Origin of the sequence: Streptomyces carminius (assembly GCF_002794255.1) — a bacterium.
Classification (GTDB): Bacteria; Actinomycetota; Actinomycetes; order Streptomycetales; family Streptomycetaceae; genus Streptomyces; species Streptomyces carminius.
Genome location: NZ_PGGW01000016.1, coordinates 1 through 57,671 on the forward strand (window position 1 = coordinate 1; position 57,671 = coordinate 57,671).

Annotated in this window: 44 protein-coding genes, 1 rRNA gene and 2 pseudogenes (1 of these 47 running past the window's edge); 23 read left to right on the forward strand and 24 right to left on the reverse strand. The window is 74.7% G+C overall.

From position 1 onward, the window contains the following. Positions 1-10: 10 nt before the first annotated feature. Positions 11-1,538: ribosomal RNA gene (locus CUT44_RS05085) — 16S ribosomal RNA — on the reverse strand. 560 nt (positions 1,539-2,098) lie between these two features. On the opposite strand from CUT44_RS05085, the gene CUT44_RS05095 reads away from it, so the two are divergent. Both CUT44_RS05095 and ptsP read left to right on the forward strand, forming a co-directional pair. Beyond that, positions 2,099-2,548: a PTS sugar transporter subunit IIA gene (locus CUT44_RS05095; RefSeq protein WP_100200947.1), complete on the forward strand. Its 450-nt coding sequence runs from the start codon at positions 2,099-2,101 to the stop codon at positions 2,546-2,548. A gap of 275 nt (positions 2,549-2,823) precedes the next feature. Beyond that, a complete protein-coding gene (gene ptsP / locus CUT44_RS05100) occupies positions 2,824-4,506 on the forward strand; it encodes a phosphoenolpyruvate--protein phosphotransferase (protein WP_100200948.1) in 1,683 nt (560 codons plus the stop codon). A 62-nt stretch (positions 4,507-4,568) separates the two neighbouring features. On the opposite strand, the gene CUT44_RS05105 is transcribed toward ptsP, so the two are convergent. After that, a complete protein-coding gene (locus CUT44_RS05105; RefSeq protein ID WP_233221241.1) occupies positions 4,569-5,609 on the reverse strand; it encodes a hypothetical protein in 1,041 nt (346 codons plus the stop codon). Positions 5,610-5,712: 103 nt separating this feature from the next. Next, positions 5,713-7,755 (reverse strand): acetoacetate--CoA ligase, encoded by a 2,043-nt coding sequence (locus CUT44_RS05110; protein ID WP_100200949.1) that lies wholly within the window; start codon positions 7,753-7,755, stop codon positions 5,713-5,715. Positions 7,756-8,006: 251 nt separating this feature from the next. Here CUT44_RS05110 and CUT44_RS05115 point away from each other — a divergent pair, with 251 nt between their 5' ends. From CUT44_RS05115 to CUT44_RS05135, 4 genes are all read left to right on the forward strand, one after another. Further along, positions 8,007-10,406 (forward strand): glycoside hydrolase family 31 protein, encoded by a 2,400-nt coding sequence (locus tag CUT44_RS05115; protein ID WP_100200990.1) that lies wholly within the window; start codon positions 8,007-8,009, stop codon positions 10,404-10,406. A gap of 645 nt (positions 10,407-11,051) precedes the next feature. Continuing rightward, positions 11,052-11,786, forward strand: a complete 735-nt coding sequence (locus CUT44_RS05125; RefSeq protein ID WP_100200951.1) for an MIP/aquaporin family protein — start codon at positions 11,052-11,054, stop codon at positions 11,784-11,786. Between the two features lie 162 nt (positions 11,787-11,948). Then, a complete protein-coding gene (glpK, locus tag CUT44_RS05130) occupies positions 11,949-13,469 on the forward strand; it encodes a glycerol kinase GlpK (protein ID WP_100200991.1) in 1,521 nt (506 codons plus the stop codon). Positions 13,470-13,554: 85 nt separating this feature from the next. Further along, positions 13,555-14,511: a Rieske 2Fe-2S domain-containing protein gene (locus tag CUT44_RS05135; RefSeq protein ID WP_100200952.1), complete on the forward strand. Its 957-nt coding sequence runs from the start codon at positions 13,555-13,557 to the stop codon at positions 14,509-14,511. A gap of 51 nt (positions 14,512-14,562) precedes the next feature. Here the strand turns inward: CUT44_RS05135 and CUT44_RS05140 are convergent, their stop codons facing one another. After that, positions 14,563-14,997 (reverse strand): DUF742 domain-containing protein, encoded by a 435-nt coding sequence (locus CUT44_RS05140; RefSeq protein ID WP_100200953.1) that lies wholly within the window; start codon positions 14,995-14,997, stop codon positions 14,563-14,565. A 36-nt stretch (positions 14,998-15,033) separates the two neighbouring features. Further along, entirely contained in the window at positions 15,034-17,565 is a 2,532-nt protein-coding gene (locus CUT44_RS05145; protein WP_100200954.1) for a sensor histidine kinase, read from the reverse strand. Positions 17,566-17,788: 223 nt separating this feature from the next. Here CUT44_RS05145 and CUT44_RS34810 point away from each other — a divergent pair. Together CUT44_RS34810 and CUT44_RS05155 are read left to right on the forward strand one after the other, a co-directional pair. Then, positions 17,789-18,166: pseudogene (locus CUT44_RS34810) on the forward strand (hypothetical protein); the annotation flags it as partial. A gap of 169 nt (positions 18,167-18,335) precedes the next feature. Then, the gene (locus tag CUT44_RS05155) at positions 18,336-19,511 is read left to right on the forward strand and encodes a serine hydrolase domain-containing protein (protein ID WP_100200955.1); all 1,176 of its coding nucleotides are present in this window, start codon (positions 18,336-18,338) and stop codon (positions 19,509-19,511) included. A 42-nt stretch (positions 19,512-19,553) separates the two neighbouring features. Here the strand turns inward: CUT44_RS05155 and CUT44_RS05160 are convergent, their stop codons facing one another. The 5 genes from CUT44_RS05160 to CUT44_RS05180 form a co-directional block, all read right to left on the reverse strand. Next, complete coding sequence (locus tag CUT44_RS05160; RefSeq protein WP_100200956.1) at positions 19,554-24,293, reverse strand: hypothetical protein; 4,740 nt, start codon at positions 24,291-24,293, stop codon at positions 19,554-19,556. Between the two features lie 108 nt (positions 24,294-24,401). After that, the gene (locus CUT44_RS05165; RefSeq protein WP_100200957.1) at positions 24,402-25,364 is read right to left on the reverse strand and encodes a hypothetical protein; all 963 of its coding nucleotides are present in this window, start codon (positions 25,362-25,364) and stop codon (positions 24,402-24,404) included. Then, positions 25,361-26,893: a hypothetical protein gene (locus tag CUT44_RS05170; RefSeq protein ID WP_233221242.1), complete on the reverse strand. Its 1,533-nt coding sequence runs from the start codon at positions 26,891-26,893 to the stop codon at positions 25,361-25,363. Before CUT44_RS05170 ends, CUT44_RS05165 begins: the two co-directional genes overlap by 4 nt. Before the next feature lie 293 nt (positions 26,894-27,186). Then, positions 27,187-28,749 (reverse strand): hypothetical protein, encoded by a 1,563-nt coding sequence (locus tag CUT44_RS05175; RefSeq protein WP_100200958.1) that lies wholly within the window; start codon positions 28,747-28,749, stop codon positions 27,187-27,189. A 325-nt stretch (positions 28,750-29,074) separates the two neighbouring features. After that, positions 29,075-30,580: a DNA-binding protein NsdB gene (locus CUT44_RS05180; protein ID WP_100200959.1), complete on the reverse strand. Its 1,506-nt coding sequence runs from the start codon at positions 30,578-30,580 to the stop codon at positions 29,075-29,077. 237 nt (positions 30,581-30,817) lie between these two features. Here CUT44_RS05180 and CUT44_RS05185 point away from each other — a divergent pair, with 237 nt between their 5' ends. Further along, complete coding sequence (locus tag CUT44_RS05185; protein ID WP_100200960.1) at positions 30,818-31,960, forward strand: aminoglycoside phosphotransferase family protein; 1,143 nt, start codon at positions 30,818-30,820, stop codon at positions 31,958-31,960. 342 nt (positions 31,961-32,302) lie between these two features. On the opposite strand, the gene CUT44_RS05190 is transcribed toward CUT44_RS05185, so the two are convergent. Then, entirely contained in the window at positions 32,303-32,800 is a 498-nt protein-coding gene (locus tag CUT44_RS05190) for a hypothetical protein (protein WP_100200961.1), read from the reverse strand. A 152-nt stretch (positions 32,801-32,952) separates the two neighbouring features. Between CUT44_RS05190 and CUT44_RS05195 the strand changes: the two genes are divergently transcribed. Next, the gene (locus tag CUT44_RS05195; RefSeq protein WP_199185615.1) at positions 32,953-33,690 is read left to right on the forward strand and encodes a leucine-rich repeat domain-containing protein; all 738 of its coding nucleotides are present in this window, start codon (positions 32,953-32,955) and stop codon (positions 33,688-33,690) included. Between the two features lie 125 nt (positions 33,691-33,815). After that, entirely contained in the window at positions 33,816-35,648 is a 1,833-nt protein-coding gene (locus CUT44_RS05200) for a serine hydrolase domain-containing protein (protein WP_100200962.1), read from the forward strand. Between the two features lie 7 nt (positions 35,649-35,655). On the opposite strand, the gene CUT44_RS05205 is transcribed toward CUT44_RS05200, so the two are convergent. Both CUT44_RS05205 and CUT44_RS05210 read right to left on the reverse strand, forming a co-directional pair. Then, a complete protein-coding gene (locus CUT44_RS05205; RefSeq protein WP_100200963.1) occupies positions 35,656-37,287 on the reverse strand; it encodes a phytoene desaturase family protein in 1,632 nt (543 codons plus the stop codon). Positions 37,288-37,434: 147 nt separating this feature from the next. Continuing rightward, positions 37,435-38,853: pseudogene (locus CUT44_RS05210) on the reverse strand (protein kinase domain-containing protein); the annotation flags it as partial. 265 nt (positions 38,854-39,118) lie between these two features. On the opposite strand from CUT44_RS05210, the gene CUT44_RS05215 reads away from it, so the two are divergent. From CUT44_RS05215 to CUT44_RS05230, 4 genes are all read left to right on the forward strand, one after another. Further along, positions 39,119-39,814: a phosphodiesterase gene (locus tag CUT44_RS05215; RefSeq protein ID WP_100200965.1), complete on the forward strand. Its 696-nt coding sequence runs from the start codon at positions 39,119-39,121 to the stop codon at positions 39,812-39,814. 127 nt (positions 39,815-39,941) lie between these two features. Next, complete coding sequence (locus CUT44_RS05220; RefSeq protein ID WP_100200994.1) at positions 39,942-40,364, forward strand: DUF4383 domain-containing protein; 423 nt, start codon at positions 39,942-39,944, stop codon at positions 40,362-40,364. A 107-nt stretch (positions 40,365-40,471) separates the two neighbouring features. After that, positions 40,472-41,320 carry an MBL fold metallo-hydrolase gene (locus CUT44_RS05225; RefSeq protein ID WP_100200995.1) on the forward strand — a complete coding sequence of 283 codons (849 nt, stop codon included), beginning with the start codon at positions 40,472-40,474 and terminating at the stop codon, positions 41,318-41,320. Positions 41,321-41,431: 111 nt separating this feature from the next. Then, positions 41,432-41,704, forward strand: coding sequence for a hypothetical protein (locus CUT44_RS05230; protein ID WP_100200966.1), 273 nt, complete (start codon positions 41,432-41,434; stop codon positions 41,702-41,704). 25 nt (positions 41,705-41,729) lie between these two features. On the opposite strand, the gene CUT44_RS05235 is transcribed toward CUT44_RS05230, so the two are convergent. The 5 genes from CUT44_RS05235 to CUT44_RS05255 are packed head-to-tail and all read right to left on the reverse strand — an operon-like array spanning position 41,730 to position 45,838. Beyond that, positions 41,730-43,049 (reverse strand): PP2C family protein-serine/threonine phosphatase, encoded by a 1,320-nt coding sequence (locus CUT44_RS05235; RefSeq protein ID WP_100200967.1) that lies wholly within the window; start codon positions 43,047-43,049, stop codon positions 41,730-41,732. A gap of 15 nt (positions 43,050-43,064) precedes the next feature. Beyond that, the gene (locus tag CUT44_RS05240; protein WP_100200968.1) at positions 43,065-44,087 is read right to left on the reverse strand and encodes a SpoIIE family protein phosphatase; all 1,023 of its coding nucleotides are present in this window, start codon (positions 44,085-44,087) and stop codon (positions 43,065-43,067) included. Further along, a complete protein-coding gene (locus tag CUT44_RS05245; RefSeq protein WP_100200969.1) occupies positions 44,072-44,527 on the reverse strand; it encodes an anti-sigma regulatory factor in 456 nt (151 codons plus the stop codon). The genes CUT44_RS05240 and CUT44_RS05245 overlap by 16 nt, the downstream gene beginning before the upstream one ends. 28 nt (positions 44,528-44,555) lie before the next feature. Beyond that, positions 44,556-44,969 (reverse strand): STAS domain-containing protein, encoded by a 414-nt coding sequence (locus CUT44_RS05250; RefSeq protein ID WP_233221243.1) that lies wholly within the window; start codon positions 44,967-44,969, stop codon positions 44,556-44,558. After that, positions 44,966-45,838, reverse strand: a complete 873-nt coding sequence (locus CUT44_RS05255; RefSeq protein WP_100200970.1) for an STAS domain-containing protein — start codon at positions 45,836-45,838, stop codon at positions 44,966-44,968. The genes CUT44_RS05250 and CUT44_RS05255 overlap by 4 nt, the downstream gene beginning before the upstream one ends. Before the next feature lie 710 nt (positions 45,839-46,548). Between CUT44_RS05255 and CUT44_RS05260 the strand changes: the two genes are divergently transcribed. Beyond that, positions 46,549-47,535 (forward strand): sensor histidine kinase, encoded by a 987-nt coding sequence (locus CUT44_RS05260; protein ID WP_199185617.1) that lies wholly within the window; start codon positions 46,549-46,551, stop codon positions 47,533-47,535. Positions 47,536-47,793: 258 nt separating this feature from the next. Here the strand turns inward: CUT44_RS05260 and CUT44_RS05265 are convergent, their stop codons facing one another. Further along, positions 47,794-48,465 carry a Type 1 glutamine amidotransferase-like domain-containing protein gene (locus CUT44_RS05265; RefSeq protein ID WP_332888250.1) on the reverse strand — a complete coding sequence of 224 codons (672 nt, stop codon included), beginning with the start codon at positions 48,463-48,465 and terminating at the stop codon, positions 47,794-47,796. Positions 48,466-48,868: 403 nt separating this feature from the next. Between CUT44_RS05265 and dhaK the strand changes: the two genes are divergently transcribed. The 3 genes from dhaK (at position 48,869) to dhaM (ending at position 51,049) form a co-directional block, all read left to right on the forward strand. Beyond that, a complete protein-coding gene (gene dhaK, locus CUT44_RS05270; protein ID WP_199185619.1) occupies positions 48,869-49,855 on the forward strand; it encodes a dihydroxyacetone kinase subunit DhaK in 987 nt (328 codons plus the stop codon). Positions 49,856-49,988: 133 nt separating this feature from the next. Further along, on the forward strand, positions 49,989-50,630 hold the full coding sequence (dhaL, locus tag CUT44_RS05275; RefSeq protein ID WP_100200998.1) for a dihydroxyacetone kinase subunit DhaL: 642 nt from the start codon (positions 49,989-49,991) through the stop codon (positions 50,628-50,630). Next, positions 50,627-51,049: a dihydroxyacetone kinase phosphoryl donor subunit DhaM gene (dhaM, locus tag CUT44_RS05280; RefSeq protein ID WP_100200973.1), complete on the forward strand. Its 423-nt coding sequence runs from the start codon at positions 50,627-50,629 to the stop codon at positions 51,047-51,049. Before dhaL ends, dhaM begins: the two co-directional genes overlap by 4 nt. A gap of 497 nt (positions 51,050-51,546) precedes the next feature. On the opposite strand, the gene CUT44_RS05290 is transcribed toward dhaM, so the two are convergent. The 3 genes from CUT44_RS05290 to CUT44_RS05300 form a co-directional block, all read right to left on the reverse strand. Beyond that, positions 51,547-51,738, reverse strand: coding sequence for a hypothetical protein (locus CUT44_RS05290; RefSeq protein ID WP_100200974.1), 192 nt, complete (start codon positions 51,736-51,738; stop codon positions 51,547-51,549). A gap of 86 nt (positions 51,739-51,824) precedes the next feature. Further along, positions 51,825-52,310 (reverse strand): hypothetical protein, encoded by a 486-nt coding sequence (locus tag CUT44_RS05295; protein ID WP_233221244.1) that lies wholly within the window; start codon positions 52,308-52,310, stop codon positions 51,825-51,827. 184 nt (positions 52,311-52,494) lie between these two features. Beyond that, positions 52,495-52,962 carry an ATP-binding protein gene (locus tag CUT44_RS05300; protein ID WP_100200975.1) on the reverse strand — a complete coding sequence of 156 codons (468 nt, stop codon included), beginning with the start codon at positions 52,960-52,962 and terminating at the stop codon, positions 52,495-52,497. Positions 52,963-53,172: 210 nt separating this feature from the next. Here CUT44_RS05300 and CUT44_RS05305 point away from each other — a divergent pair, with 210 nt between their 5' ends. From CUT44_RS05305 to CUT44_RS05315, 3 genes are all read left to right on the forward strand, one after another. After that, on the forward strand, positions 53,173-54,033 hold the full coding sequence (locus CUT44_RS05305; protein WP_100200976.1) for a helix-turn-helix domain-containing protein: 861 nt from the start codon (positions 53,173-53,175) through the stop codon (positions 54,031-54,033). Next, the gene (locus CUT44_RS05310) at positions 54,033-54,269 is read left to right on the forward strand and encodes a DUF397 domain-containing protein (RefSeq protein WP_100200977.1); all 237 of its coding nucleotides are present in this window, start codon (positions 54,033-54,035) and stop codon (positions 54,267-54,269) included. The genes CUT44_RS05305 and CUT44_RS05310 overlap by 1 nt, the downstream gene beginning before the upstream one ends. Before the next feature lie 148 nt (positions 54,270-54,417). Then, complete coding sequence (locus tag CUT44_RS05315; protein WP_100200978.1) at positions 54,418-55,251, forward strand: SAM-dependent methyltransferase; 834 nt, start codon at positions 54,418-54,420, stop codon at positions 55,249-55,251. A 283-nt stretch (positions 55,252-55,534) separates the two neighbouring features. Here CUT44_RS05315 and CUT44_RS05320 read toward each other — a convergent pair whose 3' ends face one another. Beyond that, positions 55,535-56,242 (reverse strand): hypothetical protein, encoded by a 708-nt coding sequence (locus CUT44_RS05320; protein ID WP_100200979.1) that lies wholly within the window; start codon positions 56,240-56,242, stop codon positions 55,535-55,537. 1 nt (position 56,243) lies between these two features. Beyond that, positions 56,244-56,846, reverse strand: coding sequence for an RNA polymerase sigma factor (locus tag CUT44_RS05325; RefSeq protein WP_233221245.1), 603 nt, complete (start codon positions 56,844-56,846; stop codon positions 56,244-56,246). 348 nt (positions 56,847-57,194) lie between these two features. Here CUT44_RS05325 and CUT44_RS05330 point away from each other — a divergent pair, with 348 nt between their 5' ends. Beyond that, positions 57,195-57,671, forward strand: the 5' portion of a protein-coding gene (locus tag CUT44_RS05330) for an SAM-dependent methyltransferase (protein ID WP_100200980.1). Its footprint extends 354 nt past the window's final position; 477 of the gene's 831 nt are visible here — the first part of the coding sequence; the start codon lies at positions 57,195-57,197; the stop codon falls past the right edge of the window.

Here is a 57,671-nt window from a genome sequence, read left to right on the forward strand (position 1 = left end):
TGCTCCTTAGAAAGGAGGTGATCCAGCCGCACCTTCCGGTACGGCTACCTTGTTACGACTTCGTCCCAATCGCCAGTCCCACCTTCGACGATTCCCTCCCACAAGGGGTTGGGCCACCGGCTTCGGGTGTTACCGACTTTCGTGACGTGACGGGCGGTGTGTACAAGGCCCGGGAACGTATTCACCGCAGCAGTGCTGATCTGCGATTACTAGCGACTCCGACTTCATGGGGTCGAGTTGCAGACCCCAATCCGAACTGAGACCGGCTTTTTGAGATTCGCTCCACCTCACGGCATCGCAGCTCATTGTACCGGCCATTGTAGCACGTGTGCAGCCCAAGACATAAGGGGCATGATGACTTGACGTCGTCCCCACCTTCCTCCGAGTTGACCCCGGCAGTTTCCCGTGAGTCCCCAACCGCCCGAAGACGTTGCTGGCAACACAGGACAAGGGTTGCGCTCGTTGCGGGACTTAACCCAACATCTCACGACACGAGCTGACGACAGCCATGCACCACCTGTACACCGACCACAAGGGGGCACGTGTCTCCACGTGTTTCCGGTGTATGTCAAGCCTTGGTAAGGTTCTTCGCGTTGCGTCGAATTAAGCCACATGCTCCGCCGCTTGTGCGGGCCCCCGTCAATTCCTTTGAGTTTTAGCCTTGCGGCCGTACTCCCCAGGCGGGGCACTTAATGCGTTAGCTGCGGCACGGACGACGTGGAATGTCGCCCACACCTAGTGCCCAACGTTTACGGCGTGGACTACCAGGGTATCTAATCCTGTTCGCTCCCCACGCTTTCGCTCCTCAGCGTCAGTATCGGCCCAGAGATCCGCCTTCGCCACCGGTGTTCCTCCTGATATCTGCGCATTTCACCGCTACACCAGGAATTCCGATCTCCCCTACCGAACTCTAGCCTGCCCGTATCGAATGCAGACCCGGGGTTAAGCCCCGGGCTTTCACATCCGACGCGACAAGCCGCCTACGAGCTCTTTACGCCCAATAATTCCGGACAACGCTCGCACCCTACGTATTACCGCGGCTGCTGGCACGTAGTTAGCCGGTGCTTCTTCTGCAGGTACCGTCACTTGCGCTTCTTCCCTGCTGAAAGAGGTTTACAACCCGAAGGCCGTCATCCCTCACGCGGCGTCGCTGCATCAGGCTTGCGCCCATTGTGCAATATTCCCCACTGCTGCCTCCCGTAGGAGTCTGGGCCGTGTCTCAGTCCCAGTGTGGCCGGTCGCCCTCTCAGGCCGGCTACCCGTCGTCGCCTTGGTGGGCCACTACCCCACCAACAAGCTGATAGGCCGCGGGCTCATCCTGCACCGCCGGAGCTTTCCACCACCACGGATGCCCGCGATGGTCGTATCCGGTATTAGCTCCGGTTTCCCGGAGTTATCCCAGAGTGCAGGGCAGATTGCCCACGTGTTACTCACCCGTTCGCCACTAATCCCCTCCCGAAGGAGGTTCATCGTTCGACTTGCATGTGTTAAGCACGCCGCCAGCGTTCGTCCTGAGCCAGGATCAAACTCTCCGTGAATGCTTCCCGGGTCATCCCGGTGACACGCACGAGAGCGGCACCCCCGGAAGGAATAATCCCAAGGGTGCACAGCGTCCTCGCTGTGTGTATCAAAGGAACCACATCCACCCGGCCGACAAACCGGCCCGGCAGACGGGGTATCAACATATCTGGCGTTGACTTTTGGCACGCTGTTGAGTTCTCAAGGAACGGACGCTTCCTTCGGAACCTCTCCCGAGGCCCCTCCGGGCGCTTCCCTTCGGTGTTTCCGACTTTACCAGCCTTCCCGCGAAGTCCGAAATTCGCTCCCCACCGCCCGCAGAAGCACGGGCAAGCGGAACCGAACCGGATACGGGAGGAGGTTTGGTTGGACACGCCTCTGACGCTGTCGGCGTCGGACGGAAGTACGAGGGTACATGGGGGCAGGAACGGAAGCAAATCGATTCGGCGGGCGCCGGACAGGCCGTCGTACGCGCGCTCACGGAACCGGACGTCCCGGTGTCCTACGCTTCTGATCAGTGTGCCGGTCACGGACACACAGTGACGGCGACCGCACGATCCCCGCTCTCCGGGAGGCACCCATGACCACCGTGACGTCCCCACTGGCCGGACGCGCCATCGGCCTCGCGGCCGTACCCGATCCGGTGTTCTCCGACGTGATGGTGGGCCCGGGAACCGCTGTGGACCCGGTCCGCGAACCGTCCGTCGTCGTGGCTCCCGTGGACGGCATCATCGTCTCGCTGCATCCGCACGCCTTCGTCGTCGTGGACGACGAGGGCCACGGCGTACTGACACACCTGGGCATCGACACGGTGCAGCTGAACGGTCAGGGCTTCGAGCTGCTGGCCGCCAAGGGCGACACCGTGCGCCGCGGTGATCCGGTCGTCCGGTGGGATCCGTCCGAGGTGGAGGCCTCGGGAAAGTCGCCGGTGTGCCCGGTCGTGGCGCTCGAGGCCACTCCCGACGCGCTGGCCGACGTGGCCGAGGAAGCCGATGTGCCGGCCGGGGGCACTCTGTTCACCTGGCGGTGACCCCGGCTCGCCCGACCGCCGCGAGTGCCGGGAGGGCCGAGAGCGAGACACCCGCTCACGCATCCGCCGAGACGAGACCGACCGGGGACGGTGATGTGACTCCACTCCTCACCTGAAGGAGGGGCTTCCAACCCGAAGGTTGCGATCCAGCCCGAACCGATCCTTTTCGGGACGAGCGGAAAACACCACAAGCCACGGAAGCGATTCTCCCCTTGGCTACGCCAGGGGCAACCCCACCACCGGCTGAAGCCGGTGGTCCCCTCGCTAGGAGACTGATGGAGACGACGCTTCGAGGTGTCGGCGTGAGCCACGGGGTGGCGATCGGTGAGGTACGGCACATGGGCACGGCGGTGCTGGAGCCGCCTCCCGGGCAGACCTCCCCGGAACAGGTGCCGCACGAGCAGGGCCGGGTACGCCAGGCAGTGGAGGCCGTGGCCGCCGATCTGGTGGCGAGGGGACACCTCGCGGGCGGAGAGGCCCAGGCCGTGCTGGAGGCCCAGGCCATGATGGCCCGGGACCCCGAGCTGATGGCCGACGTGGAGCGGCGCATCGCCGTGGGCGGCACCGCCGAGCGTGCGGTGCACGACGCCTTCGCCGCCTACCGGGCGCTGCTCGCCGGGGCGGGCGAGTACCTCGCCGGGCGGGTCGCCGATCTGGACGACGTGCGGAACCGCGTCGTCGCCCGGCTGCTGGGGGTGCCGATGCCGGGGGTGCCGGACAGCGCCGAGCCGTATGTCCTCGCCGCACGCGATCTGGCGCCCGCCGACACCGCGCTGCTCGATCCCGCGCTCGTCCTCGGCTTCGTCACCGAGGAGGGTGGCCCCACCAGTCACACCGCCATCCTGGCCCGGTCGCTGGGAGTGCCCGCGGTGGTGGCGCTGACGGGTGCCGTGGAGCTGGCCGAGGGCACGGTCGTCGCGGTGGACGGCAGTACGGGCGAGGTCGTGGTGGAGCCGGGCCCGGAGCGCCGGGCGGAGCTGAGCCGGGCCGCCGAGGAGCGGAAGGCGTCGTTGGCGGCGGCGACCGGGCCCGGCGTGACGTCCGACGGCCACCGGGTGCCGTTGCTGGCGAACGTGGGCGGGCCGGCCGACGTGGCGGCGGCGGTCCGGGCCGGTGCTGAGGGGGTCGGCCTGTTCCGCACGGAGTTCCTGTTCCTCGACGACGGCCGGGGCGGCGGTACGGCCGCGCCGTCGGAGGAACGGCAGGCGGCGGCGTACCGGCAGGTGCTGGAGGCCTTCCCGGAGGGACGCGTGGTGGTGCGGGTGCTGGACGCCGGCGCGGACAAGCCGCTGGCGTTCCTCACCCCGGCCGACGAGCCCAATCCGGCGCTGGGGGTACGCGGACTGCGGACGCTGCTCGATCACCCCGAGGTGCTGCGGACCCAGTTGCGCGCACTCGCCCGGGCCGCCGCGGGACTGCCGGTGCATCTGGGGGTCATGGCGCCGATGGTGGCCGACCGGGCCGACGCCGGGGCGTTCGCCGACGCCTGCCGGGAGGCGGGGCTGCGTGCCGACGTGGGGGCCATGGTGGAGGTGCCCTCGGCGGCGCTGCGGGCCCGGTCGGTGCTGCGGGAGGTGGAGTTCCTGTCGCTGGGCACCAACGATCTGGCGCAGTACGCCTTCGCCGCCGACCGGCAGGTCGGCGCCCTTTCGCGCTACCAGGATCCCTGGCAGCCCGCGCTGCTGGACCTGGTCGCCATGGCGGCGGAGGCGGCCCGCACCGAGGGCAAGAGCTGCGGTGTCTGCGGTGAGGCGGCCTCCGAGCCGCTGCTCGCCTGTGTGCTGACCGGGCTGGGGGTCACGAGCCTGTCCATGGGGGCCTCGGCCATCCCCTATGTGCGGGCAGTGCTGGCCAGGCACACCCTGGCGCAGTGCGAGCGGGCGGCGGCCGCCGCCCGCGCCTCGGAGAGCGGTGCGGAGGCGCGGGCGGCCGCGCGGTCGGTACTGTCCGGGGAGTGACCGTGACCGGCCGGGCGGGAAGCCGCTCGCCCCGCCTGGCGGGCCGGGGCTCCCCCGCGCCCTCACCCTTCTCGGTTCTTCTCCTCTCCCGGCCCGTCAGGCCCGTCACCGTCAGATCCGTCCGTCTCCGGTCCGTCCGCCGTTCCGGGGCGGGAGAGCGGGAAACCCGCGCGGTACACGAGGCCCGGTTCGGGCGGGACCGGCTCCCCCGTGCGGGCGTCGGTGCAGTAGGCCGAGAAGACCTCCGCCTCGGAGAGCGGACGGAGCCGGCCGCCGGTCAGACTCCAGCCGCGGACCTCCTCCTCCCCTCCTCGTACGGTGCGCATCACCACCCCGCCGGGGCGCTCGGTGGCGATGCCCGCGGCGAGCACCGCGCGGAAGACGAGCTCCTCGGCCGCGTTCCCGGCGGCGGCCGGTGCCGGGCCGGCGGGCGCGCCCCGCGGTGCGCTTCCGGTGTGGAGCACCGCGACCAGGGGGCCGGTGTTCCCGGTGACGCTGCACACCAGATGGTGGGCGCCCGGTCCGGCGGAAGCGGTGATCCCCGCCAGGAGCCGGGCGGCCTCGTCGAGCGCCGCGGCGCCGATGTCCTCCCCGCAGTCGGCGCAGGGACCGAGACCGGCGAGCAGCTCTGTGGCGCGTTCCCAGGTGTCCTGCCGTTCCCAGCCGTCGAGCAGCAGGGGCAGCAGCCGGCCGATGGACTGGCCGCGGTATCGCACGGTGGAGCCGGTCGCGGCGAGCTCCGCGACGTAGCGGGCACGGCTGTCCGGGGTGTCGGGGTCGATGTGCTCCTGGGCGCAGAAGTGCTCGTAGTCCGCCGGGTCGAAGAGGCCGACACGGGTGTGGATGCCCTGGGCCGTGAGCGAGCGCAGCAGTCCCTCCGTCTGCCGCAGGTAGGTGTGGTGGTCGGCGAAGGCGAACGTGCGGTACCGCCGCATGGCGGCGAAGCCGGTCGCGTCGGCCACGACGGCGACCGTGCTGGGTGCCTCCCTGCGCAGGGCCCGGCGGGTGGCCGCCGGGCCGTGCCCGCCCGGTCCGGCGGGACGGCGCCCGCTCCCCCTCCTGCCCGTCCGGTCGCGGCGGTCCCGGTCATCGGTGTGTGCCATGTCTCCCCCTGGGCAATGTGTCCATGTTGTCACTCAACGTAACGGGAGGGTCTGACAGCGGGCCGGAAGACGGTCGGGCGGGCGGTACGGGCAGGCGGCCGGATCAGACGGTGCGGCGTTCGCGGGCGAGGCGTTCGTAGAAGCGGAGGAGCTCCACGTCGTCGACCGAGCCCGGGTTGACCGCCCTGTCCAGCTCGGTGCCCTGCAGCAGCCGCTTGACCGGGACCTCGAGCCGCTTGCCGGTAAGGGTGTGGGGAATGCCCCGCACCTCGATGATCTCGTCGGGCACGTGCCGCGGGGAGAGGTGCTCGCGGATGGTCCGCCTGACGCGGTCGCGCAGCCCGTCGTCGAGGACGGCTCCCCCGGCGAGCTGGACGAACAGCGGCATCCAGTAGCCGCCGCCGGCCTGTTCGACTCCGATGACGAGGGACTCGCGGATCTCCGGGAGGCGTTCGACGACCTCGTAGATGTCGGCGGAACCCATGCGGACGCCCTGCCGGTTGAGGGTGGAGTCGGAGCGGCCGTGGATGACGACGGTGCCGTGCGAGGTGAGGGTGGTCCAGTCGCCGTGCCGCCACACGCCGGGGTAGGTGTCGAAGTAGCTGTCGTGGTAGCGGGAGCCGTCGGGGTCGTTCCAGAAGCCCACCGGCATGGACGGCATGGGGTTGGTGACGACCAGTTCGCCGACCTCGTCGACCAGGGGCCTGCCGTGCGGGTCCCAGGACTGCAGATCGGTGCCCAGGCAGGGGGCCTGGAGCTCGCCGGTGTACACCGGGAGGGTGGGCACGGCGCCCGCGAAGCAGCTGCACACGTCGGTGCCGCCGCTGACGGAGGCGATCCACATGTCCTCGGCGATCTCGTCGTGGATCCAGCGGAACCCGTCGGGAGGAAGCGGTGAGCCGGTGGTGGCCACGCACCTGACGCGGGAGAGGTCGAGGTCGCGCCCCGGGTGGACGCCGGCCTTGCGGCAGGCCATGACGTACGCGGCGGAGGTGCCGTACAGGGTGGTGCCGGTGCGTTCGGCCACCCGCCACTGGGCGTCGGTGCCGGGATGGCCGGGGCTGCCGTCGTACAGGACGACGGTGGCGCCGGTCAGCAGGCCGGAGACCAGGAAGTTCCACATCATCCAGCCGGTGGAGGTGTACCAGAAGAAGCGGTCGCCGGGGCCCAGGTCGCAGTGCAGGCCGAGCTGCTTGAGGTGTTCGAGCAGGATGCCGCCCTGGGACTGGACGATGGCCTTGGGCAGCCCGGTGGTGCCCGAGGAGTACAGCACCCACAGCGGGTGGTCGAAGGGAACGTGCTCGAAGACCGGTTCGGCCGACGGGCCGTCGGCGGCGGTGAGGCCCTCCCACTCCAGGGCGCCGTCGGGGGCGGGGCCGCCGAGCAGCGGGATGTGGACGACGGCGCGCAGGGAGGGCAGCTCTCGGCGCAGTTCGGCGACGGTCTCCGTGCGGTCGTGTTCCTTTCCGCCGTAGCGGTAGCCGTCGACGGTGAACAGCACGACGGGCTCGACCTGCCGGAAGCGGTCCAGGACGCCGCGGGCACCGAAGTCGGGGGCGCAGGAGGTCCACACCCCGCCGACGGCGGCGGTGGCCAGGAGGGCGACGACGGCTTCGGGGATGTTGGGCAGGTAGCCGCTGACGCGGTCGCCGGGGCGTACCCCGAGGCGGCGCAGTCCGGCCGCGAGGGAGCCGACCTGGCGGCGCAGCTCCGTCCAGGTGACGGGAACGGGTTCCTGTGTCTCGTCGACGTACAGCAGGGCGGTGTCGCCGGCGCGGGCCGGGTCCTTCCCGGCACGCAGCGCGTGTTCGGCGTAGTTGAGGGTGGCGCCGGGGAACCAGCGGGCGCCGGGCATGGCGCGGTCGGCGAGGACGGTTTCGTACGGGGTGGCGAAGTCCACGTCGAACCACTCGGCGACCGCCTGCCAGAAGACGGGCAGTTCCGTCACGGACCAGCGGTGCAGCGCCGCGTAGCCCGCCGCCGGATCGCCGGGCACGGCCGCCGGGGCTCCGAAGCGTCCGGCGGCCCAGGCCTGGAAGCGGGTGAGCCGGGCGGCGTCGATCCGGTCGGGGGCGGGCCGCCAGAGGGGTTCCGGGCGGTCCGGGGGTTCCAAGGCGGTCGGTACGGCGCTGTGCTCGTCGGTCATGGCTGGCTCCCGGGCTTCTCTCCACGCGTCGTGTGCGTCGCCTCCGCGCACCGTCCGGTCCCCGGGGTGGTGGCCGGGGGGTGCGGGTGCGCGTCGGCTGTTCAGGACGATGCCATGTGATCGGGTTCCGCACCAGGGCGGGCGGTCCGCACCGGCCCCCGGGGGAGGTGATCCAACCACGGGGGGACACCGGGTGAACGGTGGTTGAACGCGGCACCGGCCGCGGACCGGTGATGGCAGGCTGCGGCAGCATGGATGCACGTGGCCTGGTGCGGTCGGTGAGGGTGGTCGGTGCGGTGCGGGGGCTGCGGACGGTGCGGTCGGCCTGGCGGGGGTGGCGTACGGACGCCCGGGAGCTGCCGCGCGGGGTCCGGGAGCGGGCGCGGATGCCGGGTGAGGTGGTGGGTGCCGAGCCGCGGCCGGGCGGCGGGGTGGTGCGTTTCGAGAGGTCGTCGCTGCGGGTGCGGGTGACGGCCGGCGGGGTGGTCTTCTGCGGCTGGGACGGTGCCGCGCCGGAGCCGTCGTACGCGCTGGTGGGCTCGTATCCGCAGGCGGACGCGCGGGCGGTGCTGGAACCGGACAAGGACGGCGGCTGGCGGGTGGTCTCCGAGCGGGTGCTGGTGACCGTGACGCGGTTGGGCGCGGTGGAGGTGCGCACCCCGGGTGGTGTGGTGCTGCGGCGGGACCTGCCCCCGCGCTGGTGGGAGCCGGTGGACGGTGGCACGGACGGCGGCAGCGGCACGGACGGCGGGCCCGGCGGTGCGCGGGGCCGCTGGACGCAGCGCTCGGAGGTACCGGCGGACGCGCGTTTCTTCGGCCTGGGCGGGCGGGCGCCGGGGCCCCGGCTGCGCGACGGCGCGTACCGCCTGTGGAACGCCTCCCCCGGCGCGCTGCCCGGCTCCTCCGGCCCCGGGCACGACGCGCGGTCGTTGACGGCGCCCGTGCTGTGGGCGGTGGCGGACGCGGGCAGCCATCTGGTCTTCCACGACAACTCCTGGGACGGCCTGGTGACACTGCGCGAGGGTCTGGAGGGGGCGGGCTCGGGCCATGACCGGCCGGGCCGGTGCGAGATACGGATGTCGGGCGGTCCGCTGCGCTACTGGGTGCTGACCGGCGCGCCGTCTCGGGTGATGCAGGGCTGGCGGACGCTGACGGGTTCGCCGGTGGTGCCGCCGCGGTGGGCACTGGGCCACCAGCACGTCCTGTGGGGCGCGGAGGGCGAGCCCGGGGTCCGGCGGGTGGTGGCGGGGTACACCGGACGCGGGCTGCCGCTGCGCGCCGTCCAGCTGGGCGCCGGGCACCAGCGGCGCTGCCGGGGTTTCACGGTGGACCGGCGGTTCCCGGACCTGCCCGCCCTGGCGTCCGCCCTGCGGGAGGACGGGGTGCGGCTGGTGTCGGTGGTCGAGCCGGCGGTACGGGCCCGGACCGGGGAGCCGGTGTACGACGCCGGCCGGGCCGAGGACGTCTTCGTGCGGGACGCCCGGGGCGTCCCGGTGCGCGGGGCGGGCCGGGCGGGCGGGGTGGTCTTCCCGGACTTCACCGCCCCGCGGACGCGCACGTGGTGGGGCGGGCTGTACGCCGAGCGGCTGGAGCGGGGCTTCGCCGGGTTCTGCCACGAGATGGACGTGCCGGTCTCGCCGGCCGCCTTCGGCGACCCGACGCTGCCCCGGTCCGCCCGGCACGAGCTGGAGGGCCGCGGCGGCGACCACCGGGAGGCGCACAACGTCTACGCGCTCCAGATGGCCCGGGCGGCCTTCGAGGGGCTGCGCGGACTGCGGCCCCATGAGCGGCCGTTCCTGCTGGCGGGCTCGGGCTGGGCGGGGCTGCAGCGCTACGGCGGCACCTTCACGGACCAGGGCGCGGCCGGCTGGGCGGGGTTGCGGGCCGCGCTCGCCCAGGTGGTCGGCCTGGGGCTGTGCGGGGTGCCGTACTGCGGCACGGACGTCGGGGGCCCGGCGGGTTCGCCGCCGCCGTCGCCGGAGCTGTACCTGCGCTGGTTCCAGCTGGCCGCCTACCTGCCGCTGTTCCGTACGCACAGCACGCCGGGCGGCGGGCGGCGCGAGCCGTGGGAGTTCGGGCCCGAGGTACTGGAGCACGCCCGGGCGGCGCTGCGGGAGCGGGAGCGGCTGCTGCCGTACTTCGTGACGCTGGCCCGGCTGGCGCACCGCTCCGGCGCCCCGTACGTGCGGCCGCTGTGGTGGGGCGCGCCGAAGGACCGGATGCTGCGGGAGTGCGAGGACGCCTTCCTGCTGGGGGACGCGCTGCTGGTGGCGCCGGTGCTGGCGGCGGGGGTGACGCGCCGCACCGTGCGGCTGCCGCGCGGCCGGTGGTACGACACGGCCACGGAGGAGGTGTACGAGGGGCCGGGGCAGGTGGTCGTCGAGGCTCCGCCGGCGCGGATCCCGGTGCTGGCGCGGGCGGGCGCGGTGCTGCCGGTGACCGGGCCGGGCGGCGGGATCGAGCTGGAGGTGTGGGCCCCGCCGCGCGGGCGGACCGGCGGCGGGGTGGTGATCGCGGATCCGGGGGACGGCTGGGGCCGTGCGGAGCCCGAGCGATTCTCCGTGCGGCTGCTGGGCCGGGAGGCGGTGGTGGCGCGGGAGGGCGGGTCGGAGACCGGCTATCCGGTGCGGGTCCGCGGAACGGCCGGGTGAGACGGCCCGGGGGCGCCCCGGCGGAAGCGGCTGTCCCGCCCGGTACGGGTACGGGCACGGGGCCGACGGCGGTACGGGACCACCCCCGTCGGTCCCGTACCGCCGTCTTCGCGGACGTGGACGTCCTCCTGGCCGGAAATGGTTCAGCGGTCCGTGCGCTGTCACCCGTTCGCGACACTTACCGGACGGTTTCCCGACGTTCGCCGGGGCGGAGCGGGTTCCGGGCGTGCCGGTGCTCCGGGTCGAGGACGCCGCGGGGCTGATACCCGGTCACCCGGACGCCGCCCCGGGGGACGGGCCGAGCCGTCCGGCGGGCCGTCAGTCCGTCCGGCCCGTACGGCTTCGGCACCTCCCCGCACATCCCGCGGTCCGGTCGCGGGATGTGCCGCCGGCCGGACCACTCCTCCGCGCCGGTGACCTTGACGCCTCCGTTACCCGGGTGAACACTTCCGATCATCGGACGGTATCGCCGCACACCGGTCCCGCAGCCGGTTGCCCCGCCGGGTGGTTCCGCCGGATACGCACGCTCGTCACGGCTGCCGGGCGGAGCGCGGGGTGCGGGTCCGTGCCCGTCGCCGGCACCGCGGAACACCCCCTGCGGAAACACCCGGGGTCACCGCCCCGGGCGAGGGCAAGAGGAGCGGCATGAACTTCTCCCACGGCGACATCCTCATCGGCGAGATCATCGGAACGGCGATCCTGCTCCTGTTCGGCACGGGCGTCTGCGCCGCCGTCACGCTCAACCACTCCAAGGCGAGGGCCTCGGGGTGGATCGTCATCGCCTTCGGCTGGGGCTTCGGTGTGATGGCGGGCGCGTACACCGCGGCACCGCTGTCCGGCGGGCACATCAACCCGGCGGTGACCCTCGGCATCGCCGTGGAGGGCGGCCAGGGCTGGGACAAGGTGCCCACCTACGTCGCGGGGCAGCTGATCGGCGCGATGCTCGGCAGCACACTGGCCTGGCTGGCCTACTACTCGCAGTTCGCGGCGAACGCCGACCGGGACGGCGCGATGCCGACGCTGGGGATCTTCTCGACCATCCCCGAGGTCCGCGCCCCGGCGCTCAACCTCCTCACCGAAATCATCGCGACCATCGCCCTGGTGCTGCCGATCCTGGCCTTCGGGCTCACCAGGGGGCTGGGCGAGTCCGGCACCCAGGTGCTGGTCGTGGCGCTGCTGGTGGTCGGTATCGGCCTGTCGCTGGGCGGCCCGACCGGCTACGCCATCAATCCCGCCCGCGACCTGGGCCCGCGTGTCGTCCACGCCCTGCTGCCCATTCCCAACAAGGGCACCTCCGACTGGGGGTACTCCTGGGTCCCGGTGGTCGGACCGGTCATCGGCGGTGTGCTGGGGGCGGGGATCTACAACCTCGCCTTCTGAGTGGGGAAACGGCGGACGGCGGGGAACCCGCCGGGAGACGCACCGGGCCGCGGGAGCGGCGCGGGACGAGAGGCCGGGAAGGACCACGGGACCGGGAACGGCAGGAACAGCAGGAACCGCGAGAACCGCGAGAACCAGAAGAAGGGGCCGGAGGACACCGACATGGCGGACAACTCAGCCACCCACGTCGCCGCGATCGACCAGGGCACCACGTCGAGCCGCTGCATCATCTTCGACCGCGACGGCACGGTCGTCGCCGTCGACCAGCGGGAGCACCGGCAGATCTTCCCCCGGCCCGGCTGGGTGGAACACGACGCGACCGAGATCTGGTCCAAGGTCCAGGCGGTGGTCGCGGGTGCGCTCGCCAGGGCGGGGCTGCGCGCCCGCGACCTGGCCGCGCTGGGCATCACCAACCAGCGCGAGACGACCGTGCTGTGGGACCGGACCACCGGGCGGCCCGTCCACAACGCCATCGTCTGGCAGGACACCCGCACCTCCGCGCTCTGCCGGAAACTGGGCGGCGACGAGGGGCCAGACCGCTTCCGGGACCGTACCGGGCTGCCGCTGGCCAGCTACTTCTCCGGGCCGAAGGCCGTGTGGCTGCTGGAGAACGTGCCCGGGCTGCGCGAGCGCGCCGAGGCGGGCGAGATCGCCTTCGGCACCATGGACTCCTGGCTGATCTGGAACCTCACCGGCGGCACCGAGGGCGGGGTCCACGTCACGGACGTCACCAACGCCGGGCGGACCATGCTGATGAACCTGGAGACCCTGCAGTGGGACTCCTCGGTGCTGGGCGCCATGGGCATCCCCGAGGCGATGCTGCCCGAGATCCGCTCCTCCGCCGAGGTGTACGGCACCACCGCGGTCGGGACGTCCACCGGGGTCCCGGTGGCCTCGGCGCTCGGCGACCAGCAGGCGGCCGTCTTCGGACAGACCTGTTACGACGTCGGTGACGCCAAGAACACCTACGGCACCGGCTCGTTCCTGCTGCTGAACACCGGCCGGCGCCCGGTGCCGTCCAGGAGCGGGCTGCTGACCACGATGGGCTACCAGCTCGGCGGCGAGCGGCCCGTCTACTGCCTGGAGGGCTCGATCGCCATCACCGGCGCACTGGTGCAGTGGTTCCGGGACCAGCTCGGGATCATCAAGGAGGCCGCCGACATCGAGCCCCTGGCGGCGAGTGTGGAGGACAACGGCGGCGCGTACGTCGTCCCGGCCTTCTCCGGTCTGTACGCCCCGTACTGGCGCTCGGACGCGCGTGGCGTCATCACCGGCCTGACCCGCTACGTCACCAAGGCCCATCTGGCCCGGGCCGTGCTGGAGGCCACCAGCTGGCAGACGCGCGAGGTCGTGGACGCGATGCGGCAGGACTCCGGCGTGGAGATCACCAGCCTCAAGGTGGACGGCGGCATGACCGCGAACGGACTCCTGATGCAGCACCAGTCGGACGTGCTCGGGGTGCCGGTGATCCGGCCGGTGGTCTCCGAGACCACCTGTCTGGGCGCGGCCTACGCGGCCGGGCTGGCCACCGGGGTCTGGTCGGACCTGGACGAGCTGCGGGCGCACTGGAGGCAGGACGCCGAGTGGACCCCGCGGATGGACGAGGAGGTCCGGGAGCGGGAGCACCGCAACTGGCGCAAGGCCGTCGAGCGCAGCTTCGGCTGGGAGGAGGACGGCGACTGATCCCCGGGTGCCGGCGCGGGCGAGGGCCCGGCCCTGCCACCTCGGTGGGCCGTTTACCGCCCTCGCCCGCCGGGAACCGGGCGGTATGCCTGTTTACCAGAACATCCGTGACACCCTCTCGGCCGCCCGCTCCGCGCTCCCCGATCCCGAACGCCCCGGACGGGTGCTGACCGCGGTCGAACGGCTGGAGAGCTCCACACGTCTGGACGGCGCGCTCGGCCCACTGCGGCGCGCCGTGCGCGCGCTGCCGCTGGGCGGCGCCCGGGACGCCCTGCACGGCCGCTGGCTGGGGCACGCGGTGCATCCGCTGCTGGTGCAGGTGCCCATCGGCACCTGGCTGTCCGCCGCCGTGCTGGACCTGATGCCCGGCCAGCGCCGCGGCGCCGACACCCTGGTGGGAATCGGCCTGGCGGCCGCCGCCCCGGCCGCCCTGTCGGGCTGGGTGGACTGGGCCGAGCTGCGCAAGCCCCAGATGCGGGTGGGGCTGGTGCACGCGGCGGCGAACGTCACGGCGGTCGGTCTGTACGCGGCGTCGCTGAGCGCCCGGCTGCGCGGCAGGCGCGGCCGGGGGCGCGCGCTGGCGTTCGCGGGGCTGACCGCGGTGAGCGCGGGCGGCGCGCTGGGCGGCCATCTGGCCTACCGTCAGGCCGCCGCCGTCAACCACGCCGAGCACGTCCCGGCCGTGGTGGAACCCGGCTGGCACCCGATCGGCGATGTCGCGGACCTGCCGGTGGGCGAGCCGGTACGGCGCCAGGTGGGCGAGACCCCGCTGGTCGTCGTCCGGGAGGCCGGGGGCGCGGTGCGCGCGCTGGCCGACCGGTGCAGCCACATGGCCGGGCCGCTGTCCGGGGGCGAGGTGGCCGACGGCTGTGTGCGGTGCCCGTGGCACGGCAGTGTCTTCCGGCTGTCGGACGGCTGGAACGTGCGCGGTCCCGCGACGGCTCCCCAGCCGGTGTTCGAGACCCGGGTGGTCGACGGCCGGGTGGAGGCGCGCCTGGTCACCGGGCCGCACGCGGCGCACCGCGCGGCCGCGTCGGCGTGAGGCGGGACCGGCGGCGGGACGGCCGGCGCCGGTCCCGGTGCGGGGAACCGCTCACAGCGCTCGCAGACCGGCGATCACATCGCGCAGGACACGCTCGTCCGGCGGCTCGGCCCGCGGCACGGGGCGGGTGACCCGGGCCAGCCGGGCCTCGACGAGGTCACCGACGAGCACCCGGACGACGCCCACCGGCAGATCCAGCCCGTCCGCCAGGGAGGCGACCGGCTGGGGGGACCGCAGACACCGGGCGAGGATGGCGAGGTGCTCCGGTTCCAGTACGCCCGGGGCCCGGCCGGCGGGTACGTGGCCGCCGCGGACGTCGACGGCGGGGACGGGCAGGCCGGACGGGTCCGCCCCGGCACCCGGATCGACGACCACCAGGGCGACCGGGTCGATGCGGTCCCCGCCGGCGCTGTGGGTGCGGCCGCGCGTCATGGCGTACGGCCGCACCACCGGGCCGGCCGCGTCGTCGAACCACCGGTCCGTCATGACGGCGCGCCGCTCGTGTCCGGGGGGCGGGCCCGTTCACCCGTCCTGCGGACGGTGCCGTCCCCCGTGCCGTGCGGTGCGGTCATCGGCCGCTTCCCTCCAGTGCGTCGTTCCCGGTGCGTCGTTCCCGGTGCGGTCCGCGCCGCCCGTGCCGTTCGCCCCCGCGCCGTTCACGGGGACACCGCCCGGGTCCCCGGTGCGCGTACCGCGGCCGTCGGGGCCCGTGCCGTCCGGGAGGCCCGCGTTCCGCCGCCGACCGTGCCGCAGCCCTCGCTGGAGCGAACCCATCCGGTCGCGCACCTCGGCCGCGTCCCGCCGCCGTTCTCCGCCCTCCCGCGCCCCGTCCGCCCACTGCCGGGGCCGGGGCCGCGGCCGGGATCCGGGCTCCCGTACGGGGCTCTCCTGCCGTACCCGTCCCGGCAGGCCACCCGCCGTGGCCGGATCCGGCTCACCGGGTGCGGCGCCGGCCCCGGCCGGACGCCCGTGCTCGGTGTCCGGGGAGGACCGCGGCGGGAACCGGCCGGCCTCCAGTTCGACGGGGCCGTCCCGGGCCGTTCCGAGGACGGGCCGCGCGCCCCGCAGGGGCAGTCCCGCGGCGGTCCGGGGAGTGCTCCCGGCATCCCCGGCGCGGAGCTCGCCCGTGCCCGGCGCGTCCCCGCCCCGCCCGGCCCGCTCCGGCGCGGTGAGCAGCGCGCCCGGAATGAGCACGACGGCGGTGGTGCCCCCGTACGGGGAGGGCTGCAGGGAGACCCGCACACCCCGGCGCCGCGCGAGCCGGGACACCACGAACAGACCGAGCCGGTCGGTGTCGGAGAGCTGGAAGTCGGAGGTCTCGGCGAGCCGGAGGTTGGCCTCCAGCAGCGCCTCGGGGGGCATGCCCAGGCCCCGGTCGTGGATCTCCAGCGCGAAGCCGCTGGGCACCCGCTCGCCGAGCACCTGGACAGCGGTGTGCGGCGGGGAGAAGACCGTGGCGTTCTCCAGGAGTTCCGCGACGAGGTGGGTCAGGTCGGCGATGGCGGCGCCGTCGACCGCGAGCCGGGGCAATCGCCGCACCTCGACGCGGTCGTAGTCCTCCACCTCGGACACGGCGGCGCGGACGACGTCCATCAGCGGAACGGGCCGGCGCCACTGCCGCGAGGGGGCGGCGCCGGAGAGGATGACCAGCCCCTCGGCGTGGCGGCGCATCCGGGTGGTGAGGTGGTCGAGCCGGAAGAGGTCGGACAGCACCTCGGGGTCGTCGGTGCGCCGCTCCATGGCGTCCAGCAGGGTGAGCTGCCGGTGCAGCAGCACCTGGCTGCGGCGGGCGAGGTTGACGAAGACCTCGGAGACGCCGCGGCGCATGTCCGCCTGCTTCACGGCCGCCTCGACGGCGGCCCGCTGGAGCGTGTTGAGCGCCTGGCCGACCTGTCCCATCTCGTCACGCCCGTACGCCAGGCGCGGCACCTCGGTCCCGGCGTCGATCCGCTCGCCCGCGGCGAGCCGCCGCATGACGCCGGGCAGCCGTACGCCCGCCGCCTCGTTGGCCTCCCGGCGCAGCGCGCCGAGGTCGCGGATCAGACCGCGGCCGACGCGGAAGGAGACGATCACGGAGAGCAGGACGGCGGCGAAGCCCAGGATGCCGGCCACCCCGGCGCGGACCAGCACCGCGGTGGCCTCGGGCGCCACCCGCCGGTGGTGGCGGTCGACCGCCTTCCCCTCCAGTCTCCGCAGCTCCTCCAGGACTCCGGTGACGTTCTTCCGCCAGCGTTCGGCGTTGACGGCCCCGGCCGCCGCCGGGGCTCCGGCGGCGATGATCCGGTCCTCGGCGGCGCGCAGGGTACGCCCGTCGGAACCGGACCAGAAGGCCCGGTGCTCGTCCCGGTCGTCGGCGGGGAGCATCGGGAGGTGGGTGCGGTAGGTGAGTTCGCGTTCGGCCACCCGGTCGGAGAAGGCGCGCAACTCCTCCCCGGTCATCCGGCCCGCGGCGAGGGCCGCTGCCAGCAGGGCGTCCTCGCGGGCGAGGTGCTCGCGGGCGAGGGACAGGCCGATGACGGCGCGGCCCTCCCTGTCGAGCCGGGTGTCGTCCACGGCCCGCAGGGTGGCGACGAAGCCGTGGCAGGAGTCGACGACCGCGCTGTAGGCCTCGTAGGCGTCCCGGCGTTCGGCGGTGTTCTCCAGGACCTGGGCGCGTAACCTCCGGAGCCGGTCGAGGTCTTCGAGGAGGTCGTCCAGCCGTCCGCGGGAGTCCTCCGCCAGTCCGTCGCGGACCCGTTCACCGGCCGCGTGCCTGCGTAACGCCGCCACCGCCGCGTCGGTGGCGCGCTGTCCCTCGCGCAGGGCGGGCAGGGAGTCGGCGCTGCGCGGGTCGGCGAGGTGGACGAGGGCCCGGCGGCGCTCCCGCTGCACGGTCCGGACGGTCTCCTGCACCGGGCCGCCGAGCTCCTCCAGGACCGCGGACACCTCGAGGAGCTGGTCCGCCTCGCGGCTGGTGATCACGGTTGCGAACGTCCAGATGGAGGTGAGCGCCACCAGGGGGACCAGCAGCAGCGCCACGATCTTCCGGCGGATCGACTTGCCGCGAAAGCGCATGGCCTCCCCTGTGTCCGGTGTGTCCGGCCCTCGCACGGGTGCGTGGGTTCCGTCGGCAAACGGCGCGAGCCTACTACTGGAAACGGGTGGTCCGTAGGCGCGTCCACGCCATCACAAGCCGGTCGGGACGGGTGTTCTGCGTGGTTGTGATGCCGTGTTGTGATACGCCGGATGTCCGGCGGGGCGCGGGGAACGCGAACGGAGCGCGGTTCGTGGAGAACACATGGGGCTGAGCAGGGCCGACTGGGGACCGGGCGGGTTCGACCAGTTCCGGTCGGACCGGGCTGAGGACACGGTGTACGGAGAGGGTGGAGATTACGTGGACGCCGGATCCGGGCTGCCCGGCCCGGTGCGGACGGCCGCCGTACGGGCGGTCATCCTCGTTGCGGTGACCCTGGTACTGGTCATGGTCGCAGTGCTGTGCTCGCTGGCGAAGGTGTGGCTCGCCCTTCCGATGGTGCTGGTCGCGGTGGCCGGCACGGTGATCACCACCTGGGGGGTGCTGGACGTGTGGGTGACCCGGCAGATGTGGGTCCAGCGGCACGGGGTGGTCTCCACGCCCAGCAGCGTGGCGCGTGAGCGCGCGCTCCGCCGCGGACGGTAGGGCCCGCCCCCGGAGGGTGACCCCCGACAGGTGTCCCCGGGGTTGCGCCGGCCGTCCCCGGCGGAAGCCGGGGACGGTGCTCCTCCCCGGTGACGATCCCTCATCTCCGGGCGGCCGCCAGGGTGTGGTGCACCGCACAGACCTCGACGGACTCCCGGAGGAACCGATGAGACCACGCACCCGTACCGCCCTGACCACCGCCCTCGCCCTCGGAGTTCTCGGGCTCGGCGCGGGGCCGCTGACCGGCCCCGCCCTGGCCCGGCCCGGCTCCCCCGCCGGGGCCGGCACCAAGGTGTGCGCGGCCGAGCGGCCCGGCACCGCCGGGCCCGACGCCGCCGCGCTGTGCGCCGCGCTCGACGGACTGCCGGACGGGATCGCGACCGCGGCGCTCGTACGGGTCGGGGGCGACGGATCCTGGCACGGCGCGGCCGGGGTGCGCGACCTCAGGACCGGCTCCGGGGTCCTGGAGCACGGCCGGTTCCGGGCCGGGTCCGTCACGAAGGTGGTGACCGCCTCCGTGGTGCTGCAGCTCGCCGCCGAGGGGCGGATCGATCTCGACGCCCCCGTGGAGACCTACCTCCCGGATCTGCTGCCGCCCTCCTTCACCGAACCCGTCACCGTACGGCACCTGCTGGACTTCACCAGCGGGCTCCAGCCGGGCGCCTCGACCGGTGCCACCGTGGAGGAGGGGTACCCGCGCCGCTTCGAGACCACCACGCCGCAGGAGGTCGTGGCCACGGCCGTCGCCAAGGGACCCGCGTACTCCCCCGGCGCCCGGCAGACGTACGGCAACATCGGCTACACGGTGCTGGCCATGCTGATCGAGGAGGTCACCGGCGACACCTACGCGCACCAGGCCCGGGTGCGGATCCTGAAGCCGCTGGGCATGCGGCACACCTCCTTCCCCACCGGTTCCGACCCGCGCGTCCACGGCCCGCACAACCGCGGCTACGACTGGATCGACGGCAGGCTGGTGGACGTCACCGAGTGGAACGTGGCGGACCGCTGGGCCGCCGGCGACATGATCTCCACGACCGCGGATCTGGAGCGGCTCGTCGTCGCCCTGTTCGGCGGCAGGATCGTCCCGCGGCCGCAACTCGCGGAGTTCTTCACCGTCCCGGACGTGCCCGGGGCGACCGTGGCCGCGGGCGGCATGGCGCCGCACACCGTGAACGGCCGGGAGATATGGGGCAAGACGGGCTCGCGCCCCGGCTACCAGACCGTCGTCGCCGCGACGCGCGATCTGTCCCGGACGCTCGTCTTCTCCGTCAACAGCACCGACGCCAAGGGCGACCAGATGGGCAACGTCCAGCGCTTCGCCGTCCCGGCCTTCAGCCGCTGAGCCCCGCCGTCCCGCCGCCGTGTCCGGCCGACCCCGTACCGGTCAGCCGGGCACGGCGTCGGCGCGGGGCTCCGGCGGCCGTCCGGGGCGCTCCGGGCGGCGGAACATCCGGGTGGCCGTGACCTCGCCGTGCACCGGTTCGCCGCCGGGGTCCCGCCGGGGCAGACCGGGCCGCAGATGTTCCTCGACACTGATGTACTTCAGGCCCGCTCGCAGATCCGCGTCATTGCGCAGCCGGACGACCAGCGGGAACTCCGCGAGTGCCGTGGTGTCGAACAGCCCGGTGGTGTAGAGGAGCTGGACGCCCAGCGCGTCGGCGACCGCCCGCTGGAGTTCCAGCAGGTAGGTGGCGTTGGCCCGGCCGATGGGGTTGTCCAGGAAGAGCGTCCCGGCGTGCCGGTGCCGGTCACGGCCCCGGTCGTTGCTGCGCAGCGCCGCCATCGTGCAGTACAGGGCGATGGCGGCGGTCAGCAGCTGGCCGCCGGAGAAGACGTCGCCCATCTGTCCGACCGGTACCCGCTCGGCGCGCAGCACGGCGTCGGGCTTGAGGATCTCCACGGCCACTCCGCGCGGCTGGAGCGCGGCGTGGACACCGCGCAGCAGCAGCGTCATGCCGTCCCGGCGCAGGTCGGAGTTGCGGCGGACGGCCGCCCGGGTGGCCTCGTCGATCACCTCGCCCAGCCGCTCGGCGAGGACTGCCTGGTCCGGGTCCTCGAAGCGGATGCGCAGGAACTCCTGACCGGACCACTCCCCCAGCCCCTCCGGCAGCCGGGAGAGCCGCTGGGCGGAGCGGAGGGTGGCCAGCGCGGACTCCACCAGGCCGCGCAACCGGTCGACGATGCTGTCGCGGTTGCGTTCCAGCTGCTCCAGCTCGTCGGTCAGCACCCGCAGCCGGGGCTCGAAGGCGGCGGCCCAGGCGGCCGCGTGGTCGGGCAGGGCCGCGGCGGGCAGCTCGCGGATCTGCTGGCGGGCAGGGGTGCGCACCTGCTCGTAGCGGGTGGCGTTGGCGTGCCGCACCAGCACGTCGCTCGCCTCGCGCACGGCCGCCTCGGCGGCGGTGAGGTCGGCGGCGCAGCCGCGCAGGGAGCGGCGGGCCTCGGCGGCGGCGCGCCGGGCCGCGTCCAGGGTGTCGGCGTACGGCTCGGTGGGCTCGTCGCCCTGCTCGGGGCCCGTACCGCCCGTGCCGTGGGGGTCGCGCAGCAGGTCGCGGAGCATGGCCGCCAGTTCGTCGAAGGCGCCGGCGGCGTCCTCGGCGACGCGGTGGGCACGCACCAGCTCGGTGTGGGCGGCGCGGGCGGCCTCCAGCGCGTCGGTGCGGTCGGCCAGTTCCGCGTTGGCCTGGCGCAGCAGGGCCTGGGCGCGCTCCGCGTCGGCGGGTACCAGCTCTCCGGGCAGCTCGGTGTGGGCCCCGCCGCCGGGCGGGGCCAGCCGTTCCGCCTCGCCGCGCAGCCGGCCGAGCTGCTCGCTGGCGGCCGCGGCGCGCGACTCCAGCAGGTGGACCAGTGCCTCGGCGCGGGCGGCGGCGGCCTGCCGGGAGGGGCCGTCGGCGCCGTCGGGCCCCTGGAGGAGCTGGGCGGCGCGGGTGCGGACCTTGTTGCTGAGCCGGTCCAGGGCGGCGCGGGCGGCGCTCTCGTCGCCCTCGGCGCGGGCCTGCTCGGCGCGCAGGTCGGCGCCGACGCCCACCTTCTCGTACAGCCGGGAGGCGGCGCGGTAGGCCTCGCGCAGGTCCGGCAGGGAGGCCGGCGGCTCGGCCGGCGGTTCCGAGCTCCCCGGGGCGCCGGGCCCGTCGGGCCCGTCGGGCCCGTCGGGGACGCCCGCGATCTCGGCGCGTTCGGCGCGGAGCGCACGGGCGGTGCGGCGGGCGTCGTCGGCCGCGCGCTGGGCGGCCCGGCGGTCCTCGTCGGCGGCGCGGGCCCGTTCCAGACAGGCGGCGGCACGCTCCCCGGCCTCGGCGGCCTCGGCCGCCAGCTCCCGCAGTCCGCTCTGCCACCTGGCGCGCTCCCGCAGTCGGAAGGCGAGTCCGGCCAGGGCGTCGGCGGCGCGGCGGGCCTGCTGGGCGTGCTCCTGGCGCTCCTCGCGCGCCCGGCCCGCCTCAGCCGCGGTCTCGGCGGCCTCGGCGGCGGCCTGCCGGGCCTCCTCAAGGTGCCGCCGGGCGGTCTCGGCGGCCTCCGCGGCGGCCCGGGCGCCGGCGGCCAGTTCGGCCAGCCGGCCGGGCGGGCAGCCGGTGCGCCAGGAGGCGAGCCGGGCGGCCAGGGCACGGTCGGCGGCCAGCCGGGCCGCCAGGGCACGGATCTCCGTGTCCCGGGCGGCGGCGCGCTCGCGCAGCTGGCGGCGTTCGGCGTCGGCGGCGCGCTCGTCGTGCATGGCCGGGTTGGGCGGCACGAGGAACACGCCGGACGCGCCGTGGACGCCGCCCTCCCCGGTGCCGGGGGCGGGCACGGGGGCCAGCAGCGCGGCGGCGGTGCCGACGGCGACGGCGGAACGGGGCAGCAGGGCGGCGTCCGCCAGGATCTCCCGGGCCCGGGCGTGGCTGGCCGGGTCGGTGATGACGACCCCGTCGACCAGTTCGGGCCGGGCGGCGAGCACGGCGGCGTGGTCGGCCGGGTCCACGGCCTGGGCGAGGTAGCGCCAGCCGGGGAGGGCCGGGACGCCGTGCTCGCCCAGGTACTCGACGGTGGCCAGGACGTCGGGGCCGGGCGGCAGCAGTCCGCCGTCGCCGAGGGCGCCGAGGATGCGGGAGTCGTCGGCGGCGGCGGTACGCAGCTCGAACAGCCTGCGCTCGGCGGTGGCGACGGTCTCGTCCAGCAGGTCGCGCAGCGTCTCCGCGCCGCGGTCCAGCTCCTCGGCGCCCAGCGGGCCCGGGCCCTCCGCGCCGGCGGGCGTCGTCGCGGCCGCCCCGTCCCCGGCGCGCGGGCCGGGCACCGGGGAGCCGGTGCCCGGCGGCAGGCCGAGCAGTTCGGCCAGCCGCTCCTCGGCGCCCAGCGCCTCGGCGGCACGGCGGTCGGCGGCGTACGCGGCCCCGGCCGCCTCGGCGGCGTCGGCGGCACGGGCCGCGGCCAGTTCGGCGCGGTTCAGGGCCTCGGCGGTCCCCCGGGCCCGCTCGGCGGTACGGCCGGCGGTCTCCTTCGCCGTCTCCCAGGCGGCCACGGCGGCCTTCTCGGCGTCGCTGGCGGCCAGCGCGGCGCGGGCCGGGTCGGCGTCGGGCGCGGAGTCGTCCAGCCAGCCGGCCCGTACCGCCTCGGCCGTCTCCTGCTCGACCTCGGCCAGCCGCTGGCGCAGGTGGTCGCTCTCGCTGCGGGCGCGCTGGGCCTCGGTGGCGGCGGTGGTGGCGTCGCGGTGGGCGGCCTCGCCCGCGGCCTGCAGGGCGGCGGAGCGCTCCTCCTCCCCGGCGGCGAGGTGCTCGGCCTGCCCGGCGGCGGAGTGCAGGGCGCGTACCAGGTCGGTGGCGGCGCGGGCGCGGGCCGCCAGGGCCGGGGCGGCGTCCCGCTCGGCCTCCCGGATGGCGGCGGCGACCCGGGCCGCGCGGTCGGCGGCGGCGCGGTGCGCCAGTACCGTCTCGGTGGCCTGCCAGGCGGCGTGCAGCGTACGGGCGTCGCCCAGCTCCCGGCGCTGGGCGGCGGCGTCCTTCTCGGCCGCGGCCAGCGCCAGTGAGGCGTGGCGGTAGGCGAGCTCGGCGGCGACGAGCGCGGCGCGCTCCCGGCCTCGTTCGGCACCGGCGGCGCCGGCGGCGGCGTGGTCGGCCCGCTCGGCGAGTTCGGCGGCGCGGCCGCGCTCCTCGGTGCCGCGGGCGGTCAGCCGCCGGGCGAGGGCGCGGGTGCGCTGTTCGGCCCCGGCGTGGACGGCCCGGGCGCTCTCGCGTCCCCGCGCGGCCTCGTCGATGCGCCGCAGCAGGTCCAGGGACCCGGCGGTGAAGTCCCGCTCGGCGGTCAGCTCGGCGCGCCGGCCGAGCTTGTGGGCGAAGCCGTGCACCAGGTCGGCCAGCCCGTCGGTGTCGCGGGTGTCGGTGACGGCGCGCAGCAGCAGGTCGGTGAAGTCGGAGTCGTTCTTGACGGCGAACAGACCGGCGGCCTCGCCCTCGTCGGCGTTCATCTCCCGCTGGTAGCGGAAGAGCTCCGGGTCCAGGCCGAGATGGCCCAGGTGCTCGTTCCAGCGCTCGTGGATCTCCTCCCAGACCACGTCCAGGTTGGGGTAGGCCCGGCCCGTCTCGACCAGGACGTCCCGGAAGCCCTTCATGGTGCGGCGCCGGCCGCGGGCGGCGGAGGTCCCCTCGGGGACGGGGCCGACCGCGGCGGACTCGGCGACCGGAAGGGAGTCCAGGCTCATGCCGGGACCGGGCCGGAAGCTGTACCAGGCCTCGGCGAACCTCCGCGGGTCGCTGGAGACCTGCCGGCCGCGCCACTCGCTGACCTTGCCGACGACGACGGTCTCGCCGGTGAGGGTGTGCTGCCACTCCAGGGCGACGTGCCCGCAGTCGTCGGCCAGCAGGAACTTGCGCAGCACGCCGGAGCTGGCCCCGCCGAGGGTGTTGCGGTGGCCGGGCAGCATCACCGAGAAGATCAGCTTGAGCAGGACGGACTTGCCTCCGCCGTTCTCCAGGAAGAGCACGCCCGCGGGCGCGGGACGGCACGGCGGGCCGGCCGGCTCGTCCTCGAAGAAGTCGCCCTGGGCGGGGGCCGGGCTGGGCACCGGCTCGCCGACCCCGCGCAGGTCCAGCACGGTGTCGGCGTAGCGCGCACCGGCGGGCCCGATGGAGTAGAGGCGGATCCGGGACAGCTCGTACATGGCGGGGCTCTCGTCGTTGGGCGGGGTCGTTCTGCGGAGTCGTCCGGCGGAGTCGTCCGGCGGGGGTCGTTCTGTTGTCGGCCGGGGCCTCGGCGGCTGCCCCGGCCCTCAGCCGTGGAAGGGCAGCCCGGCGTCGGGCGCCAGTTCGGCGGCGTCGGCGTCGGGAGGCGGCAGCAGGGTGGCGCTGCCGTCACTGACCGGGACGACGCCCAGCTCCAGCAGCTCGGCCAGGGCGGCGCCGCCCGCCATGTCGCGCACCTGGAGCTGGTAGCGGGCGGTGGTGCGGTAGGTGCCGCCGGAGTCGTCCCCGGTGCGTTGCAGGAAGCCGGAGTCGGCGAGGAAGGCGGCGGCCTTGGCGACGATCCCGGTGGTGGAGCCGGCCAGCCGCCGGGCGTCCTTGGTGGCGCCGGTGGCGCTGCGCCTGGCGTACACCCGCCAGGCGGCCTCCAGGCCGGGGGCCTCGCTGGCCGGATCGGTGTTCTCCCCCTCCCGCTCGGCGCGTTCCTCCAGGCGGCGACACGCCTGGCGGACGAAGGCGTCCACCCCGTTGACGGTGATCCGGCCGACGTAACCGTCGTCGGCCAGGTCCTCGGGGCGGGGGAAGGCCAGGGCGGCGACGGCCAGATGGGCCAGACCGTGCAGGAAGCGGTCGGCGGAGTCGGCCGTGGCGCGGCGGGCGTAGTCGCCCATGCGCACGGCGAAGACGGAGTCCTCGGCGGCGGTGACGGCCATCCCGGCGCGCGGGGAGACCTCCAGCACGACCAGCCCGAGGCCGGTGGCGACGGCGTCGGCCAGCCGGGCGAAGGCCGGGTCCTCCCGGTAGCGGCGCAGCAGGTCGGCGTACTCGGCGTCGCGGGCGGGCAGCAGTTTGGGCTGGAGCCCGAAGGAGACCAGCCGGGCGGCGTCGGCGGCGTCCGCGGGGGTCACCGGGGCCGCCGGGGCCACCGAGTGGCCGGCGCCGGGCCGCTCACCGGCCGCGGGGGCGCCCTCCCCGGAGTACCCGGGCCGGTCGCCCGGCCCCTGCGGGGCGCCGAAGGCGCCGTACCGGCCGTACTCGTCCGCGGTGCTCACGACGCCACCTCCGTACGGTCCGCGGCCATGCCCGCCGCGTCCAGCAGTGCGGTGCCCACGACGAGGTCGGCGCCACCGAACTCCGGGTCGTGCAGTTCGGTGCCGTCGTCCGCGGCGAACAGCAGCCGCCGCTCGCCCTGCCGGTAGGCGGTGCCGACCGGCGGACTGGCGGCGTGCACCGCCAGCAGGGCCACCAGGTACGGCAGGTCCGGGTCCTCAGGGGCACGGCGGCGGGCCTCGGCCAGCAGGCCCGACAGCCGGCGCGGCGCGTCGTGGGGCAGGTCCAGCAGTTCCCGGGCGGCCGCCAGCTGCTCCTCGCTGAACCGGCTGTCGTCGGGGGTGGCCACCAGATCCGGTTCGGGCATCTCGGCGCCCAGGTGCTCGCGGGGGGCGGGCGGGGTGAGCAGCAGCCCGGTGAGATCCCCCAGCCGGACGGCGGCGGGCACGCGCAGCCCGGTGCCGCGGGCGAAGAAGGCGTCGGTGACCTTCGTCGCCCGCTCCACCGGCAGCGGCAGTACCGGGGCGAGCAGCTGCCCGTACAGATCCAGTCCGGCGCGGACGGCGGGCGGGGCGAAGGCCTGCCGGTCCTGCTCGGCGCGGAAGAGCGGCCCGGCCTCCAGCAGCCGGGACTGGAGCTGGGTGTGGCGCCGGATGCAGTCCTTGACGATGTCGATCAGCTCGGCGGCGCGCAGCTTGTGGTCCGGGCTCCGGTCGGCGGGGGCCTCGTCCCGGGCCCGGCGGATGTTGGTGAGGATCGCGTTCTCGTGGCGGTAGCGGTCGGCGACGTGGTCGAGCGCCTCGGCGATCAGGTCGGGGACGGCGTTGAGCCAGTCCACCGCGCGGACGTTGCGCCGGGTGGCCTCCAGGGCGCGGCGCAGCGTCTCCGCGTACTGGACGGTGCGGTAGCGGGCCTGCTCGGCGGCGAGCTGGGCGTCGGCGAGCCGGCCGCGGCTGACCAGCACCTCCAGCTTGACCTCGGCGGCGATCTGCGCGCTGGTGACGTCCGTGTCGAGGGCCCCGACCAGGACGTTGACCGCCTCGTCGGTGGTGCGCAGGTAGACGCCCCCGCCCGGGCCGGGGACCTCCTCGATCAGCTTGAAGTCGTAGTCGCGCCGCACGTACTCGCCGTCGGGGCCGAAGGTGCCGTAGACGGCGCGGAAGCCGCGGTCGACGCTGCCGACGTTGATCAGATTCTCCAGGACCCAGCGGGCGACCCGCTCGTGCTCGGCGGCGGGCCGCCGCGGCGCCTGGGCGGCGACGCGGGGCAGCAGCCGGGCCACTATCTCCTCGTGGTCGGCGCCGGTGTCGAAGTCCATGTGCAGGGTGACCAGGTCGATGGCGGCCAGCGCCACCTCCGCCATGGCGTACGTGCTGTACTCCCCGGCCAGATTGGCCTTGCGCACGTCCAGGTCGTGCAGGGGCGCGGTGCAGGCCAGCGCCCGCAGACGGCGGGCCAGGCCCTCGTCGGCGGCCGGACCCGGCGCGGGCCGGGGGGCGCCGGGCGGCGAGGCGGATACGGCTGTGGTCACACGGCACAGATTAGGCGCTGCCGGTGACAGGGACCGAAACGGCGAGGGCGCGGCGGCCCGCGGTGCCCGGGCGGCCTCCCTGCGGGGCCCTGGCCGGCATCGGCCCGGCCCGGCCCGTCGGCCGGCGGTTCGACCGGGGCGGGCGGTACGGCGGTTCGTCCGGCCCCCGTACACGTCCGCGCGAGTCGCGTGGGTGACGGCCGCCCGGCCGGAGACGGCAGCGGTGCATGCCGTGGGTCCCGGGCCGGGTGGGCGGCCGGGACGGTCCCGGCCGGGGGGAACGAACCGGAGGCTCAGCGGGCCGGTTCGCCGGGGCCGAGTCTGCCGCGCACGGCGCTCTGCACGCCCTCCTCCTCGGCCGGGTCGGCGGCGAGCCGCCGCAGGCGTTCGACGACCCGCGCGTCGCCGGTCGCGGCGTGCCGGGCGGCGAGCTCCCGGGTGGACTCCTCGCAGTCCCACAGGCACTCGACGGCGCAGCCCGCGGCGAAGGACGGATCGGTGACGGCCAGGGCCCTGGCCGCCCGGCCGCGGAGCTGGGAGGAGGCGGTCTCCCGGTAGACGTACCGCACGACGGGTGCGGCACAGTGCACGGTCAGCCTCGCGGTCCCGTCGAGCAGCGGCCCCAGCGCCCCGGAGTCCGGCCCCTGGGTGCGGACGGCGCGGCGCAGCCCGGTCAGCACCAGCGGGCCGTCCTGCCGGCCGCCGCGGACGGCGAGCATCGCGGCCGCGGCGGCGCCCAGGCCGTCCTCGCGCCGCGCCCACCGGCGGGCCCGGTCCACGGCGGCGGTGGTGCGCATCCGGGAGAAGGCGGCCAGCGCGGCCCGGGCGACGGTCTCACCGGGGCCGTCCGCCGGATCGGGACCGTCCGCCGGATCGGCCGGCACCGCGCAGGACGCCGGGGAGTGGGCCGCGGCCGCCTCGATCAGGTCGAGGACGTCCGCGTCGCCCCGTTCGGCCAGATGGCGCAGGGCGACGGCACGGGCGGTGCCGGGGCCGCCGCGGGCGGCGGCGAGCAGTTCGGGGCGGTCCTCGGGACCGGCGACGGCGGCCAGACAGCGCGCGGCGGCGGCCTCGCGCTGCTGCGGGGTCCGGCCTCCGGCTTCCGGGGAGCCGGAGGGTTCCGGGGAGCCGGAGGGTTCCGGGGAGCCGGAGGGTTCCGGGGAGCCGTCCTGGGCCCACTCCAGCACCGCGCGCACGCTCCAGCCGGGGCGCGGCCCGGTGGGCCGCAGCTGGCGCTGCCAGCGGTCGAAGGAACCGGCCTCCCCGGCCTTCCCGATGCGTTCGGCCTGCCCCGGCCGGCCGGGGTCCTCGGCCCACAGCCGCCAGGGGCGGGGTTCGAAGGCGTCCCGGACGGCCGCGGCCAGCTCGGCGTCGCCCTCGGGGGTGCGCGGGAAGCGGGCCAGGACGGCGGGGCCGAGCGAGCGCAGTCCGGCGTCGTCGTCCCGCACGGCCAGCTCGTCCAGGGCCCACCGCCAGTTGGCTCCCCGCGCGGCGTAGCGGCGCAGCAGCAGCAGCGCGCCGCGGTCGCCGTAGGAGGTCAGGTGGCCCAGGACGGAGAGGGCCAGGCCGGTGCGCTCCTCGCCGGTGTCGACGAGGTCGGCGGGGTCGAACAGATGGTCCTCGAGGTCGTCGAGTCCGGCGTCCAGGTCCCGGTGGAGCCGGGCGTAGTACAGGGAACGGTGTTCGAGCCGCCAGTCCCTCCGGGGGTCGTGCCGCAGGCACTGTCCCAGCGCCGCGAGCGCCTCGGCGCGCGGCGCCGCGAGGGCGTGCAGCGTCCCGTCGCCGCGGCCCCGCTGGAGGAGGCCGAGCAGCGTGCCGCTGGGCGCTATGTCGGAATCGACGGAATCGGCGAACATAGGGTCAGCATCCGGTGCGGGGTGTGGGGCTGGCAACGGGATTTCCGCTGTCGGACGGTGTCGCCGGTGGTCGTGGGTCCTTCTCCTGTTCGTCCTGCGCTCTCCCCGCGGCTCCGTGCCGTTCACGGCCGGGAGCGCGGGCTCCGGTCGCCGAAGGATACCGGAGCCCGCGGCTCCGCCGGGGCCCTGCGGACCGCCGCCCGGGAACGGGGGGCCGGGAACCGGGAGCCGGGAGCGCCGCGGGACGCGTACGAGCTCCCGTACCGTACGCGTCCCGCCGGGACGTCCCCGGTTCCGGGCTGCCCCCTCCCCGGCTCCCGGACCGCTAGACGCCCAGGCTGCCGGCCGTCCACCGCGGCGCGGTCACCGGGCCGCTCCGGGGCGCCCTCGGGGCCGAGGGCAGGGTGTGCTCGATCTCCTCGCGCAGGTCCGCCACCCCGGTGGAGCCGGCGTAGCGCCCGGTGAGGCGGTACATCTCCCGCAGCCGGTGCCAGGTGCGGTGCGAGGAGGTGCTGCCGATCGAGACCAGGGCCAGCCGCGCGTAGCGGTCCGCCTGCTCGGGGTCGTCGGCGATGAAGCAGGCCGACGCGAGGGAGAGGTAGTCGAGGATCCTCGACCGGTCGCGGCCGTCCTTCCGCAGCCGCAGCGCCTCCTTGGCGTGTCCCTCGGCGGTCCTCGCCGCCGAGGGGTCGTGCTCGGCGAGCGTGCGGTACGCCAGTGCCTGCATCCCGTGCAGGTCGGCCTCGTCGAACAGCTGCATCCAGCTGGGCGGCGGTACGTCCCGCCGGTCCGAGACGAACAGCTCCTCGGCCTCACCGAGCGTGCGCCGCATCGCCTGCCCGCGCCCCATGGACGCCTGCGCCCACGCCTCGACGGTGTGGAGCATCGCCCGGGTGCGCGGCAGGGTCTCCTCGCCGCAGCCGGAGTGGGCGAGCTTCATCAGGTCCAGGGCGTCCCCGGGCCGCCCCAGATGCACCATCTGGCGGGCGGCCCGGGACAGCGCCTCGCCGGCCCGCGGCCGGTCGCCGCCCTCGCGGGCCGCGTGCGCGGCGATGACGAAGTACTTCTGGGCGGTGGGCTCCAGGCCGACGTCGTGGGACATCCAGCCCGCCAGCACCGCCAGGTTGGCCGCCACCCCCCACAACCGCCGCTGGATGTGCGGCGGGTGGCGGTAGGCGAGCATGCCGCCCACCTCGTTGAGCTGGCCCACCACCGCCTTGCGCTGGAGCCCTCCGCCGCGGGACGCGTCCCAGGTGCGGAACACCTCCACGGAGCGCTCCAGCGACTCGACCTCCCCGGCGCCCACCGGGGCCGCCTCGTAGCGGTCGGCGGAGACCGGGTCGGTGACGAAGGCGCCGCCGGGTCCGCCCAGGGCCGGGGCCGGGTCGGTCCGGAGCCAGTCGTACATGGCGCTGCTGAGCGCCGATCCTGCGGTGAGCGCGGCGCCCGCGCCCACCAAGCCGCGTCGGTTGAGCATGAGGTCCATTCCCGTGAATTCGGTGAGGACCGCGGCGGTCTGTTCGGGAGCCCACGGCAGTCCGTGGACGGACTCCCGTCTCCTCCCGGCCGGCCCTGACCGGCTGAACCCGAGGTCCTCGATGGTCACGACACGGCCGAGTCGCTCGGTGAACAGGTTCGCCAGCACCTTCGGCACCGGATCGCGCGGGGTCTCCCCCATACCGATCCAGCGCCTCACCCGGGAGGTGTCGGTCGCCAGCTGCGGGTGGCCCATGGCCGCCGCCTGCCGGTTCACGAGCCGGGCGAGTTCGCCCTTGGACCAGCCGGTGAGGCCGAACAGGTCCGCGAGACGGGTGTTGGGTCCCTTTGTCACGTGCAAGCCCCCAGGTTCTCGGCTGAGTTGACAGTAGCCACCGCCCGAAGGGCCCCGCGAGCATTCGCCATGGTTCGCCAGGGTTCGCCAGATGGTGTGCCACCCGTACCCGGGTGTGCTGTAGAACCGCGCCACCCCGTCCGGCCGAAGGCTCCGGCATTCCCCAGGGTGCTCCCCGGCCCCGGCCGGGTGGGTGGCGCGACAACCTGTCGGCGCACGAAGGGATCCGGCTCGTCCATGTACCCAACCCCGTCCCCCGTGTCAGCCCTGCCCCAGCAGCGCCAGCGCCGGCCGTACGGCACCGCTCTCCACCCCGAGCAGACGCGCACGCCCGCGTCCGGGCCGCCGGCCGGCGTGGTCCGGCAGCGCCGCGCGCACGGCATCGGAGGGCCGCCGGCCGGGGGGAGGCTCGACCTGTCCGGCCCGCAGGGCGCGCGGCTGCGTGCCGCCGTCGCCTCGGTGCACCGGGTCTGCCCGGAGTTCCAGCCGGTGCAGGTGATGCGCCGCGGCGGGCACTCGGTGGTATTGGTGGGCACCGTCGGCCGCAGTCCCGCGGTCGCCAAGTGCCTGCTGGAGCACTCACCCGAGCGGGTCGAGCGGTTCCGGCACGAGGCAGAGGTCTACCGCACCTTCGTGCGCCACCGCCCGCCGGTGCGGGTGCCCCGGCTCATCGCCGCCGACCCGGAGTCGTGCGCCCTGGTCGCCGAGCGGGCGCCGGGCCGCCCGGTGTCGCTCCGGCGTCATCCGGCGGAGCCTCCGACCCCCTCCGAACTGCGTGCGGCGCTGGACGCGGTCTGCCGGCTGAACGCCTGGCAGCCGCCCGCGGGCCGGTTCGGGGCGCAACTCGACTACGGTCCGCTGATCGCGCGCTACCACGAGCTGGGCCTGCTGACCGACCGCGACCTGGGCGATCTGCGCAAGCTGCTGCACGGCCTGGCGCGGGGCCCCCGGGGGAGCGGTCGCGGGCAGTTCTGCCACGGGGACGCCCTGCTGTCCAACGTGCTGCTGTCCCCGGCCGGCGCGGTGCTGGTGGACTGGGAACGGGCCGGCTGGTACCTGCCCGGCTACGACCTCGCCACCCTGTGGTCGGTGCTCGGCGACTGCCCGGCGGCGCGCCGCCGGATCAGCCGGCTCGCCCAGGCCCCGGGGCGGGACGCGCGGGACGCCTTCCTGGTGAATCTGATGCTGGTCCTCACCCGGGAGGTCCGCTTCTGCGAGGCGGCCGTGCAGCGGACCATGCGGGAACCGGCCCCGGTACCGGGCCTCGACCGGCCCGGCCGGCCGACCTCGGGCGAGGAGCAGCGACTGCTGCTGCGCAGGCTGCACGACGACTGTGTGACGGTCCGGCGCGCGGTACGGGCGGCGGTCGGCACCCGCTGAGCCGTCCCGCGCGCCGGCGGCCGGCACGTCCGTCCGGTGGCCCGCGGGGTGCCACCGGCTCCGCCCGGGGCGGTGCGCGCGGCCGGGAAGTCCGTACGGGAACCCGTCCTTCGTGGGCCTGTGACGGGTCGTCGGGGCCCGCCCGGGGTCGGCCGGCCTGCCGCGGGGCGCGAGGCCTCGACGGTCGGCCGGCGGCACACGTGGCCGGGCCGGCCACCGGACCGGGTGGCGGGGCGGTACGGGGCGGCGCGGCGGGTACGGCCGGCGTCGGGCGGCCTCAGCCGGGACCGCGGGACCACGGTGCGGAGCGCACGCCGGTGACGGCGCCGTCCGCCCGGACCGTCACTGCCTGAACATCTCCGCCGGCAGCGGCTTCAGCAGCTGGTAGAGGTCCTCGGTGATCGGCCGGTCCCAGCTGGCGATGGTGACCAGCACGCCGTCGCTGCGGTCGAACTGGACGCAGGAGATCCGGGTCTCGGAGCAGATGACCCGGCGCACGATGAGCAGGTTGTCGTCCAGCATCACCGGGCTCTCCTCCGCTCCGGTGACGGTGACCTCCTCGTCGTTCTCCAGGGCCGCCAGCAGCTGGGCCACCTCGAAGGGAACCTGGTCGTCGGCCCGTTCACGGGCCGGGGACCCCTCCGGCAGATTGCCGATGATCATGGCGGGTCCGCGTCCGCCGAACAGGTCGTACCGCAGGAACACCCCCTGGCAGCTCCCGTCCGGCGCGGGCAGCAGTCCGGCGCCGAGGTTGCCCGGCCAGTCCCCGGGGTCCATGGCCAGCACGTCGAAGTCGGGTCCGGCGGGGATGGGGGCACTGCGGCGGCGGAGAAAGGACATGCGGCCATGGTACGGGGACCGGTGGTTCCGCGGGCCGGCTGTCCGCGCGCCCGCGGTACCACCTCCCCGCGCCGGCCGCCACCGCCTCCGGCGGGTACGGCGGCCCCCTCCACCCGGCGCTCCCGCCCGGGACGGCCGGTACGGTGGCCGCCATGGCGGCGGAGTCGGTGGCGGAACCCGTGCTGAACCTGTGGCGGACGGGGATCGAGCGGGTGCCCGAGGAGGTGTGGGAACGTCGGGACCTGCGGGTCCTGATCCTGGCGGACAACGCGCTGACCGAACTGCCGCCGCGGATCAAACGGCTGCGGCGGCTGCACACCCTCGACCTCGGCCACAACGCGCTCGGTGAGCTCCCTGCGGAGCTCGGGGAGCTCACCGGGCTGGACCGCTGTCTGTACCTGCACGACAACCGGCTCACCGCGCTGCCCCGCTCACTGGGGCGGCTGCGCCGGCTGGCGTATCTGAACGTCGGCGACAACCCGCTGGGGCGGCTCCCGGCGGAGCTCGGTTCGATGACCTCGCTGGTCGAGCTGCGGGCGCAGCGGTGCGGGCTGCGGGAGCTGCCCGGATCCCTGGGCGGGCTCACCGCGCTGCGGGAGCTGTGGCTGCGGGGCAACGCGCTGACCGGCCTGCCGGCCTCCCTGGGCGGGCTCACCGCGCTGCGCGAGGTGGAGCTGCGGGAGAACGCGCTGGAGCGGGTGCCCGGGACGCTGCGCGGGCTGCCCCGGCTGCGGCGCCTGGATCTGCGGGCCAACCGGCTGCGGGAGGTACCCCACTGGCTCGCGGAGCTGCCCGCGCTGGAGAAGCTGGATCTGCGGTGGAACCCGGTCGAGGTGCCGCCGCGCCTGTCGGCGGCGCTGGCACGGCGCGACTGCGTGGTGCTCCGGTAGGCGGAGGCGGGACGGACCGGGGTTGACGTGCGGGAGTCCCGGGAAGGGATTCCCCGCCTCCGCCCGGTGCGCCGGGCGGTGCTCCGTCAGCTCTCGTTCCCCGGCTCTCCCGAGGAGGTCGCGGCATGACCGGTTCCGCACCGGCCCCGGCACCCGGTCCCGTACCCGGCCGGGGCATCGGCCGGCGGCGGTTCGGAGCCCGGACGCTCGCGCTCGGCGGCGGCCTGGTGCTCGCCACGGCACCCGTCGCCGCCTCCGCCCCTCTCTCCGGCGACCGGGCACCCGTGCTGCGCCGCGGCACCGCGCGGCGGGCCGGACTGCTGGAGCCGCACCTGCGGGGGCTGGTGGCCGACGCCGCGTCCTTCCTCGCGCCCCCCACCGGCCGGCCCTGGTACGCGGGCGCGGTGCTGCTGGCCGGGCGCGGCTCCACCGTCGCGCTCCACGAAGCCATCGGGTACGCGGTGCGCTACGCGGCCTACGACGAGGCGGGCGACACCGGTGTCGAACTCCCCGCCGCGCGGCGGATCCCCGCCCGTCCCGGGACGGTCTACGACCTGGCCTCCCTCTCCAAGCTGTTCACCGCGATCCTGGCGGTGCGGCAGATCGAGCGCGGCGCCCTGGCGCTGGAAGCGCCCGCCGCCCGTTACCTGCCGGAGTTCGGCGCGGCGGGCAAGGCCGGGATCACCGTACGGCAGCTGCTCACCCACACCTCGGGGCTGACCGCCTGGCTGCCGCTGTACGCCGAACCCTCCCGGGACGCGGTGCTCCGGCGGCTGTGGCGCGAGGCCCCACTGGATCCGCCCGGCAGCGTCTACCGCTACTCCGACCTCAACCTCATCACCCTCCAGCTGGTGCTGGAGGAGGTCACCGGCGAGCCCCTCGACGTGCTGCTGCGCCGGGACGTCACCGGGCCGCTGGGGCTGCGCCGGACCCGCTACAACCCGCCCGCCTCCTGGCGGCCGCGCATCGCCGCCACCGAGGACGCCCGGCCCCCCTGGTCGGGTCTGGACCGCGGCATGGTGTGGGGCGAGGTCCACGACGAGAACGCCCACGCCCTGGGCGGGGTGGCGGGACACGCCGGGGTCTTCTCCTGCGCCTGGGACCTGGCCGTGCTGTGCCGGACACTGCTGAACGGCGGCGCGTACGGCACCGCCCGCGTCCTGGCACCGGAGTCGGTGGAGCTGCTCTTCCACGACTTCAACACCGGCTTCCCCGGCGACGGGCACGGGCTGGGCTTCGAGCTGTACCAGCACTGGTTCATGGGCGCCATGGCCACCCCGCGCACCGCCGGGCACACCGGTTTCACCGGTACGTCCCTGGTGCTGGACCCCACCACCGACACCTTTCTGGTGCTGCTGGGCAACTCGGTGCACCCGGTGCGCTCCTGGCGCTCCGGCAGCGCCCCGCGGGTGGCCGCCGCCGACCGGCTGGCCCGGGCCGTTCCGGTGCGGCCCGCGACGGGGCGCACCGCCTGGTTCTCCGGGATGGCCCCCGGCGCCTCGGCCACCCTCGCCCTGCCCGGGGTGGTGCCGCGCGGCGCGGACGCCCGGCTGCGCTTCCGGGTGTGGTGGGACACCGAGCCGGCCGACGGCGCGCTCCGGCTGGAGGCGGCGTCCGACCGGGCGTCCGGCCGGGTGCCCGCGGACGGCGGGGCGGGCTGGGAGCCGGTGCCGTTCACCGTCTCGCGGTCCGGCACCGGGCCGGTGGAGCGCCCGGACGGGACGCTGTCCGGTTTCTCCGGCCGCGTCTGGTACGGGGCCGACGCCTCCCTGGCCCGCTGGCGGGGCCGGGCGGTACGGCTGCGCTGGCGGTACACCACCGGCGGCCGTTACGTGGGGCGCGGCGCGTACGTCGACGGGATCCGGGTCGAGGACGGCGGGCGGGTGCTGTTCGACGACTCCCGCCGCCGGGACGCGCGCCGGGTCGCCGCGGACGGCTGGACGGCGTCGGCCGACTGACCGCCGGTCACCTCCCGAGTACCGCCATCGCCGCGTTGTGCCCGGGGACACCGCTCACTCCCCCGCCGCGCACGGCACCCGACCCGCACAGCAGGACGTTGGGCAGCCCGGTGGCCACCCCCCACCGGGCTGCCGGGTCGCCCGGATCGGCCGCGGTGCCGTCGCCGTACGGGTCGGCGTGGGGGAAGGCCAGGTCGCCGTGGAAGATGTGCCCGCCGGGCAGCCGCAGCTCGCGCTCCAGGTCCACCGGGGTCCGTGCCTCGACGCAGGGCCGTCCCTCGGCGTCGCGGGCCAGGCAGCCGGCGATCGGCTCGTCCAGCTGGGCGTCGAGCTGGGCGAGGGCGGCGGTCAGCAGGTCCTCGCGGAGCCGCTCGTCGCGGTCGGCGCCCCCGCCGAACAGCCTCGCGGGGACGTGCAGCCCGAACAGGGTCAGCGTGTGGTGCCCGGTACGGGCCAGGTCCGGTCCCAGGACCGACGGGTCGGTCAGGGAGTGGCAGTAGATCTCCGAGGGCGGGGCGGCGGGCAACCGTCCCGCGGCGGCCTGCCGGTAGGCGGTCTCCAGTTGCCGGTAGCCCTCGGCGACGTGGAAGGTCCCGGCGAACGCCTCGCGCGGGTCGGCCGAGCGGTCGCGCAGGGCCGGCAGCCGTCGCAGCAGCATGTTGACCTTCAGCTGGGCCCCCTCGGCGCGGGCCCGCGGCGGCGGTTCCTCCCCCAGCAGGACCGCCAGCTCCCGGGGCGAGGCGTTCACCAGGACATGGCGTGCGGAGACCGTGCCCTCGGTGTCGGCGGTGCGGTAGCGGACCTCTGCGGTGCGGCCGTCGGCGGCGATCGAGACGGCCTCGTGCCCGGTGGCGATCCGCGCGCCCGCGGCGCGGGCGGCTCCGGCGAGGGCGTCGGTCAGCGCGCCCATGCCGCCCACCGGCACGTTCCAGTCGCCGGTGCCGCCGCCGATCACGTGGTAGAGGAAGCAGCGGTTCTGGCGCAGCGAGGGATCGTGGGCGGAGGCGAAGGTCCCGATCAGGGCGTCGGTGAGCACCACGCCGCGGACCAGGTCGTCGGCGAGGTGCTCCTCGATCGCCTCGCCGAGCGGCCGCTCGAACACCGCGCGCCAGGCGGTCTCGTCGCCGACCCTGGCCCGCAGTTCCTCCCGGGTCGGCAGGGGCTCGGTGAGGGTGGGGAAGACCCGCTCGGCCAGGCGCCGTGTCATGCCGTGGAAGCGCCGCCAGCCGGCGTACTCCCGTTCCGATCCGGTCAGCCGCGCGAAGGCCGCCCGGTCGCGGGACTCCTCACCGGTGACCAGCAGCCCGGTGTCCCGGCCGCCGCGCCGTACCGGGGTGTAGGAGGAGACGGGCCGGGACCGCACCGCGAAGCGCAGGCCCAGGTCCGCCACGATGCTCCGCGGCAGCAGGCTCACCAGGTACGAGTAGCGCGACAGGCGGGCGTCCACTCCGGCGAAGACCCGGGCGGAGACGGCCGCGCCGCCGGTGTGGTCCAGACGTTCGAGCACCAGGACGCCGAGTCCGGCGCGGGCGAGGTAGGCGGCGGCCACCAGTCCGTTGTGGCCGCCGCCCACGATCACGACGTCCGGCGTGTCGCGGCCGGTGCCGCCGAGGGGGTGGCCGGAGTGCGGGTCGGGCATGGTCCTTGGTAGCACGTGCGGTCCGGCCGGGCGAGGGCACCGCGCCCGGCGTCCCGCGCGGCCGGGCGCCGCGGGGCGGGCGGGGCCCGCGGGCGGCGGAGGCCGTCAGCCGGAGCCCGGGCCGGGTTTCTCCCCCTGCCCGCACGGCGCCGCCACTAGGCGGTACAGCTCGGCCGCCTCGGTGCTGCGGCCGAGCCGCTCCAGGCAGTGGGCCTCCTCGTTGCGGCTGGTCAGCGTGTCGGGGTGGCGCGGTCCCAGCACCCGCAGCCGGGCGGCGGCGACCGCGCGGGCCTCGTCCAGCGCCTCTTCCCAGCGGCCCAGCCGCCCCAGCGCGTGCGCGACCTCGTGGCGGCTGGCCAGGGTGTCCGGATGCTCCGGTCCCAGCACCCGCCCGCGTTCGGCGGCGACCGCGCGGTGCGCCTCGGCCGCCTCCTCCCAGCGGCCCAGCCGTCCCAGGCTCAGCCCCGCGCTGTGCCGGCTGGCGAGCGCGGCCGGCAGGTCGGGCCCGGGTCGCCCGCCGGCGGACGGGGCCGTGCCCCCGCCGGTGGGGACCGGCCCGGTCCAGGGGCCGCTGAGGACGCTCGGATAGCCGGCGAACGCGGGGCGCAGCGACCAGGTGGCGGCCTTGCCGCCGGGGCTCATGTCCCGGGCCCACGGCGGCACCCGGTGGGCCTGGGGCGGCTGCGGCCCGGCCGGCGCGGCCGCCCGGGCCCGGGACAGCCGCGCAGCGGCGATGCGGTGGCCGAGTTCGGCGGCGTCCGAGGGTCGGTCGGCGGGCTCCTTGGCGAGCAGATCGAGGATGATCCGCTCCAGCTCGGCCGGGAGCTCGCCGCGCAGCTCGCGGGGCGGTCGCGGCGGGGTGTCGCGGTGGCCGACGAGGACGCCCCAGGTGTCGCCGAGGTCGAAGGGCGGCACACCGGTGGCGATCTCGTACAGCACGCAGCCGAGCGAGTACAGGTCGCTGCGGTGGTCCAGGGGGGCGCCCGCGATCTGCTCGGGCGACATGTAGTGCGGGGTGCCCATGGCGTCGCCGCCACCGGTGAGCTTGGCGGTGAAGCCGATGTCGTGGCCGAGCCGGGCGATGCCGAAGTCGCAGATCTTCACCGTGCCGTCGGCGGTGCGCATCACGTTGGCGGGCTTGAGGTCGCGGTGCACGATGCCCTGGTCGTGGGTGTAGGCCAGGGCGGCGGCCACCTGCTCGGCTATGTCGAACAGGTCGGGCACGGGCAGCGGCCGGTGGCCGTCCCGCTCCAGGAGCTGGCTGAGGTTGTGCCCGCTGAGCAGTTCCATCACCAGGTAGAGCACTCCGTCGTGCTCGCCGAAGTCGTGGACCACGGTCACCCCGCGGTGCTGGAGGGACGCGGCGACCCGCGCCTCACGGCGGAAGCGCTCCCGCAGCACCCGCATGAAGGGCGGGTCGGTCTCCCGTCCCAGCGGCTTGAGGCACTTGACGGCGACCACCCGTCCCAGCGACTCGTCCTGGGCCCGCCACACCTGCCCCATGCCGCCGCGTCCGACGAGTTCGAGCAGCCGGTACCGGCCCTGGATCAGCGTGCTCTCCTTCATCGCGCGCCGCCGCCCCCCTCTCACCCGTTGCCGCCCCCCGGCCCGCCCAGTATGAGCCCTCCCCCGGCCGGGCGGTAAGGCGGTGGAGCCGTGTCGGTGCGTGCCGCCGTACGCCGGGCCCCGGGAGGCCCCCGGAGCCCCTGAAGACAGTGCGCGGGTTTCGGCGGGGGCGGTCCGGCAACTGGGAGCGGTGGGGGCACCGGCCGGCCCGGAAGAGACCGGTGACGGGCCCCGGGGAGCTGTGACCAGAGTCGAGGAGAGCCGGATGTCCGATTCCCTGCGCGCCCGCGGTGCCCGGACGGGATTCCGGCTGCTCGCCCGGCTGCGCCGCGCCCCCGCCTTCCACCCCCGCGGACTGACCTGCACGGGAGAGCTGACAGTGGTGGGCGGGAACGGCGCGGCCTGGGGTGTGCCCTGGCTGGAGCGCTCCGGCCGCCACGAGTGCGCGGTACGGCTGTCACGGGGCGTCGGGCTGCCCGGCCCGCTGCCCGACTGGCTCGGGCTCGCCGTCCGGGTGGTGGACGCGGGCGGCCCCGGACGCCATCTCGACCTGCTGCTGACCACCAGCGCCCGGCCTCCCCTGCTCCGCCACCTCCCCCTGCCGCGCGGGAACGCGCTGGGCGGCCCCTACTCAGGCCTGCTGCCCTACCGGGTCGGCGGGCGCCGCATGCTGCTGGCGGCCTTCCCGCGCCGTCGGCTGCGCCCGGTGCCCGGCAGTCCGTCCGGGCTGCGGCGGACGCTGGCCGAACGGCCGCTGGTGTTCGACCTGCGGGCCGCCGAACCGCTGGGCCGCTGGCGGACGTTCGCGGTGCTCACGGTCCGCGCGCCGCTGCCCGAACCGCCCGACTCCACCCCGGGGTACGACGTCTACGGTCACAGCCTGCCGGGGCTGGCGCCGGGGCCGCTGATCGCGACGGTGCGGCGCGCGGCCTACCAGGGCTCCCGGGAGGGCCGCCGCTGAACGATTCCTCCCATCGGCCGCATACAGGCTGTTTCCAACCCGGACACAGGGGTACTCCGAACCGGCCGCTACCCCCTCCACACAGGAGATGATGATGATGGCCAGGACAGGTCCGAACACCACGGGCATGGCACGCCGATCGGCGGTGAGCACCGCCGCCATGGTGGTGTCGGCGGTCTTCCTGCTGGTGGGAATTCTGGGGTTCATCCCCGGCGTCACCACGGACTACGGCGAGATGCAGTTCGCGGGACACGAGTCGGAGGCCAAACTGCTCGGCATTTTCCAGGTGTCCATCCTGCACAACCTCGTCCACCTCGCCTTCGGTGTCGTCGGGCTGGCGATGGCCCGCAGCGCCGCCGGGGCCAAGGCCTTCCTGATCGGCGGCGGTCTGATCTACGGACTGCTGTGGCTCTACGGCCTGATCGTGGGCGAGGAGAGCGACGCCAACTTCGTGCCGCTGAACACCGCTGACGACTGGCTGCACTTCCTCCTGTTCGTGGGCATGGTCGCCCTCGGTGTGATCCTGGGCCGCCGTCCGTCGAACCCCTGAGCGGACAAGGCCGGACACGGGCCCGGTGGAGTGACCGCTGACCGCGTCGCTCCACCGGGCAGCACCGGACCACGGCCGTGCCCGGCGAGGACAAGGAGCTTCCCACCGTGCCGTCCGCACCGCCCACGGGTGCCGCCGAGATCCTCTTCGTCGGCAACGCCACCCTGCTCATCCGCTACGGCGACCTCACTCTGCTGACCGACCCCAACTTCCTGCACCGCGGCCAGTACGCCTATCTGGGCAAGGGGCTGCTGTCGAAACGGCTGACCGATCCGGCGCTGGGCGCCGACCAGCTCCCGGCGGACCTGGACGCGGTGATCCTGTCCCATCTGCACGGTGACCACTGGGACCGGGTGGCCCGCCGCAGGCTGCCCCGTTCGCTGCCGGTCATCACCACTCCGCAGGCCTCCCGGCGGCTGCAGGGACTGCACGGGTTCAGCCGGGCCACGGGCCTGCCCGTCTGGCACGACCACGTCCTGCTCCGCGGCGGCAGCCAGGTCCGCGTCACCGCGCTGCCCGGCCGCCACGGCCCCGGCCCCGCCCGCTTCCTGCTGCCGCCGGTGATGGGCTCCCTGCTGGAGTTCGGCGACGCGGGCGGGGACGTCCGGCTGCGGCTGTACATCTCGGGCGACACCCTGATGTTCCCCGGCATCCACGAGATCGCGCGCCGCTGCCCCGGCATCCACCTGGCCGTGGTCCACCTGGGCGGCACCACCCTCCCCGGCGGGCTGCTGGTCACCATGGACGCGCTCCAGGGCGCGGACCTGGTCTCCGTGCTGCGTCCGGGGCACGTCCTGCCCGTGCACTACGACGACTACGGCGTCATGAAGTCCCCCCTGTCGGACTTCCTCCGCGAGACCGGACGGCCGGACTTCCCCTCGGGCGTGGTGCGCTGCGCCCGAGGGGAGCGGGTCACCGTGGACGCGAACGGGCCGGTGGGGCGGGCCGGGGGCTGAGGGCCGCGGCCCGGGGTACCGGCCGCGTCCCGGAGAGACCCGGAGAGACCCGGAGAGACCCGGAGAGACCCGGAGAGACCTGCAGAGATCACAGGAGAGGAAGGCGCACCGGTGCCGAGCACGATCACCGCCGAACACGTACGGGAGCTGCTCAGCTCCACCGACCCGGACCCCCGGCTGGTCCTCCTGGCGGGCCGGGCCCGGGTCGTTCCCGCCGCCGAGACGGACACGGACCGCTACCGCGGGGCCGTGGAGATCGTCTCCCGGGACGAGCTCACCGCCCGGCTGGGCTCCCGGGGGCAGGACGGGCCGGAGCCGTCCGACCGGGAACTGACGGAACTGGCGGCCCGGCTGGAGGCGGTGGTCACCGGGCTGGGCGCCTGACGGCCGCCCGCCTCCTCGCCGCCCCTCAGTCGCGGCGCGGTCTGCGCACCGCCAGGGCCAGCGTGTCGTCGGGGTGCAGGATGATCGTGTGCATGTCCTCGGCGACGGCGCCGGGGATCTCCGCGATGGGCCTGTCGGCGTGCCGCCGGACCGCCTCGGCCAGCCGTCTCTCCCCCTCCCGGGGGTCCCGGCGGCTCTCGGTGAGTCCGTCGGTGTAGAGGACGAGCAGATCGCCGGGTTCGACACGGGTGTGCAGCAGACGCTCGCTGCCCGCCAGCGGGTAGCCGACGCCGCGCCCGCGCACCTCCAGGTATCTCGGCTCGCCCTCCGCGGGCAGCAGCAGCGCGGGCGGGTGGCTGCCGTTGGCCAGGTACAGGTCGCCGGTGCCCGGATCGATCCGGGCGAGCAGCACGGTGGACATCAGCTCGCTGTCGAAGGGCATCAGGATCTCGGCGGTCCGGGCGATGATCGACTCCAGCGGATGCCCCTCCAGGGCCAGGGTCCGTACCGCGTGGGTGACGTTGAGGGCACCGCGGGTGCTGGTCACACCGTGGCCGAGCGCGTCGACGACGGTGATGTGGACGGTGCCGTCGGGCAGTTGCAGCCAGTCGTAGAGGTCTCCGCCGGTGGGCGCGTCGGTGCCGGCCGGGGCGTAGTGCACGGCCAGCTCCAGTCCCGGCACCTCGATCGGCGGCGGCCGCAGGGCGTCCTCCAGCTCGCGCAGGGTCTGGCCGTGGGCGTTGCGCAGCTGCTCGTCCCGCTCCTCCAGCTGGACGTAGAGCGCGAGGGTGCCCCGGTTGGTCTCGGCGAGCTCGTGCTTGAGCTGCCGGTGCTCGGCGGTGAGGGTGTCTATCCGGGCCAGCGCCGCCCGCAGTTCCTGCTCCATGGCCTGGAGTTCGGACGGCCCGTGGTCCTCCCCCGTCTCCGGCCCGCCGCCGTTCCGCGAGGACGGGACGGCGGTGCGGGCGTTGTGCCCCCCGGGCAGCGGCAGCCGCCAGACGGCCGAGCCGTCCGGGGTGAACTCCGCCGGCAGGGGCAGGTCCGCCGGCCCCCCGTGCCGGTCCGCGCCCAGTTTCTCGAGGGCGTCGAGGGTGACGACGAGCTGCCGCGGTCGCCCGCCCGGACCGCCGTCCGGGGAGACCGGGCACTTCCGGGACTCCGGGCACTCCGGGAACACGGCCAGCCGGACGGGCCGCCCCGCCTCGATCTCCCGGCGCGCCAGGTCCGCCGCGGACATCACCAGCCGGGCCCGCAGTTCGGCCGGCAGCCGGTGGGCACGGGCGGCACCGCGCACCGCCTGCCGCAGGCTCGGCAGTGTGTAGTGGGGTCTGTCGTTGTCGGTCATGGCACCTCTACGCCTCTACGCCGCCTGGGCGGCGAGCACGGTGGCGTCGTCGCGGAACCGCCGGTGGCCGTGGGCCAGGGCGGCGGCCAGCAGGGGCGGGGGAAGACGCGGCAGGAAGGAGGACGGGTCGCGGTCCCAGTGGGACTCCACCCCGTCGCTGTGCAGGACGATCGTCGTCCCGGGACGCAGCGTCAGGGTGCGGGTTCGCGGGGTGGGGACGTTCCAGCCGACGATGCCTGGCTGGCCGGTCAGCCGGTGATCCACCCCGCCGCCCGAGAGCAGCGCGGCACGGATGTTGCCGATCCCGCAGTACTCGGCGCGGTCGGAGTGCAGCCGCAGCACACCGGCGGCCGCGCCGCGGGTGTGGCGCAGCGCCCGGTGCAGCGAAGTGATGATCTCGGTCAGGGGGCGGTCGGGGGCGGTCCGGAAGGAGCGCAGCGCGGAGCGGGCCGCCTCCGCGGCCGACGCGCCGTGTCCCAGACCGTCGACGACCAGCGCGGTGAGCGCGTCGCCGGTGGCGGCGACGGCGTGGGCGTCCCCGCAGTGCTTCTCGCCCCGGGCGGGCAGCCGCACGGCTCCGACGTCCCAGTGCCCGGGCCGCGGCACCCCGGACACCGCCAGCCGGGCGCAGACCAGGGTCCCGGTCCCCCTCCGGGTGCGGATGGTGAACTCGGTGGCGATCCGGCGCACCGCGCCGAGCCCCGCTCCCAGCGAGCCGGTGGTGGTGTAGCCGTCGGCCAGGGAGCGGTCGAGGTCGCGGATGCCGGGACCGCTGTCGACAGCGAGGATCTCCATCCCCTCGCCGTACGGAAGCCGCTGGACGTACACCGTGCCGTCGACGGCGTGCTTGACCAGGTTGCTGGCCAGCTCGCTGGCGAGGACCGCCGCCTGGTCCGGCATGGCACCGGGCAGCTCGCACCGCAGCGCGCAGTCGCGTGCGGCGGTGGCCGCCAGATGGATCGCGCTCTCGTGATCGATGCGGATCTCGTCGGTCAGCCCCTCGATGGCCGCGGTCTGCCGGCTCACTGCGTGGTCCATCGAGTCACCCGGATCGTGGTGCCCTTCCCCGGCACGGTGTCCACCTCGAACTCGTGCATCAGGCGGCGGGCGCCGCCCAGACCGTGGCCCAGCCCAGCGCCGGTGGTGAAGCCGTCGACCAGGGCCTGCTCCAGGTCGGGAATGCCGGGTCCCTCGTCCCGCACCGTCAGCCGGATCCCGCGGCGGCCCGCGTTCCGCGGGAACTCGATGGTCACCGTGCCCCCGCCGCCGTGGATGTAGGCGTTGCGGGCCAGCTCGCTGGCGGCGGTGACGACCCGGGTCTGGTCGACGAGCCCGAACCCGGCCTCCACGGTGGCCGCCCGTACCGCGTGCCGGACCGTGATGAGGTCCTCGTCGGTGCGGACGGGGTGGGTGGCCGGAGCTGCGGCGGGGCTGCCGCCCCGTCCACCGCTCGCCTGGCCGGAACCTGTGCCGTTCATGAGAACCGCCGGGATGTCGACTGTCCGCTCACCCGAGGGTTTCACGTCGGGTCCCCCCTTCCGGGGGCCGCGGGGCGTGGTGCCAGCCGAGGACGGTCATCCCCTGCTCGGCGTTGAGAGCGGTCTCCACTCCGGTGAGCTGGAGTCCGAGTTCGGCGAGGGTGATCGCCACGGGCGGTTGCATGCCCGCCACGATCACCCGTGCGCCCAGCAACCGTGCCATGGTGCTCAGCTCCGTCAGGGTGCGTGCCACGAAGGAGTCGACGATCTCCAGCCGGGAAATGTCGACGAGCACGCCCCTCGCCCGCTCGGCGGCGATGCGTTCGGTCAGCTCCTCCGCGAAGACGGTCGCCGTCTTGTCGTCGAGCTCGTTGGCGAGGCCGGTGACCAGTACGTCGCCGAGCCTGACGATGGGCACATCCATGGTCCGGCGCCTGGTCATCGGTTCGTCGGTACCTTGGCGGACGGCGACTCCTGGTCGGTCATCTCGACCGCGGCGGCCAGGGCGTCGGAGAGGGTCGCCCGGGTGAGGATGGTGGACAGATCGATACCGAGCTGGGCGATGGTCTGGGCGATGGAGGGCCGGATACCGCTGATGAAGCAGTCCGCGCCCATCAGCCGGACCGCGTTGACGGTCTGGATCAGGTGCTGGGCGACCGCGGTGTCCACCGTCGGCACACCGGTGATGTCGATGATCACCACCCGGGCCTCATTGGTCTGAATGGACTGGAGCAGGTTCTCCATCACCACCTGGGTGCGCGCGGTGTCCAGGGTGCCGATCAGCGGCACGGCCAGGATCTGCTGCCACAGGTGCACCACGGGGGTCGACATCTCCAGCAGCTGGCGGCTCTGCCGCTGGATGATCTCCTCGCGGCGCTCGACGTACGCGTTGAAGGACAGCGCGGCCGCCTCGTCCAGCAGCCGGTTGATCGACAGCGCGACGGGGAACAGCTCCCGCGGGTCCTGGTTGTCCCGCTCCACGGCCTCCAGCAGCGCGTCCTTGAGCGCCAGGATGGCCAGGGAGGTGGCGGTGGGGTCGGCGCCGGCGCGCTCCCTGCGCAGGGACAGCTCCGCCAGCGCGTCGCGCAGCTCGCCGTGGGTGTCGAGCACGTTGTCCACCGCGCGGTCGCTGTTCAGCGCCCCGCCCAGCAGGACCAGCAGTGCGTCGGCCTCCTCGCGGAGCTCACTCTCGCCGATGCCGATGGCCGCGCGTTGCTGCTGCAACTGCACCCACCGGTCGGCGACCTCGTCGCCGCGCTCCCGCAGGGCGGTCGTCAACCGGTCTCGTACGGCCGCGTCGCTGGCGTTCACCACAGTCCCTCTCAGAGTCCCCCACCGCCGGGCGCCCGTCGCTCGGACCGGTCGGTGTCACCGGTCGGCGGGCCAGTACCCACCGCCCGTTTTGTTGCTGTCCGGCAGATGTTAGCAGCGGCCCGGAAGCCGGAAAGATCCCAACTCGAGCCGCTTCGGGGGCCGGTTCTGGTTCCGGCCCCTCCCTGGCCTTCCCGTAAACCGGCGCCTGATGCCTCCCGGTGACGGTTTCCTTCCACAGATCGTCCACGACCGCCGGGACAGGGCCGGGAACGGCCGGGGACAGGGTCCTGACCAGGTGTCTTCACACCCCCGGGGAGCCGGACGACCACTGCCGCTGTACTGTTCTTGCTGCTTTCCCCCTGCTTTCCCGCTGATTCACCCTGCTCTTCCCCCGCACCGGAGCCGGCCTCCGTGTCCTCCCCGCGGAGAACCCCGCCGGCTCCCGTTCCCTTGGGGAGGCGCAAAAAGACCGTGTGCGCGCGCTCCTCCTGGGCACACGCACCCTGGAGCAGAGCCGAGGACCGAGTGGAGGTGTTCACCGACGTACCGTTGTCGGCATCGCGACGGTGCCTCCGGCGTGCCCTCCCCGCCGGTACGGCCACCGGGGCGGACGCACCGACGTGTCGGCCCCCGGCCCGGACCGGGCCACCGACACCCGCGGCCGGTTCTCTCCCGCATACCCTCGCCACACCAGAGGTGGTCCCTCCGTGACCGAAACCGCTTGTTCCCCCACCGGGCGGGACGGCCTGGATCCTTTCGTCCACCCCGCGCTGTTCTACCGGACCCCGCAGGAATACCTCACCGGTGTGGGCGGCTTCGTCGACAGCGCGCTGAAGGCCGACGAACCCGTACTCGTCGCCGTTCCCGGACCACGGCTGCGGTTGCTGCGCGGGCATCTGGGGGCGGCCGCCGATTCCGGTCGCATCACCCTCGCGGACATGACCGAGTTCGGCCGCAACCCCGGCCGCATCCTGTCCGCCCTCCGCGACTTCGCCGACCGGCACACCGGCCGCCCCGTCCGGATCGTCGGGGAACCCATCTGGCCCCGGCGGTCCCGGGCCGAGATGGTGGAGGCCACCCGGCACGAGGCGCTCATCAACGCCTCCTTCGCCGGCCGTGACGCGACCATCCTGTGCCCCTACGACACGGCCGGGCTGCCCGCCGACGTGTGCGCCGAGGCCCACCGCACCCACCCGGTCCTGTGGGAGAACGGCATGGAGTGGCCCAGCCCGCACTACGCCGGACCGGAGGCCGTCAACGCGGACTGCGACGCCCTCCCCCTTCCCCCTCCGCCCGCGGACGCCCGGCTTCTGACGTTCGTCTCCGGCGACCTGGGCGAGGTCCGCCATCACGCCGACCGGCTGGCCCACGAGACCGGCCTGGACGTCCGGCGCCGGGGCGACTTCGTCCTCGCCGTCGGCGAGGCCGCCGCCAACTCCCTCGCGCACGGAGGCGGCCGCGGCACCCTGCTCCTGTGGGCCGAAGGGCCCTCGTGCCTGGCGGAGGTCCGCGACAGCGGGCGGTTCACCGATCCGCTGGCCGGCCGCCGCCGCCCGACGCTCGACTCCGCCGACGGCGGACGCGGCCTGTGGATGATGCACCAGCTCTGCGACCTGGTCGAGACCCGCTCCGCCGCCACCGGCCTGACCGTGCGGCTGCACATGACGCGTCCGGACGGCCTTTCCCGGCCGTAGCGCCGTCCGGTCCCCGCAGACCCGTTCGCGGTCCCCGTTCCCCGTGGGCCGCCCCGTCCGCATCCGGACATCGTCCGAGAGCACTGCCACCTCCGCCACCGGGTGGCTCCGGATCCGCCTGCCTCGCGGTCACGTTGCCCCACCTGCTCCCGGAGCGGCTCGCCGGGGCGGGGGCGGCGGCACCCCGCCTGCCTGCGGTGTGGGCGAGGACTTCACCCGGTGCCACCGGCCGACGAAGGCACGTCCGACGACGCGACGTCACGGCATACCGGGCAGTTGTGACCCGAACTTCTTCCACTGTCCTTCGGAGACCACCTCGACGGAGCCATCGACGACCTTGACAGCCGTCTGCTCGTCGATGGCGTAGGCCGGGACGCCGATGTCGGCGGCCCACCGCTCCGCGTCGGCCAGGGTGTTCTGCGGGAAGGCGTCCAGGTGCGGGAAGAGCGAGAAGTCGACGACTCCCAGGGTGCGGTCGTCCGGCGCGGACGGCCACTCGACGAAGTACGTTCCGATCCGGGGCGTCATCACCATGCTTCCGGCACTCACTCCCACCCAGACCTTGTCGGGCAGCGACGGCAGCAGGCCGGCCAGTCCGGACTCCCGCATCCAGTGGCACAGGTATGTCGCGTCACCGCCGTCCACCAACAGCAGGTCGGCCTCCCGGACCCACGGCACCCACCGCTCCGCGCCGATGGTGGGCAGCGCCGTGAGCTCGAGGACGCCGACCGACGCCCAGCCCAGGCCGGACAGGTGCCGCCATGCGGGACCACCGGCGATGAGGCCCCGTACCGATGCCGGTCCGCACTTCGGGTGGCCCCACTGTGCCGTCGGGACGCACAGGGCGTGGCACTCGGCGATCGGCTTGCCGAGGAGCCGCACGAGCGCCGCGTGGATGCTCGGGTTGGTGATGCCGCCTGACGTGAGCAAGAGCTTCAAGGTTCCTCCAGGTTCGCGCGGTGGGTGGACGCAACTGAAGACCCGGGACCACGCCGGAACTCATCGCCCGGGACCGGGACCGGGCCCCGGTCCCCTGGTCCTGTCGCCAGGAGCCGCTCACCTTCGCCGACTCGCTCGGGACACCGGCTCACGTGACCTTCACCACCGCAAGGCCGATACTGCCTCTCGTGGGACTCCGGTCGGCATGCCGTCGAACCGTCACAGGGTCCTGACACAGCCTCACAGAAGCCAGCACTGAATCGGCATCGATACCGTCACAACCCGCTTCCGGCCCCTGTGGACCACCCGGATCGAAACTGTCCAGACATGCTCTGACCAGCAAGAACGCAGACCGACGACCCGCCCGCTAGGTTTACTGGAGGCACCCGTGAAGATGCTGATCAACGTGCCGGAGACCGTGGTGGCGGACGCGCTGCGCGGCATGGCCGCGGCGCATCCCGAGCTGACGGTCGACGTCGAGCGCCGGATCGTGGTGCGGCGGGACGCGCCCGTCGCGGACAAGGTCGGCCTGGTGTCCGGGGGCGGTTCGGGGCACGAGCCGCTGCACGGCGGCTTCGTCGGGCCCGGGATGCTGGACGCCGCCTGCCCCGGCGAGATCTTCACCTCCCCCGTCCCCGACCAGATGGCACGGGCGGCGGCGGCCGTGGACAGCGGCCGGGGCGTGCTGTTCGTGGTGAAGAACTACACCGGTGACGTGCTGAACTTCGACATGGCCGCCGAGCTGGCCGAGGACGAGGGGGTGCAGGTCGCCAGGGTGCTCGTCGACGACGACGTGGCGGTGACCGACAGCACCCACACCGCCGGGCGGCGCGGCACCGGCGCCACGCTGTTCGTGGAGAAGCTGGCGGGCGCCGCGGCGGAGGAGGGCGCTCCCCTGGAGCGGGTGGCGGCGGTCGCCCGGCAGGTCGGCGAGTCCTCGCGCAGCTTCGGCGTCGCGCTGAGCGCCTGCTCGACCCCGGCCGTCGGCGGCCCCACCTTCGACCTGCCGCCCGGTGAGCTGGAGCTGGGGGTGGGCATCCACGGCGAGCCCGGACGGGAACGGCGGGGCATGATGACCTCCGGGGAGATCGCCGACTTCGCGGTGGACGCGGTACTGACGGACCTGCGCCCCGGCGGCCCCGTCCTGGCGCTGGTCAACGGCATGGGCGGCACTCCGCTGGTGGAGCTGTACGGGTTCGCCGCCGAGGTGCACCGGGTACTGGCCGAGCGCGGGGTGGCCGTGGCGCGCACCCTCGTCGGCAACTACGTCACCTCCCTCGACATGGCCGGCTGCTCCGTGACGCTGTGCCGGGCGGACGAGGACCTGCTGCGGCTGTGGGACGCACCCGTACGCACCCCCGCGCTGCGCTGGGGCATGTGAGCGGGATCCGGCGGGAAGGACATCCGGGCGTGCCGCGGTCCCGGACAGCCGGCCGGGAGCCGGGCACCGGCAGGAACGACGCGAGGAGACCGTGGTGACCGTCGCACTGGACGCCGACTTCTTCCGCCGCTGGATGTCCGCGGCGGCGGCCGCCGTGGCCCGGGAGGAGCGGCGGCTGACCGAACTGGACTCCGCCATCGGCGACGCCGACCACGGCGGCAACCTGCGGCGCGGCTTCACCGCCGTCCTCGCCGCCCTGGACGAGGAGAAGCCCGCCGCCCCCGGCGCCGTACTCGCCCTCGCCGGGCGGCGGCTGATCTCCACCGTCGGCGGCGCCTCCGGCCCGCTGTACGGGACGCTGCTGCGGCGCACGGGCAAGGCGCTGGGCGACACCGCGGGCGTGGACGTCCTCCGGTTGCGGGACGCGCTGCGGGAGGGGGTGGACGCGGTGGCCCGGCTGGGCTCGGCGGCCCGGGGCGACAAGACGATGCTGGACGCGCTGTACCCGGCGGTCGAGGCGCTGGACGGCTCCGCCGGGTCGTTCCGGGCGGCACGTACGGCGGCCGAGGAGGGTGCCGCCGCCACCGTGCCGATGCGGGCCCGCAGGGGGCGGGCGAGCTATCTGGGCGAGCGCAGCGTCGGCCACCAGGATCCCGGCGCCACCTCCGCCGCGCTGCTGTTCGCCACGCTCGCCGAGACCGCGGACACCGTTCCCGGGCACGCCGGGCGCACCCGGGATTCCGGGGATTCCGGGGATTCCGGGGAGGCGGCATGAGCGGCACGGAGAGCGGCACCGGCCCGGTCGGTATCGTGCTGGTCTCGCACAGCAGGCAGGTGGCCGAATCCGTCGCCCGGCTCGCCCTCGGGCTCGCCGGCCGCGTCGTCGCGCTCCCGGTGGAGGCCGCCGGCGGGACCGAGGACGGGGCGCTGGGCACCAGTTCCGAACTGATCGCCGAGGCGGTCCGCCGGGCCGACCGGGGCGCGGGGGTGGCGGTGCTGGCCGATCTGGGCAGCGCGGTGCTGACGGTACGCACCCTGCTGGCCGAGGAGGGCGAGCTGCCCGAGGGCACCCGCCTGGTGGACGCGCCCTTCGTGGAGGGCGCGGTCGCGGCCGTGGTCACCGCCTCCACCGGCGCGGACCTGGACGCGGTGGCGGCGGCCGCGGCGGAGGCGTACGGCTACCGCAAGCTCTGATCGGCGGCCGGCGCCGTTGTACCCGGGTGTCAGCGGGCATGCCTCCTGACACCCGGTCCGGGGCGCGTGAACCCCACCGGGGCTGATCGGAACCGGACTGTTCTGCTCGTTCGTGTTCGGAAGGGTTGACCGCGGCGGCCCGCTCCGCATGCTGGCGCGCATCGCCTCCGGCCGCTGGACCATGTCCACCGGCCACGAACTGCCCGCCTCCCCCGGCACGGCACCGTCGTCCCCGTCGGCCGGGCCGAGTACGACCGGCTCGCCACCCGGTAGGCCGCCCACCGCCGTCCCGCCCGCCCCGGTGAGAGGGGGTGCGCCGGCCGTGGACGGCCGCCCCCTCGGGACGGTTCCGCCTCCCCCGGTTCACCGCCCGGGCGGGTGCCCCCGTCTGCCGTCACCGGACCGTGCGGGCCCCGGGCGTCCGAACCGCGCCGCCGGGCCCTCCGGGTCCGCGGGGCGCCGGGCGGGCGGCACCGGGCCGGGGACGCGTGTCCCGTTCATCCCGAGTGGGTCCCGGGGCTGATGATCTCGTCCAGCACCGCGCGGACCGCCGCGAAGGCGGCACGGCGCCCGTCCGCCGGTTCCCCCGGTCCGCCGCCCTCGCCGGGACCGGCCTCCTGTTCGGCGGCCCAGTCCCGTGCGACCCGGATACGGCGGAGAAGTTCGTCTGCGTCCACGACATCGGCCATGAACGGAACCTACCCGCCCCGGGCACATCGCAGCCGGGGGAGAACCGGGAAAGCCGGGGCAGGCGGAACGAGCGGTGCCGGACCGCTCAGCGGCTCGACACGGGAAAGACGTCCACCGGACTGCTGTCCCCCCAGTCCGGGCGGATGCCCACGGCGCTGCACAGCGCGATGTAGAGCATGACGGGATGGGTGTACGGCACGTCGTCGTCGGGCCAGTGGGTCAGCCGCGGCCCCGGGTGCCCGGCCCCGGGGCCGGTGACGAAGGCGCCGACCGAGTAGCGCGCCACCGCCGACCAGGCGATGCCGATGTCGGCCTGCGCGGGCACGATCCACCACCACCGCTCGGCGTCGGTGAAGACGCAGCCCGTCCGGGGCAGGGCGCGCCTGACCCGGAGGCCGAGACCGGCGCTCACCCCTACGGCGTCGTACCCGAGTGGGGCGGACAGGGCGGGCGGCAGCCGCAGACGTTCCCCGCGCTGTCCCGCCCGGGCCCCGCGGCCCGGCCCGGACAGACCGGGCAGACCACGGGTGAACCTGGCCAGCAGGCCGGGGCCGCGGTGCGGCCTCAGCACGGCACGCCGGGGGCTAACGGCACCGGACCGCCGCGGTGCGGCGGCGCGGGGACCGCGCGTCCGGTCCCTCCGCCCCTTCCGTTCCCTCTCCTTGCTTCCGCCACGCCCGCTCCCGCCACGCCCGCTCCCGCCACGCCCGCTCCCGCGGCCCCCGTCGGTCGCGCACCCACCGGCTGTCCGTACATCAACGGCCCCCTTCCACTGCCAGCGGCAGACGGGCCCACACCGACCAGCCGCGGCCGGGCCCCCCGTCGCGGATTCCCCATGCGGTGCTCACGGCCTCCACCAGGAGCAGCCCGCGGCCGTGCTCCTCCTCCGGTAATCGGGTGCACGGATCCGGACTGCCCGGACCATGGCCGCACACCTCGATGTGCACCGATCCCTCTCCCCCGCCCGCAGCGCGCTCCTCGCGCACCTCGCACGCCACCGATTCGCTGTCCGTGTGCACCACCACGTTGGTGAACAGTTCCGACACCACCAGCACGGCCGTGTCGCGGGTCCCCTCGCCCACCCCCCGGCGGCCCAGCAGCCCGCGGAGCCGGCGGCGCGCCTCCCCCGCCGACTCCGCGCGGGCCGGCAGGACGAAGCCGTCCCGCCACGGCGGGAGGCCGACGGATCCCGGGACGGGGAGTTCGGTGTCGTCGGATGCCACGGCCGGTCCTGTGGGGCGGGGAAGGCGGCAGTCACGGGGCGCGAAGACCACCCCGGACCGCGGCGAAGTGAACCCTGTCACAACATCACTATGCTTCCGGGCCACCGCAGTTGGCAAGGGACACTATGAAGAGTGCATAGTTTCGGATGCAGGGTGTTCGCACTGCGGACGGCATGGCACACTGCGGGACATGGCCAGGAGAGAAGCAAGGTGAGTGAGCCCCGCTCCGCCCCGACCGTGGGCCAGCTCGTACTGGGCAGAAGGCTGCAGGACCTGCGCGAGAAGGCCGGCCTCAAGCGCGACGAGGCAGCGCGGATCCTCCATGTCACCTCCGCCACCGTCCGCAGGATGGAGACGGCGGAGGTCGCCCTGAAGATCCCGTACGTGAAGCTGCTGCTGGAAGCGTACGGAGTGACCGGGACCGACGCCGAGGCGTTCGTCGCGCTCGCCGAGGAGGCCAACAGGCCCGGCTGGTGGCAGCGGTTCCGCGACGTCCTGCCGGACTGGTTCAGCGTCCACGTCAGCCTGGAGAGCGCGGCGAAGGTCATCCGGGCCTACGAGCCGCAGGTGGTACCCGGCCTCTTCCAGACCGAGGAGTACGCCCGGCACATCCTGCGCGCCGGAGCCGTGGGCCGCTCCGACCCGCGCGAGGTCGAGCGGCTCGTGGCGCTGCGGATGGAGCGTCAGCACCTGCTCGCCAGGCACGACGCCCCGCACCTGTGGATCCTGGTGGACGAGACCGCGCTGCGCCGCCCAGTCGGTTCCCCGGCCGTCATGCGCGCCCAGGTCGACCGGCTGCTGGCGGACGCCGAGCGGCCGAACGTCACCCTGCAGATCGCCGAGTTCTCCTCGGGGTTCCACCCGGGCACCTACGGGCCCTTCGTCCTGTTCCGCTTCGGTCTTCCCGAACTCCCGGACATGGTCTACGTGGAGTACCTGACCGGAGCCGTGTACCTGGACGAGCGCAACGAGGTGGCCTCCCACCTCGAACTGCTGGACCGCATGTCGGCCCAGGCCGCGACCGCGCGCCGTACCAAGGAGATCCTCCGGGGTTTCCGCGAGGAGCTGTGATGGACCGCATATACAACGGCATGCGAGCCAGCGACCTCGGCACCGAGGGCTGGCGGAGGCCGTGGAGCGGCGGCAACGGCGGCAACTGCGTCGAGGTCAGGAAACTTCCCGACGGGCGGGTCGCGTTCCGCCAGTCCACCGATCCCGACGGTCCGGCGCTGATCTACACCCTCGGGGAGATCAGCGCGTTCATCCGGGGCGCCAAGGCCGGACAGGCGGATTTCCTGCTCTCCTGACGCTCCCGGAGGGGCACCGCGGCGGGTGCCAGGCCTGCCCGCCGCGGGGCCCCGCCACCGACGGCCGCCGGTGGCGGAAACCGGACCCGGTGGCCGTGCACGGCCCGCATACTGACGTTCACTCACACGAGCCGGAGGAGCACTGCGCATGGCCGAAGACATGAGCTGGACCCGGAGTCCGTCGGGACAGGAGCCGGTGGAGATCGACACCTCCGTCCCCAGTATCGCCCGGGTCTACGACGCCTTCCTGGGCGGCAAGGACCACTACCCGGTGGACCAGGAGATCGCCGACCAGGCGGCCAAGGCCTTCCCCGACGGCGGGGAGGGCGCGCGGACCAACCGCAGACTGCTGGTCCGCGCCGTCCGCTATCTGGCCCGTCAGGGCATCGACCAGTTCCTCGACATCGGCTCGGGGCTGCCCACCGCGCAGAACACCCACCAGGTGGCCCAGGAGATCAACCCGGAGGCGAGGGTCGTCTACGTCGACAACGACCCGATAGTCCTCGCCCACGGCCGGGCGCTGCTGGAGAACGACGACCGCACCGTCGTGGTCACCGCCGACATCCGGGAACCCGACTTCCTGCTGAACCACCCCGACGTGGCCGGGATGCTGGACACCACCCGCCCGGTGGGCCTGATCATGAACGCCGTGATCCACCACCTCCTCGACGAGGAGAATCCCGACGGCCTGGTGGAGACCTACAAGAAGTGGCTGCCGCCGGGCGGTTACCTGCTGCTGACCCACTTCTGCTCCTCCACGCCCGAGGCCCGCGGCCTGGAGTCGGTGCTGCGCCAGGCCCTCGGCCGGGGACGACTGCGGAGCATGGCGCAGATCGCCGGCTTCTTCGAGGGACTGGAGATGGTCGAGCCGGGCGTGGTCTACCTGCCCTACTGGCACCCCGACGAGCCGGTGAAGGCCCCGCTGGACATCGCCGGGCTGCTGGTCGCCGGCGGCCTGGGCCGCAAGCCCTCGGGCGAGTAGGCCCGCGGCGGCGCACGCCGCCGCGTGAGGAGGCCACCGCGTCCCTACGGGGCGCCGAGCCGTACGGCCGCGGATCCGCGGGCCCCGTCGTCCCCCACACGGCGGGGCCCGCCCCTCCTCGCCCTTCCGTCCCGGTCCTGCTCCTTCCGGCTCCGCCCGTCCGCCGGGTCACCTGCCCGGCCGTATGCCCGGACGTTGGCCCGTTTGGCACACTTTTCTTAGGTGGCGGCGCTTTCTCGCGTGGTGGCGCCCCGCGCGGCGGGGCCCCGCCGGTTCCGCGCGCTCAGCGCGGTCGCGCCCTGGCCAGTTCCCCGGGCAGTCCGGGCGCGGGTTGGGGGATCTCACCGAAGTCCTCGTCCTCGCCGGTGACGCGCAGCCGGTTGAGGACGGCCTCCACCGCGGCGGGCAGCCGCGGGTGGCGCCCCCGGTGGCACTGCCTGAGGAGGTCCCGGCGGATGCCGTCGGGCAGGAGGAGGTCGCACCGCGGGGCGGGCCCGGTGGCGGGGGTACGGAGCGGGCGGGGAGTGCGCGCCAGCCGGGCGGCCTGTTCGCGCCAGTGGTCGGCGTCCCGGAACTCCGCCAGGCTCCGGTGGTACAGGCACAGACAGAAGGCCGCGGTACGGCTGCCGCCGCCGGCCGCGAACTGCCACCAGAACTGGGCGGCCTCCCGGTGACCGGTCAGATGGAGCAGACAGGCGAAGACCAGGGCGCCCTCGGGGTCCGCGCGCCGCCGGTCGGCCAGGCCCGCCAGGACGGCCGCCGCCTCGGGCGCTCCCACGATCAGGGCGATGGCCAGGTCGAGGTCGTGGACGGCCTGCTCCCGGGCGGTGCGGTACCGCCATCCACGGGCCGCCGTCGGCGGCCACGCCGGCGGCTCGGGGACCGCGTGGCCGCGGGTCACGGCGCAGCCGTGGCCGGAGGGCGCCTCGCCCGGGATCTCCGCCTCCGCCAGCAGGGTGTCGATCGTCCGGTGTCCTTCGGTGCCGCGCACGTTACCGCTCCCCCGCCCTCTCGCCGCCGTGCAGGTTCATCCTGGCCGCCAGTTTCCGCTTGGCCTGCCGTGCCTGCGAGCGCACCGTGGCCCGGACCGTGCCCAGGTGCTCGGCCACCTCCTCGTCGGTGCAGCCCAGAACGTAGCGCAGAACGATGACGTCGTGCTGCCGTTCGGGAAGCCGGGTGATGGCCGAGTACAGGCTCATCCCGCTCTCCAGGACCTCGAACTCGTCCCGCAGTTCGGGCAGCAGCCGTCCGCGGCAGACGGCGTCGAAGGAGGCCGTCTCCGCCAGGGCCGGTTCCCGGCCGTGCTCGTCCAGCCAGTCCCGTATCCGCTCCTTGAGCACCGACCAGGCGTAGGCGGAGACCGACTCCTGCGCCAGCGCGTGGGTCCAGTTGTGCAGCAGGTGGCTGCAGGTGGCGTCCACCACCGCCTCGGCGCCGGCGCGCAGGCCCACCTGTGTGCGGGCATAGCGCAGCCAGAGGCCGTGGTGGCGTTCGTGGAAGGCGTCGAAGGTCAGGGCCATCCGGCGGCGGGGCTCCGGGGTGTGCGGGCAGTCGTCGTCCAGTCCGAGGGGTGTGTCGTCAGAGGTGTTCACCACGGGTTGTTCCCGGCTTCGTGAGGGGGTCCGTCGGGATCGTCTGTCGCGGGCGTCCGGTACCGGCCGGGCACCGCGGACTCCGCCGTGCGGGACGGCCGCCGGCGCGCGGGGTTCTGGTTCTCCTCCGTCAGCCAATCCGATCGCGGGGCTCGCTGCATACCGGTTTCCGAAAAAAGAGCCGAGAGTAATAGTGTGACTACCGTTACGGCAGGTGAAGGAGGACGGTACAGTACGTCCCCCTCCCCAACCACCCCCGGTACGCGGTGCGTTGGGGCGGACCGCGGACTTCCCGGACCTCCGGTCGGGACGGCGGCGGGACGAGACGGCGAGACGAAGGGCAGGCTGCGTATGTCCGAGACGGTCGGCGACGGTCCGGTCGATCTGGAGGTCGATCTGGAGCTGGACCGGGCGCACTCCGCCCGCATGTACGACTACTACCTCGGCGGCCACACCAACTTCCCCGCCGACCGGGAGGCCGCCGGCCGGGCCGTCGCGGTCTTTCCCGCCGCACTGTCGGCCGCCCGCGTCAACCGGCGGTTCATGCAGCGCGCCACCCGCCGCCTGGCCACCGCGGGCATGCGCCAGTTCCTCGACGTCGGCACCGGCATCCCCACCTCGCCGAACCTCCACGAGATAGCCCAGGAGGTGGCGCCGGAGGCCCGGGTGGTCTACGCGGACAACGACCCCATCGTCCTCGCCCACGCCCAGGCCCTCCTGCGCGGCCATCCCGCCGGACGCACCGCCTACTGCCAGGCCGATGTCACCGACCCGGCCGCCCTGCTGGCCGCGCCCGAGGTGCGCGGGACCCTCGACCTGGACCGGCCG

Excerpts from the sequence above, each read along its gene's own strand:
- CUT44_RS05095 (WP_100200947.1), top strand. The coding sequence starts at position 2,099 with ATGACCACCGTGACGTCCCCACTGGCCGGACGCGCCATCGGCCTCGCG.
- ptsP (WP_100200948.1), top strand. The coding sequence starts at position 2,824 with ATGGAGACGACGCTTCGAGGTGTCGGCGTGAGCCACGGGGTGGCGATC.
- CUT44_RS05105 (WP_233221241.1), bottom strand. The coding sequence starts at position 5,609 with ATGGCACACACCGATGACCGGGACCGCCGCGACCGGACGGGCAGGAGG.
- CUT44_RS05110 (WP_100200949.1), bottom strand. The coding sequence starts at position 7,755 with ATGACCGACGAGCACAGCGCCGTACCGACCGCCTTGGAACCCCCGGAC.
- CUT44_RS05115 (WP_100200990.1), top strand. The coding sequence starts at position 8,007 with ATGGATGCACGTGGCCTGGTGCGGTCGGTGAGGGTGGTCGGTGCGGTG.
- CUT44_RS05125 (WP_100200951.1), top strand. The coding sequence starts at position 11,052 with ATGAACTTCTCCCACGGCGACATCCTCATCGGCGAGATCATCGGAACG.
- glpK (WP_100200991.1), top strand. The coding sequence starts at position 11,949 with ATGGCGGACAACTCAGCCACCCACGTCGCCGCGATCGACCAGGGCACC.
- CUT44_RS05135 (WP_100200952.1), top strand. The coding sequence starts at position 13,555 with ATGCCTGTTTACCAGAACATCCGTGACACCCTCTCGGCCGCCCGCTCC.
- CUT44_RS05140 (WP_100200953.1), bottom strand. The coding sequence starts at position 14,997 with ATGACGGACCGGTGGTTCGACGACGCGGCCGGCCCGGTGGTGCGGCCG.
- CUT44_RS05145 (WP_100200954.1), bottom strand. The coding sequence starts at position 17,565 with ATGCGCTTTCGCGGCAAGTCGATCCGCCGGAAGATCGTGGCGCTGCTG.
- CUT44_RS05155 (WP_100200955.1), top strand. The coding sequence starts at position 18,336 with ATGAGACCACGCACCCGTACCGCCCTGACCACCGCCCTCGCCCTCGGA.
- CUT44_RS05160 (WP_100200956.1), bottom strand. The coding sequence starts at position 24,293 with ATGTACGAGCTGTCCCGGATCCGCCTCTACTCCATCGGGCCCGCCGGT.
- CUT44_RS05175 (WP_100200958.1), bottom strand. The coding sequence starts at position 28,749 with ATGTTCGCCGATTCCGTCGATTCCGACATAGCGCCCAGCGGCACGCTG.
- CUT44_RS05185 (WP_100200960.1), top strand. The coding sequence starts at position 30,818 with ATGTACCCAACCCCGTCCCCCGTGTCAGCCCTGCCCCAGCAGCGCCAG.
- CUT44_RS05190 (WP_100200961.1), bottom strand. The coding sequence starts at position 32,800 with ATGTCCTTTCTCCGCCGCCGCAGTGCCCCCATCCCCGCCGGACCCGAC.
- CUT44_RS05195 (WP_199185615.1), top strand. The coding sequence starts at position 32,953 with ATGGCGGCGGAGTCGGTGGCGGAACCCGTGCTGAACCTGTGGCGGACG.
- CUT44_RS05200 (WP_100200962.1), top strand. The coding sequence starts at position 33,816 with ATGACCGGTTCCGCACCGGCCCCGGCACCCGGTCCCGTACCCGGCCGG.
- CUT44_RS05205 (WP_100200963.1), bottom strand. The coding sequence starts at position 37,287 with ATGCCCGACCCGCACTCCGGCCACCCCCTCGGCGGCACCGGCCGCGAC.
- CUT44_RS05215 (WP_100200965.1), top strand. The coding sequence starts at position 39,119 with ATGTCCGATTCCCTGCGCGCCCGCGGTGCCCGGACGGGATTCCGGCTG.
- CUT44_RS05220 (WP_100200994.1), top strand. The coding sequence starts at position 39,942 with ATGGCACGCCGATCGGCGGTGAGCACCGCCGCCATGGTGGTGTCGGCG.
- CUT44_RS05235 (WP_100200967.1), bottom strand. The coding sequence starts at position 43,049 with ATGACCGACAACGACAGACCCCACTACACACTGCCGAGCCTGCGGCAG.
- CUT44_RS05240 (WP_100200968.1), bottom strand. The coding sequence starts at position 44,087 with ATGGACCACGCAGTGAGCCGGCAGACCGCGGCCATCGAGGGGCTGACC.
- CUT44_RS05245 (WP_100200969.1), bottom strand. The coding sequence starts at position 44,527 with ATGAACGGCACAGGTTCCGGCCAGGCGAGCGGTGGACGGGGCGGCAGC.
- CUT44_RS05250 (WP_233221243.1), bottom strand. The coding sequence starts at position 44,969 with ATGACCAGGCGCCGGACCATGGATGTGCCCATCGTCAGGCTCGGCGAC.
- dhaK (WP_199185619.1), top strand. The coding sequence starts at position 48,869 with ATGCTGATCAACGTGCCGGAGACCGTGGTGGCGGACGCGCTGCGCGGC.
- dhaL (WP_100200998.1), top strand. The coding sequence starts at position 49,989 with ATGTCCGCGGCGGCGGCCGCCGTGGCCCGGGAGGAGCGGCGGCTGACC.
- dhaM (WP_100200973.1), top strand. The coding sequence starts at position 50,627 with ATGAGCGGCACGGAGAGCGGCACCGGCCCGGTCGGTATCGTGCTGGTC.
- CUT44_RS05290 (WP_100200974.1), bottom strand. The coding sequence starts at position 51,738 with ATGGCCGATGTCGTGGACGCAGACGAACTTCTCCGCCGTATCCGGGTC.
- CUT44_RS05310 (WP_100200977.1), top strand. The coding sequence starts at position 54,033 with ATGGACCGCATATACAACGGCATGCGAGCCAGCGACCTCGGCACCGAG.
- CUT44_RS05315 (WP_100200978.1), top strand. The coding sequence starts at position 54,418 with ATGGCCGAAGACATGAGCTGGACCCGGAGTCCGTCGGGACAGGAGCCG.